Below are 57,111 nucleotides of genomic sequence, written 5' to 3' on the forward strand. Positions count from 1 at the left end.
GGCGAGCCGCGGGTCGGCCGCTGCGACGCCCGCCGCCATCCGTGCCATCGCCCGCGCCCGGTCCCACGGATCGAGCAGCGTCCTGGCGATCCCCTCCGCCTGCGCGCTCAGCCCGAGCGCCGCCCAGACGGCGGGCAGGCCGACGGGAAGACCGGCATTCCTGTGCAGCAACTCATCGGCGACCAGCGCAAGTTCTCCGACGATCCCCAGGTCGCCCCGGGGCGACCTGGCCAACTGCCTGCGGGCCGCCGCGATCTCCGCCTGGGCGACGGCGTCGCTGCCGGTGACGGCGAGCAGCCGGGCCTGGCGGCGCGGGTCGGTGATGGTGGCCAGATATCGGTCCGGGTCGCCCACGCCCGCGAGCAGCCGTCCGTACGTGTGCAGCAGATAGCCGGGGGTGCCCTCGGGCCAGCCCCGATCGCGGTACCCGTCGGCCCAGGCGTGGATGCGGGCGCGGTACTGCGCGATGCCGGGGCCAAGCGCCTCCCCGGCCTGTTCGCGCAGCGTCTCGTGCGCGAACAGAAACCCCTTCTCCTCGTTCAGGTCCCAGCGGGTACGGGTGCGCAGGCTGCGGCCGAGCACACTGGCGAGCCGGGACTCCAGCTGGAACGGCATCATGCCCGTCAGCTCCACGAGGTCCCGGGCGGTGAGTCCGCCCTGGGCCGCGGTGAGCAGTCCGAGCAGATCCACCTGGGTCTGGTCGCCGCGGAGCGCCTCGTGCAGTTCGCGCTTGGCCTCGTCCTGGATGTGCCGAGCGAAGTCGTTCCTGGCCAACTGCCGCCGGGTGCAGTGCCGCAGGGGGTGATCGGCCGGCACGTCAAGCGGCACTCCGGGGTGCGGGCGGCTGGTGACCAGGACGCGGACGTTGGCAGGCGGGCGGGGCGGCAGCAGGGCCGCGATGCTCGGCCGTGCACTGTCGGGCCCGGCGGCACGGTCCTCGTCCAGGCCGTCGACGACGAGGAGCAGCGTCTCGCCCTGCTCCGCGAGGCGCTCGGCGGCCCGGTCGAGCAGCAGCCTGCGCAGGGCGTCCCGCCCGACCGGGGTGGCCTCGATGCCGGCGAGCGGCGCCAGTTGGGCGATCAGACCGTCGGTGAACGCGTCGCTGTCGGCTTGCTCGGCCCAGCGCGCCGTGACGAAGAAGGACACCGGGCGGACACCGGCAGGCGGATTCAGGACGAACGTCGACGCGAGCGCCGTCTTGCCGCTCCAGGGCAGTGCCTGCCACCACTGGTAGGGCTCGTCGCCCGCGCAGAAGGTGACGAGTTCCTCGATCTCCCGCTCGCGGCCGACCAGTTCGGGCGGCGCGATGTCCCGCACCTGCCGCAGTTGGGCCACCTGGGCCACCTCGCCGCGGTCGGCAGGTATGACGTCGGGCAGGTCGTCGGGGCCGATCATGAGGTCCAACTCGGCCTGTACGACGCCGAGTTCGGCCTGGGACAAGCACGCGTGCCAGCGGTCGATCCGCAGCACGGCGAGGGTGCCGATGCCGTCCGAGCGGTGGTGTCTGCCGACGATGCCGATCAGCCGGCCGCCGCTGAGGACGGGCGCTCCGGACATGCCCTCCCAGGGCGAGCGCTGCGGTTCCGGGTCGCGATCGGGCGGTGGCACGTGCAGTTCGAGCGTGCCCTCGCGCCGGTTGGAGAGCACCGGCGCGGAGCCCTCCGCGTGCCGGGTGTCGCGGTAGGCGGTGGCGCCGCCGCCCGTGTCGGCGCGCAGCTTGAACCGAGGGAAGCCCAGTGTCGTGCACCGCAGGACGGCGTCACGCTCAGCCACCCGCCCCAGGGCGACCGGACCCTCCGCCTTCTCCTGCGGCACGGACAGGAGCGCGCCGTCGACGCCCGCGTGCGACCAGACGACCTCTGCCCGGTGGGTCCGCTCGCCGGGACGGTCGGCGTCGAAGCGCACCTCCACGCGCGCGGCGTCGCGCACGACGTGCTCGGCCGTGAGCACGAGGCCGTCGCGCACGAGATAGCCGGAGCCACGGCGCTTCTCGCCGTGGCCCGGCGTCACGATGATCTCGGCGGCCCGCCCGATGTCCAGGCCATACGTCCGCACGGCTCCCCCGCCCCGGTCAGCGCTCGCCGTCCGCTTCCCGCCCCGATATCTCCGGCCGTCCGGGCTGTCCGTCGATCTTCGGGTGCAGGGTCAGGGTGATCCGGTGCGTGTCGCTCCTGGCCACTTTCCCCTCGGTACTCGCGTCGACCACCCAGAAGCGGACCTTGGCGCCCGCGCCGCCCGACCGCTCCATGGTGAAGGCGGCCTCCACCTCCACCGGGCCCAGCTCGAAGCGCAGTCGCTCTCCGGCGCCCGCCCTCATCGCCTCGTCCAGCTCACGCCTCAACTCGCCCACTACTTCGGAGAGTTCGATCACCGCTGCCCCCTCGCCCCCGCGCTCTGTCGGCCAAGCGTACTGGGCAAGTCCGGCGATGAGCAGGCAATCGACAGGTCAGGAGGCGGAGTTCATCCGGGACCTGCTGCGGCCGTAGAACGTGTAGACGAGAGTGCCCACGCCGAGGAACACCGCGAACTGCACCCATGTCGTCCAGCCCGTGCCCCAGATCAGATAGAGGCAGAAGCCCACGCCCAGGATCGGGCTGACGGGGTACAGCGGCACCCGGAAGGTGCGCCTGAGCCCCGGGGCCGAGCGGCGCAGCGCGAGCACCGCCACATTCACCGCGACCATGATCGCCAGCGTGCCGATCGTGGTCAGGTTGACCACCACGTCGAGCGACGAGAAGGCGGCCGGGACGGCGAAGACGGCCGCAACGATCCAGGTGTTGGCGACCGGCGTCGCGGTCTTGGGCGAGACGCGCTCGAAGACGCGCGGGATGAGCCCGTCGCGGGACATCGACATCAGGATGCGGGTCTGCCCGTACATCACGGCGAGCACGACGGACGCGATGGCCACGACCGCGCCGAAGGCGATGATGCCGCCGCCGACCGACGAGTCGGTGACCTGGTCGACGACCAGCGAGAGCGCGGCGGGCTTGTCGGCGACCGCGTCCGCGCCGAGCGCGCCGATGGCCCCGATGGCGACCGCCACGTACAGCAGTGTGGCGACGCCGATGCAGATCAGGATGGCTATCGGGATGTTGCGCCGGGGGTTCTTGACCTCTTCGCCCGCCGTGGTGATCGCGTCGAAGCCGATGAAGGAGAAGAAGGCGAGCGAGGCGCCCGCGGTGATGCCGGAGGCTCCGGCGCCCGCGAAGGGGGTGAGGTTGCCTGCCTTGAACGCGGTGAACGCGATCGCCAGGAAGAACAGCAGGATCCCGATCTTGAGGATGGCCATGGCGGCCGTCGCCCGCGCGCTCTCGCGGATGCCGCGCACGAGCAGCACCGCGGCAAGCAGGATCACGACCACGGCGGGCAGGTTCACGACGCCGCCCTCGCCGGGCCCCGCGGAGAGCGCGTCGGGCAGGTGCCAGCCGGTGAGGCTTTCGAGCAGCTCGTTCAGGTACTGGCTCCAGCCGACCGCCACGGCGGAGACGGAGACGCCGTACTCCAGGAGCAGGCACCACCCGACGAGGAACGCGGCGCGCTCGCCGAGCGAGGCGTACGCGAAGGAGTACGAGCTGCCGGACACCGGGATCGCCCCGCCGAGCTCGGCGAACGAGAAGGCGGTGAAGATGCAGGTGACCGCGGCCAGGAAGTACGAGACGGCGACGGCGGGGCCCGCCTCGGCGACGCTGTCGGAGAGGCCGACGAAGATGCCGGTGCCGACGATCGCGCCGACGCCGAAGCACACGAGCTGGAACAGGCCCATGGTGCGCTTCAGGCCGTGGCCCTCGAGGTCGGCGCCCGATTCGGCGACAAGGAGTTCGGGGGACTTGATGCGGAGTCCTGCCGGACCGGTCGAGCGCATGCGGTGGTTCTCATTTCGGTGGTGCTTGGGCGGCGGGGGTGGGGCCGCAAAGAAGCGGGGCCGGGGGAAGGTGTTCCCCGGCCCCACCAGTGTGAGCGTGCTGGTGATGCGTTCAGGCGAGCGTGGCGACGAGGATCGCCTTGATCGTGTGGAGCCGGTTCTCCGCCTCGTCGAAGACGACGGAGTGCGCCGACTCGAAGACCTCGTCGGTGACCTCGAGAGAGCTTAGACCGTGCCGGGCGTGGATCTCACGGCCGACCTTCGTGCCCAGGTCGTGGAAGGCCGGGAGGCAGTGCAGGAACTTCACGTCGGCGTTGCCCGTCGCGCGCAGGACGTCCATCGTCACGGCGTACGGCGCGAGCGCCGTTATGCGCTCGTCCCAGACCTCCTTGGGCTCACCCATGGAGACCCAGACGTCGGTCACGACGAAGTCGGCGCCCGCGACGCCCCCGGCGATGTCCTCGCTGAACGTGATCCGTGCACCGCTGGTCTCCGCGAGCTCGCGGGCCCGGGCGACGATCTCCTTGGCGGGCCAGTAGGCCTTCGGCGCGACGATGCGTACGTCCATGCCGAGCAGCGCGGCCGTGATCAGGTACGAGTTGCCCATGTTGAAACGGGCGTCACCGAGGTACGCGAAGGCGATCTCGGTGAGGGGTTTCGTGCTGTGCTCGGTCATCGTGAGCACGTCGGCGAGCATCTGGGTGGGGTGCCAGTCGTCGGTCAGGCCGTTGTAGACGGGCACGCCCGCGTGGGCGCCGAGCTCCTCGACCGTCGACTGGGCGTCACCGCGGAACTCGATGGCGTCGAACATCCGGCCGAGCACCCGAGCGGTGTCCTTCGTGGACTCCTTGGAGCCGATGTGGGATCCGGCCGGGTCGATGTACGTCGTCGACGCCCCCTGGTCGGCCGCCGCGACCTCGAAGGAGCAGCGCGTGCGCGTGGAGGACTTCTCGAAGATCAGCGCGATGTTCTTGCCGATCAACCGCCGCGTCTCGGTCCCCGCCTTCTTGGCCGCCTTCAGCTCGGCGGCCAGCTCGATCAGGCCGCGGAACTCCTCGGCGGTGAAGTCCAGCTCCTTGAGGAAGTGGCGGCCGGTGAGGTCGATGGCCATGATGGCGCTCCAGGGGTACGCGTACGGGGACAGGGCTACTGGAAGTCTATACGACGCTCCACATTTATATACAGAGACCTGTAGGGTCGCACCCCCGCACCGACCCCGCACCCGCCCCGCACCGGCTCAGTCGACGGGATCCCGCTGCACCGGACAGCTCATGCACCGCGGCCCGCCCCTGCCGCGCCCCAGCTCGCTCCCCCGGATCTCGATCACCTCGATGCCCTCCTTGCGCAGATGCGTGTTCGTCGTCGAGTTCCGCTCGTACGCCACGACGACGCCCGGCTCGACCGCGAGTACGTTGCAGCCGTCGTCCCACTGCTCGCGCTCGGCCGCGTGGACGTCCTGGGTGGCCGTGAGGACCCGGATCCCGCTCAGGCCGAGAGCAGCCGCGATGGCCCGGTGCATGTGCTCGGGCGGATGGTCGGTGACCTTCAGCTCCCGCCCGTCGACGCCCGGCTCGATGGTGTACGAACGGAGCATGCCGAGGCCCGCGTACTGCGTGAAGGTGTCGGCGTCGACCATCGTCATCACCGTGTCGAGATGCATGAACGCGCGCCTCTTCGGCATGTCCAGGGCAACGATCGTCTGCGCGGAGCCCGCGGCGAACAGCTTGTGCGCGAGCATCTCGACGGCCTGCGGCGTGGTGCGCTCGCTCATGCCGATGAGGACCGCGCCCCGGCCGATCACCAGGACGTCGCCGCCCTCGATGGTGGAGGGGTAGTCCGACTGCCCCTGGGACCACATGTGGAATTCCTCGGCCCGGAAGAGCGGGTGGTGCTGGTAGATCGCCTCGAAGTGCACGGTCTCGCGCTGCCGCGCGGGCCAGCGCATCGCGTTGATGGAGACGCCGTCGTATATCCAGGCCGATGTGTCGCGCGTGAAGAGGTGGTTGGGCAGCGGGCCGAGCAGGAAGTCGTCCAGGTCCATGCAGTGGAAGCGCACGGACGTCGGCTCCGGGTGGCGCTCCAGGAACTCCCGCTTCGTCATCCCGCCGATCAGCGCCTCGGCCAGCTCGGCGGAGGGCAGCGTCTCGAACGCGGCCCGCAGATGGTCCGTCGCAAGCGGCCCGTACTCCTTCTCGTCGAAGACCCGGTCCAGGACGAGGAGGCGCGCGCCGGGCACGTCCATGGCCTCGGTCAGGAGGTCGCCGAAGAGGTGAACGGCCACCCCGCGGTCGCGCAGCACGTCGGCGAACCCGTCGTGTTCCTGGCGTGCCCTGCGGACCCACAGGACGTCGTCGAAGAGCAACGCGTCCTTGTTGGTCGGGGTGAGCCGCTTGAGCTCCAGATCAGGGCGGTGCAGGATCACGCGGCGCAGCCGCCCGGCCTCGGAGTCGACATGGAATCCCATGGGGTCCATCTTTCCCCTGCCGGACGGCCGACGCCCGCTGTTGGCCGAATGGCGCCCGCTGTCGCCTAAAGCCGCGGATCCACCGGCTCCGACTCCAGGGCAAGCACCGCGAACACCGCCTCGTGGACCCGCCACAGCGGCTCACCCGCCGCGAGGCGGTCCAGGGCCTCAAGGCCGAGCGCGTACTCCCGGATCGCGAGCGAGCGCTTGTGACCGAGGAAGCGGCCGCGCAGCTTGTCGAGGTGGTCGGGCCGTGTGTACTCCGGGCCGTAGATGATCCGGAGGTACTCGCGGCCCCGGCACTTGATGCCGGGCTGCACGATCCGGCCCTTCCCGTCCCTGACCAGCGCCTCGACCGGCTTGACGACCATGCCCTCGCCGCCCCGGTTGGTCATCTCCAGCCACCAGTCGACGCCTGCCTGGACCGATGCCTCGTCGCCGGTGTCGACATAGAGACGCCGGGTGGTCTGCAGCAGGCCGGTGCCGTCGTGCTCCACCATGCGGTCGATCAGGGCGAGCTGTTCGTCGTGCGGGAGCGCGGCGAGGCTGCGGCCCTGGACCGCCAGGATCTGGAACGGCGCCAGACGCACGCCCTCCAGGCCGTCGGTCGGCCAGCAGTAGCGTCGGTAGGCGTCCGTGAACGCGGCGGCGTCCACGGCTCGTTCGCGCTGCTTGGCCAGGAGTGCTCCGGTGTCCACGCCGCGTGCCGTCGCCGCTTCCAGGGCGGCTATCGCGCCGGGGAAGACGGCTGCGGACGCGGCGCCCACGGCCGCGTACTGCGTGCGGAGCAGGCCGGACGCCTTCAGCGACCAGGGCATCAACTCCGCGTCGAGCAGCAGCCAGTCCGTGTCCAACTCCTGCCAGAGGCCCGCCTCGGTGACGGCGTTGCGCAGGCGGCCGAGTATCTCCTCGGTGACCTCGGCCTCGCCGAAGAAGGGGCGCCCCGTGCGGGTGCAGAGCGAGCCGGTCGGGCCGTCCACGCCGAAGCGCTCGCGGGCCACGTCCGCGTCGCGGCACACCAGGGCCACGGCGCGCGAGCCCATGTGCTTCTCCTCGCACACGACCCGGGCGACACCGTCCTGGGCGTACGACGCGAAGGCCTCGGCCGGGTGCTCCAGGTAGCCCTCGCGCTGCGATGTCGCGGTCGGCGCCATCGTCGGCGGGAGGTACGGAAGCAGCCGCGGGTCGACGGCGAAACGGCTCATGACCTCAAGGGCAGCCGCCGCGTTCTCCTCGCGCACGGCGACACGTCCCGCGTGCCCGGTCTCCACGGCGCGGCGGCCGTGCACGTCGTTCAGGTCGAGCGGCCGCCCGTCGTGACCGCCGGGGGCCTCCGTGCGGAGCGGCCTGGCCGGTTCGTACCAGACCTGCTCCGCCGGTACGTCGACGAGCTCGCGCTCCGGCCAGCGCAGCGCGGTGAGCCTGCCGCCGAACACGGCGCCGGTGTCCAGGCAGATGGTGTTGTTCAGCCAGGTCGCGGTGGGCACGGGGGTGTGGCCGTAGACCACGGCGGCGCTGCCGCGGTAGTCCTCCGCCCACGGGTAGCGCACGGGCAGGCCGAACTCGTCGGTCTCGCCGGTCGTGTCGCCGTAGAGCGCGTGCGAGCGCACCCGGCCCGACGTACGCCCGTGGTACTTCTCGGGCAGGCCCGCGTGACAGACGACGAGCTTGCCGCCGTCCAGGACGTAGTGCGAGACGAGGCCGTCCACGAACTCCCGCACGCTCGCGCGGAATTCCTCGCTCTCCGCGTCCAGCTGCTCGACGGTCTCGGCGAGTCCGTGGGTGTGCTGGACCTTGCGGCCCTTGAGGTAGCGGCCGAGCTTGTTCTCGTGATTGCCCGGTACGCACAGGGCGTTGCCGTCGCCGACCATCGACATCACGCGGCGCAGTACGCCCGGGGAGTCCGGGCCGCGGTCGACGAGGTCGCCCACGAAGACGGCCGTACGCCCTTCTGGGTGCGCGCCGTCGGCGTAACCGAGCTTGCCGAGCAGGGTGTCCAGCTCGGCGGCGCAGCCGTGGATGTCGCCGATGATGTCGAAGGGGCCTGTGAGGTGCGAGAGGTCGTTGTAGCGCTTCTCGGTGACGATGGTGGCGTTGTCGACCTCCTCCACGCCCTTGAGGACGTGGACCTTCCTGAACCCCTCGCGCTCCAAGTGCTTCAGGGAGCGGCGCAGTTCGCGCTGGTGGCGCTGGATGACGCGGCGGGGCATGCCGGCCCGGTCGGCGCGCTCGGCGTTGCGCGCGGCGCAGACCTCCTCGGGCACGTCCAGGACGATGGCGATGGGCAGCACGTCGTGCTCCCTGGCCAGCGCGATCAACTGCTTGCGGCTCTCGCTCTGTACGTTCGTGGCGTCGACGACGGTGCGCCGGCCGGCGGCGAGACGCTTGCCCGCGATGTAGTGCAGCACGTCGAAGGCGTCGCGGCTCGCGCCCTGGTCGTTCTCGTCGTCGGCGACGAGGCCGCGGCAGAAGTCGCTGGAGAGCACCTCGGTGGGCTTGAAGTGCTTGCGGCCGAAGGTGGACTTGCCGGATCCCGTGGCGCCGACGAGGACGACGAGGGAGAGGTCGGTGATGGGCAGCACCCGGCCCGCGCGTATGGCTTCGGTACTGGTGCCGGTTTCCTGCGTCATGCTGCCTGCACCTCCTTCGTGGTCTTGAGGTTCGCGTCGTTCTTGTCGCTCTTGTCGGCCTGCGTGAACACGGCCATCTGGGTCGGCGGCCCCACCTCGGGGTCGTCGTCTCCCACCGGTATGAACTCCACGCCATAGCCGTGCCGTTCGGCCACCTGGCGGGCCCAGCCCCGGAACTCCTCGCGCGTCCACTCGAACCGGTGGTCGCCGTGCCGGACGTGCCCGGCGGGGAGCGTCTCCCAGCGGACGTTGTACTCGACGTTCGGCGTCGTCACGAGCACGGTGCGCGGCCGCGCGGAGCCGAACACCGCGTACTCCAGGGCGGGCAGCCGCTCCTCGTCGAGGTGCTCGATGACCTCGCTGAGCACGGCGGCGTCGTACCCCTTGAGCCGCTTGTCGGTGTACGCGAGCGAGCCCTGGAAGAGCTTGACGCGCTCGGCCTGCCGCTCGCCCATGCGGTCCAGCTTCAGCCGCCGCGAGGCGATGGTCAGCGCCCGCATCGACACATCGACACCGGCGATCTCGGTGAACCGCGTGTCCTTGAGCAGCGCCTGCACCAACTGGCCCTGCCCGCACCCGAGGTCGAGCACCCGCCCGGCCCCGGCGCCGGTCAGCGCCGCGAGGATCGCCTCACGCCGCAACACGGCGAGCGGCACGGACTTTTCCTCTGTGTCGCTCTCCTCGTCGACCGCATCGACCGCATTGTCGATATCGTCGACATCCGTGTCGTCCGCGTCGGCGAGCCGCACCAGTTCGAGCCGCTGCATCGCCTCCTGGGTCAGCGACCAGCGCCGCGCCAGATAGCGGCTGGTGATCAGCTTCTGCTCCGGGTGGTCCGCGAGCCAGCCCTCACCGGCACGCAGCAGCTTGTCGACCTCGTCCGCCGAGACCCAGTAGTGCTTGGCGTCGTCGAGCACGGGGAGCAGGACATAGAGGTGCCGAAGCGCCTCGCCCAGGGTCAACTTCCCGTCCGGCACGTCCAGTACGAGATGCACGTACCGCGAGTCGCCCCACTCCGGGAACTGCTCGTCCAACGGAATCCGCGTCACCGTGGCCGTCCAGCCCAGCGGCTCGAACAGCCCACGCACCAGATCGGCGCCGCCGCGCGCGGGCAGCGCGGGCACCTCGATCCGCAGCGGAAGCGGCTGCCCCACCCGCTCGGGCCTCGCGTTGCACACCCCGCGCATCGCGCTGGAGAACACCGCGCTCAGCGCCACGGCGAGCAGCGACGAAGCAGCGTAGGGCCGGTCGTTCACGTACTGGGCGAGCGCCGCATCCGGTGCCCCGCCGCGCCCCTTGCCCTTCCCCCGCTTCACCAGCGCCACGGGATCCACCTCAAGCAGCAGCGCGGCGGTGCAACGCTCCACGGACGCCTCGGGGTAGAGGACGTGCGCGGTGCCGTAAGAGGTGGAGAACGCCTGCGCCTTCTCGGGGTGCTTGTGCAGCAGGAAACCGAGGTCGGTCGCGGGGCTCTCAGGGGTACCGGAGGTACTGATCGTCAGGAACACGGGTATGCCTCGAAACGCAATCTGAACTGCGGAAACTTACGGTTGCGGCTCCAGCGCGCCTCTAGACCGTACAGCGAACATCACTGACACACTCAGGGGTTTTCGATCCCCTCAGCCCTCCGCCCAGCCGTGGCTCTTGCCGTGCTGCACCAGCTGTTCGCGGAGCTGCGTGATCTGCTCACCGGTCATCCACGGAGCCGCGCCGAGCAGCAGCTCCGTCACCTCGAACGAGTACTCCGCGACGCTGAGCACATCGCAGGTGGGCTCCTCACCGTCGTCGAACCCCGCGGCGGACGCCTGGATCGACGGGGGCACCTGGGCCCGGGCCACGAACGGCGGTGCCGTAGGCGCTTGCGCCCCCTGGGGAAGGCGGACGGACGACGCCTTGGGTCCGCGCTCGCCCTCCTCGATCTCGAACTCGACCCGCGCCCCCGAGTACACCAAAGGCTCCGGAATCAGCAGATCGTTGGCGTGCAGGAACACGTCTTCCCCACCGTGCTCCGGGGCGATGAATCCGTAACCCCGCGCGCCGTCGAACCGGACAACCCTGCCAGCGACCATCTCAACCTCAACCCCAACACCATCTCCGGGCCCCTCGCCCGGACAGCCGGTGCCGAATCCTAGCCTCCACACCCGCGTGCCGAGCGGTCGAGCGCCCTGTCGCCTCCCGTTTGCCGGCGGTGGCAACACGGCCTGTGCGGGACTGAAACTGGATCCGGCATCCGGGCAAGATGGCTGCATGGACCTTCGAATCTTCACTGAACCGCAGCAGGGTGCGACCTACGAGACGCTCCTCCGCGTCGCCAAGGCCACCGAGGACCTCGGCTACAGCGCCTTTTTCCGCTCCGACCACTACCTCGTGATGGGCTCCTCCGACGGTCTGCCCGGCCCCACGGACGCCTGGATCACCCTCGCGGGACTTGCGCGTGAGACCCGGCGGATCCGGCTCGGCACCCTGATGACCGCAGGTACGTTCCGACTGCCCGGTGTGCTCGCGATCCAGGTCGCCCAGGTCGACCAGATGTCGGGCGGCCGCATCGAACTCGGCCTCGGCTCGGGGTGGTACGAGGCTGAGCACTCCGCGTACGGAATTCCCTTCCCGAAGGAGAAGTTCGGACGCCTGGAGGAGCAACTCGCCATTGTCACGGGCCTGTGGGAGACCCCGGTCGGCGAGCACTTCACCTTCGACGGCACCTACTACCAACTCTCCGATTCCCCCGCCCTCCCCAAGCCCGCGCAGCCCAAGGTGCCTGTCCTCATCGGCGGACACGGCGCCAAGCGGACGCCCGCCCTCGCGGCCCGCTACGCGAGCGAGTTCAACATCCCCTTTGCCTCTCTTTCCGATACCGAGCAGCAGTTCAAGCGCGTGCGCGCCGCAGCCGACGAGCACGGCCGCAAGGCCGATGACCTCACCTACTCCAACGCCCTGGTGGCCTGCGTCGGCAAGACGGACGCGGAGGTGAAGCGCCGCGCCGACGCGATCGGGCGCGAGGTGGAGGACCTGAAGGCGAACGGGCTCGCCGGTTCTCCGGCGGAGGTCGTCGAGCGGATCGCCGCTTACCAGGCCGTCGGCTCGCAGCGTATGTACCTCCAGATCCTCGACCTGGACGACCTGGACCACCTGGAGCTGATCTCCTCGCAGGTCATGCCGCAGCTGACCTGACGCCAACACGGCCGCCCCCGGTGGAGTCGACGCCGATCGCGATCGCACTCCCGTCAACTCCACCGGTCCCGCCCGCCCCGCGCGGCCCCGGCCGGGTGAAATTCCGTCAACCCGGCATCCGGTGCGGCCCCGCCCCAGTGACCCGCCGCCGCCGGTGATCGTTGGCTCGGGCGGAGCCGGACCGCCCGGCACCCGCGCCGGCGGCCGCTGCTGGTGCGTCGCTTGCATCAGCTGCCCTCCACGACCGGGAGGGCGAGGGCCGAGGAGGCCGTCATGTCCAAGGAAGCCGTACCCGAGCAGGAGGCCGCGCGCGAACCGTCCGTGCCCGAGCAGCAGGGCCCACCCAAGGGCCTGCTCCAGCAGATGGAGGAGCTGATGGCCGCGCTCAACGCGGATCTGACCCAGCTCGACGCGGATCTGCAGCAGTCCACGCCGGCCGACGACACCCCGCCCCCCGCCCCTCGTCCCCCCGTCGGCGACGAGCCCACCCGCTCCTGACGGCACCGGCACTCCCCCGGCGCCCGTGCCACCCGGCCGTCCGCGGCCCCCGTCACGTCGCCGGCTCATGACGGCCCCGCCGCCGAGTCGGGCTCGGGCAGGCTCTGTTCGCGCACCGCGAGCCTGCGCAGCATCTCGAGCACCCGGTCCCTCGACTCGTCGGCGGCGTCGATCGCTTCCATGCACTGCCAGTACGCCCCCTCGTCGTGTGCGCCCATGGCCACGCCGACCAGCGCGATGCCCACCTCGCCGAGCAGTTCGTCGAGCCCCTGCAGCACCTCCTGCGCCTGGCCGATGCCCGTCAGCCGCGCCGCCCGCACGCCCTCCGTCCCGAGGCCCGGGGCGTCGAGAACCCCACACCCCCGGCCGCCGACTTCGCTCAGGCCGAGCGCCTCGCCCCGCAGTTCCGGCGGCCCCGCTATCGCGAGCCGACTGCCGATCGCCTGCGCGAGGGCCTGGGACTGCCACCCCTCGGCCACGATGTCCGACGCCTCCTTGCTCCGCGCCAAGGCGTGCCTGCTCGCCTCGATGAGCCGCATCGCCTCCATGCGCTCCCCCATCCATCCCGCGCGCAACCGCCGCACGTTCGCCCGAACTCCCTTGCCCACTACCCAGAGTGAGTGTCAGCGAGGCGAAAAGCCAGAGCAACCCGGAAATCTGTGGACAAGCTATCGACTGTGGACAACGTGTCCACTCCGGAGAGTGACGGATCTCTGAACTGGGGCTCCCTGAACTGGGGGTCCCTGAACTCACGTCGGCGGGAAGCGCCGTTCGTTCCGGTCGATCTTCGCGGCGAGCGCCGCAAGCGCGTCGATGCCGAGCACCTCGCAGAACTGCAGCAGATAGGCGAGCACGTCGGCGACCTCGTCCGTCACCCGGTGCGCCGAGTCCGGGTCGTCCATCACCCGTGCCGACTCGTCGGGCGTCAACCACTGGAAGATCTCGACCAGTTCGGACGCCTCCACACTGAGCGCCGCGGCCAGGTTCTTGGGCGTGTGGTACTGCTCCCAGTCCCGCTTCGCCGCGAAGTCGGCCAGCCGCTGCTGCAGTCCCGCTACATCAAGTTCAGTCACGGCTCAGGTCTACCACCGCGGCCCCGCCCACTTCAGCGGCCCACGACGCGTCACTCACCGTCCCGACGAGACGGATGTGCCCGCGCTCACAGGTGCGCGCCGCCAGTTCGGCGAGTGCGCGCTTCTGCCGCTGGTCCAGGAAGTGGTCGAGCCCGTCGGCGAGCACGGTGAGGTTCTGGTACGCCGACGGCACCTCGGCCACCGGGTCCACCTCCAGCACCCCGGGTCCGGTGAGCAGCACCAGGACGAGCGCCAGAAACCTCAACTCGCCGTCCCCGAGCCGCCCGACGGGTGACCTGACCCCGCCGCCCCGGTCGATGAACGCCTGGACCGACCCGTCGTCGGCGACCTCCGCGAACACATCGGCGACCGGCCCCGCGCACCCCTCCCGCACCGCAGCCACCAGCCGCGCATGACGGTTGCCGCACTCCTCCTTCGTACGGAGAAGAACCTCGGCAAGATTGTCGCAGCCGCTCAACAGGCGCCCTGCGCCGATCAGTCCAGGGGGCACGGGCAGCCGCATGAGTCCGGGCCGGGGAGCGCAGGGGAACACCGAGCGCAGCGCGACCACGACCTGTTCGGCCGCCGCGAGCACCAGGCGCTGTCCCGCGGTCTTTCCCGCGACACGCAGCGGGAGCAGCGCCGTGCCGAGCCGGTCGTCCGGCAGGGGGCCGCGCGTCACCGGCGTCATGCCCGCCGTGTGCCAGGCCGCCTGCACCGCGCGCCGCCCCGGATCACGCAGCGCCGTCTCGAGCAGGGTGAGCCCGCCCCAGGTCAGCCGCTCGCCGACGACACGCAGTTCGGGCTCGGCCTGTACGGCGACGTCGAGCCGCACCGCTCCGACAGGACCGTCGACCGTGCATCCGATGCGGAAACCACGCCGCCGCTGTTCGTCACCCCGTGCGCGATCGGGCACACAGGCCACGGGATCGGCGAAGACGTCGAAGAGTTCCTCGCCCGCCCCGAGCCGCGCCAGCGCTTCGCACGCGGCGAGCGCGGTGGACTTGCCGCTCCCGCTCGGCCCCGCGACGAGGGTCAGCGGACCGAGCGGGAACACGGCGCCCCGGTGCGAGGCGAACGCCGAGAGCCGCAGTTCGGTGACGCGGCTCCGGTCCGGACCCGGCGGCGGCTCGGCGACCGACCCCGGGAGGTGCACAGTCATGTCCGGACGGTAGGCGGCGACGGATCTGGTGAACCGTTCCGCCCAAGTGACCTTCCTACGAATGAGGGATTCCTGGGGAGCGGCTCCGGCGCTGCGCCCCGGCGTCTACGCGCCTGGACTTCCTACGACTGGGCCGCCTCGACGAGCCCCTGCACCTCGGTGCCGGGCGGCGCGAGCAGGAAGACGTTCTTGTCGACCCGGTGCATCCCGCAGCCGAGGCCGAGGACCACGCCGCTGCTGAAGTCCAGGACACGCTTGGCGACTTCCGTCTCGGCCCCGGTCAGGTCGAGCAGCACCGGAATCTGCGCCATCACGGTCTCGGCGACCTCGCGGGCGTCCGCGAAGATGTTCACCCGCATCACCACAAAACGCCGCCGCGCCTCGGTCTCCGCGTCGGGCATCGCGCGGTGTCCGGGCCAGGACGGCCATTCGTTGCGGCTGCGCAGTGGTACGACCTGGGCGAGCCCTTCCCACTGTTCATCGGTGACGTCGTGGCTGTTCAACGCTCCACCCCGTCCTGGCTCGTACTCGATATCTGCACTGGCTCATTCTTACGCGACCTCACCCGTTCGGCCCAACAGCGACACGGGGCGGGCGGACCAGTGTGCCAGGGCCGGCGGGTCAGTGTCCCAGGAGCGCCACAAGCCCTTCGGTCAGGCAGCCGCGCCAACAGGCCCAGTCATGACCGCCGTTGTACTCGCCGAGGGTCACCGGGCAGCCGCGCGAGCGCAGGTTCTCGTACAGATCGCGATGGTGATCAAGAATTTCGCCCTCACGCACTCCGACGTCCAGGCGCACGGTGACGGGCCGGGACGCGCCGACGCCGAGGCGGGAGACGGGCGCGGACTGGGCCAAGACGTTGCCGAACCGGTCCGGCCGCAGGAAACCCGCGTACAGGGAGGCCAGTCCGCCGAGGCCCTGACCCGCGACGAGCGTGCGCGCGGGGTCGGTGGTCAGCGGCCAGCGGCCGGCCGCCCACGGCAGCAGTTCATCGGCGAGGAAACTCACATGACGCTCGTGCGCGTCCAGTTCCCTGCGGCGCGTGGCCCTGTCGACGGCGTCCGGGGCGAGGACGGCGAGCGGCGGCAGGGAGCCGTCGGCGATGAGAGCGTCCAGCGTGTCCTGGAAGGCGAGCCGCCCGAACCACATGTCGCCGTCGCACAGCGCGAGCACCGGCAGCTCCGCCGCCTGACCGCCCGGCGGCAGATACGCCCACACGTCCCGCTCGGCGCCGAGCACCCCCTTGGGCAGCCGGTGCCGCTCGACCCGCCCCCGTGGCACCCCGGCACGCCGCTCGGCCCACGCCCGCGCGGGCGCCTGCGGAAGCTCGAAGACGGAGGAGTCGCGGTCGGGCCAACGGCCGGGCATCCGGCGGGGGTTGAGCGGGTCGGGTGCGGCGTACGCGGACAGGGAGAGCAGCCGTCGCCGGAGGAGGGCGGGGGATACGGGCGGTTCGCCGGGCGAGATGTCGGCGGCCATGCGGTACGAGCCGCGGTGGTCGGCGCGCAGCCGGTAGGTGAGGTGCCAGATGTCCGTCCCGGGCAGCGGGCTCAGCCGTGAGGCGGCGAGGTCGGCCTGGTCCGCGATGCCCTCGGCGAGCAGCAGGACCTGCCGGGTGGCGCGGTGGCCACGCCACAGGAACGTCGCCGCGCAGTGGTCCGGATCGCCGTCGATGGCCTCGACCAGGGGGGTGCCGCGGCGCGCGACATCCGCCCAGAACTCGTCCAGGACGACGGCCCGTTCGGCTTCGGAGGCTTCGGAGGTTTCGGCGACGCGGGCGGCGACGCGTTCGACGCAGGGCGCCGCGAGCACCCCCGTGGTCACGCTCATCCGCACACGAAGAGGACCCGCATCGTTCCCCGCCTTCCTGGTCCAGCACACGACAACATCAACTTAGCTTAGCCTAACCTAAGCAAAAGTCCTCGCTGGATCAGTCCCTCGGTGGCTGGATCAGCCCCTCAGCGGCCGGAAGAACGTCCGCAGCTCCTGGGCCACCTGCTCCGGCTCCTCGTGCGCCATGAAGTGCCCGCCCCGCTTCGGGGTGCTCCAGTGGCGCAGGTCGGTGAAGGTGCGCTCGGCCAGGCTCCTGGGGTAATTCGCGAACGCCGGTTCATGGCTGAGGGTGATGGCGCCGGGGACGGTGACGGGCGGCACCGGCTTGTTCCGGGGGTAGTCGTAGTACTGCCGGAAGGACGAGCCGATGCTGCCGGTGGCCCAGTACAGGGTCGCGACCGTGAGCAGGGTGTCCTTGTCCCAGCGGGCCTCCAGATCGCCGCCGCAGTCGCTCCAGTCGCGGTACTTGTCGGCGATCCAGGCGACGAGCCCGGCCGGGGAGTCCATCAGGGCCGCGGCGATCGTGTCGGGGCGGGTGCACATGATCTCGCTGTAGCCCTGGTCACCCACGTCGTAGGCGGCCAGCGCGTCGAGGTACGACCGCTCTTCGGGAGTCGGCGGCTCCGCCTCGAACCGTTCCGTGATCACCGCGGAGGTGAGGTGCACCCCGGCCACGTCCCGCGGGTAGAGGGCGCCGAGCCACTGCGTCACACCGCCCCCGATGTCCCCGCCGAAGGCCCCGAAGCGCTCGTAGCCCAGGGTTTCGGTCATCAGCTCGTGCCAGATCTCGGCGACGCCCCTGCGCGTGAACGGCTCGCGCGGCAGCTCGGAGTGGACGAAGCCGGGCAGCGAGGGGATCACCACGTCGAAGGCGTCGGCCGGGTCGCCGCCGTGCGCGGCCGGGTCCGCCAGGCGCCCGGCGACCCGCAGCATCTCCACGAAGCTGCTCGGCCAGCCGTGGCTCAGGACCAGCGGCAGCGGCGCGGCGGCGCCTTCGGGGCGGCGGCCCCGCAGATGGACGAAGTGCACGCGCCGTCCGGCGACTTCGGCGACGTACTGGGGAAAGGCGTTGAGCCTGGCCTCGGCGGCGCGCCAGTCGAAGCCGTCCGCCCAGTGGGCGACGAGTCCGCGCAGATAGCCGGGGTCGACGCCCGCCGCCCAGTACGTGGAGTCGGACGGCTGGGTGAAGAGGGTGCGCTTCAGGCGCGTACGCAGGTCGTTCAGGACGTCGTCGGAGACAGAGGTCCGGAAAGGAGCGGGTTCGGCTGTCATGGTTCCTTCGGTGCAGGAGGCAGCGGCCGCCACAACTCCGCATCGGCGGCGACGCGGCGGGAGGCCCATGATGCGCGACGCGCAAGAATCTGCCCATGGATTTTGATCAGACGGATGCCTACCTGCGCCGCATCGGCGCCGAGCGCCCCGCCGCCGCCACCACGCGGGCCCTGCACGACCTGCACCTCGCGCACCTGCTCGCCGTCCCCTTCGAGAACCTCTCCATCCACCTCGACGAGGACATCGAGCTCACCGAGGACTCCTTGGTCGCGAAGGTCGTCGGCGCCCACCGCGGCGGCTTCTGCTACGAACTCAACGGTGCCTTCGCCGCACTGCTCACCGCCCTCGGCTTCGAGGTCACCCTGTTGCAGGCGCGTGTGTACGACGCCTCCGGGCAACCCGGTATCCCCTACGACCACCTGGCGTTGCGCGTACGCACCAGCGACGGGGGCGACCTGCTCGCCGACATCGGCTTCGGCACCCACAGCCACTACCCGCTGGTCTTCGGCGAACGCGGCGACCAGCCGGACCCCGGTGGCACCTTCCGCATCGCCGAGACCCCCGAAGGCGACCTGGCCGTCAGCAGGGACGGCACGGCGCAGTACGTGGTCGACCTGCGCCCGCGCGCCCTGGGCGACTTCACGTCCGGCGCCTGGTGGCACCGCACCTCGCCCCGGTCCCACTTCACGCAGTCGCTGGTCTGCTCGCTGCTCACCGTGACCGGGCGGATCACCCTCAGCGGGCGCACCCTCACCACGACGACGGCAGGCGAGCGCCACACCGCCGAGCTGGCCACGGACACCGAGGTGCTCGACGCGTACGCCAGCCACTTCGGCATCGCCCTGGAGCAGGTGCCGCACGTGAAGAAGACCGGATCCGGCGGAGGCGATGACGCCTCTTGACCTTTCCTCCAAGCGAGGTGGCATCTGCCATGGACAATCACCTATACGTGTTGTAGATGCGAGGTGAGGCGGCTTATCGTGGCGCGCATGCAGTCCTACACGATCGGACAGGCGGCGCGTCTGCTCGGCGTCAGCCCCGATACCGCTCGTCGCTGGGCGGACGCCGGACGGGTCACCACCCACCGGGACGAAGGCGGCCGTCGGCTCATCGACGGCCGCGATCTCGCCGCGTTCTCCGTCGAGGTCGCGCAGGGGCAGGCACAGGGGCAGGCGCAGGGGGGCAACGGCGAGGACGACGTCCCCTACACCTCCGCCCGCAACGCCTTTCCGGGCATCGTCACCGCGGTGAAGCTCGGCGACGTCGCGGCCCAGGTCGAGATCCAGGCAGGTCCGCACCGGCTCGTCTCGCTCCTGACCCGGGAGGCCGTGGAGGAGCTCGGCCTGGAGGTCGGCATGCAGGCAACCGCCCGCGTGAAGTCCACCAGCGTGCACGTCGACCGCACCTGACCCCTGGTCCGCACCCCAGGGTCCGCAACCACGGGCCGGACCGCGCCGCCGGCCTCGCTCCCAAGGAGTTCCACGCTCATGTCCCTCGCTCTCACCCCCGCCCGGCGCCGCACCGCGGCCGCCGTGCTGACGGCCGCCCTGCTCGTCCCGCTCGCCGCGTGCGGCAAGGACGACGACAACAACGACAAGAACGACGGCAGCGGCAAGACCGCCGCGGGCGCCGCCGCTCCGAAGGCCGACCTGACGGTGCTCGCCGCCTCCTCGCTCACCGATGTCTTCGAGACCGCCGGTGCCGCGTACGAGAAGGAGCACCCGGGGACGAAGGTCAACTTCTCCTTCGCCGGTTCCCAGGAGCTGGCCTCCCAGGTCAACCAGGGCGCCCCGGCCGACGCGCTGGTCACCGCCGACACCAAGACCATGGACGGTCTGCGGTCCGACACCGGGACGGCGTCCGTCATCGCCAAAAACCGCCTGGTCATCGCGGTCGGCGAGGGCAACCCGAAGAAGGTCGCCGAGCTGAAGGACCTCTCCGACAGCAAGCTCAAGGTCGTCCTCGCCGCGTCCGAGGTGCCGGTCGGCCGCTACAGCAAGCAGATCCTGGACGACCAGAAGATCGACGTGCAGCCGGTCTCGCAGGAGCCCAACGTCCGCGCGGTCCTGAGCAAGGTCGAACTGGGCGAGGCGGACGCAGGACTCGTCTACAAGACCGACGCCGCCACCGCCACCGGGAAGGTCGACGCGGTCAAGATCCCCGACGGTCAGAACGCGATAGCCGAGTACCCCGCGGCCACACTGAAGACGTCGAAGCACGCGGAGGCCGCGGCGGCGTTCGTGAAGTGGCTGTCCACGCCCGCCGCGCAGAAGATCCTTCAGGACGCGGGCTTCGAGAAGCCGTAGCCACGTCCCGTCGCCCGTCGGTTCACAAAGGCCGAGGTGAGGGGGCCGACCGCCTCCCCGGTCGGGGTGTTCCGGGCCGTCCCCCGGAACATCCCGTACGCCCCCTCACCTCGCGACACCACCCCGAACGCACCCCAGGGACCACGATGAAAAGCCCGCGCGGCCGCACCAGTGGCCCCCGCACCCCGATCGCCCTGGCGATCCCCGCGCTGCTCGCCATCGCGTTCCTGATGCTGCCGCTGCTCGGGATCCTCGTCCGCACCGAATGGGGTGAGCTCGGGGCCCATCTGACGACCGAAGGCACCACCGAGGCGCTGAAGCTCTCGCTGATCGTCTCCTTCTGGGCCCTTGGGCTCTCTCTGCTGCTCGGGGTGCCGCTCGCCTGGCTGCTTGCCCGTGTCGACTTTCCCGGCAAGGCGGTCGTACGTTCCCTCGTCCTGCTCCCGATGGTCCTTCCGCCCACCGTGGGCGGCGTCGCCCTGCTCCTCGCCTTCGGGCGGCGCGGGCTGCTCGGCCCGTGGCTCGAGGACACGTTCGGGATCACCCTGCCGTTCCAGACATCCGGCGCGGTGATCGCCGCGACCTTCGTCGCGATGCCGTTCCTCGTCATCAGCCTCGAGGGCGCGCTCGGCGGGCTCCGCCCCCGTTACGAGGAGACCGCCGCCTCCCTGGGGGCCTCGCCGGTACGGGTGTTCTGTACCGTCACGCTGCCCATGGTCGCGCCCGGGCTCATCGCCGGAGCGGCCCTGACCTGGGCGCGGGCCCTGGGCGAGTTCGGCGCGACCATCACCTTCGCCGGCAATCTCCCCGGCACCACCCAGACCCTGCCCCTGCAGGTGTACCTGCTGCTCCAGGACTCCCCCGAGGCCGCGACGTCCGTGTCGCTGCTGCTGCTCGCCATCGCCATGGCGGTGCTCGTCGCGCTGCGCGGCCGCTGGATGAGCGCTCCGGGCAACCGGCGCCAGGGGCGACCTGAACGGCTGCCGGACGAGGGGGCCGCACCCGTGCTCCCCGACCCCGCCGCGGCCGAGCCCGCGCCGCCCCCCTCGGAGCTCTGGCCCCTGCACGCCGAGGTCAGCGGCTTCAACCGGCTCACCCTGGACGCCGAACCTGGCACCACCATCGCCGTGGTCGGACCCAACGGCGCGGGCAAGACCACACTGCTGCGCGCGCTCCTCGGCCTCACCCCGCGCGCCCACGCCGAGCTCCGCCTCGGGGACACGGACGTCACCGGGCTTCCGCCGCACCGCCGGCACGTCGCCTGGGTCCCGCAGGACGGCGCCCTGTTCCCGCACATGAGCGCCCTCGCCAACACGGCGTACGGGCCGCGCGCGACGGGTGTACCGCGCGGCGAGGCCCGGCGGCGCGCGCAGGAGTGGCTCGACCGGCTCGGCGTCGGCCACCTCGCGCACCGCAGACCGGCGCAGGTGTCCGGCGGTCAGGCCCAACGAGTGGCGCTGGCAAGGGCGTTGGCGGCCCGCCCCCGGCTGCTCCTGCTCGACGAACCGCTCGCCGCGCTGGACCAGACGACCCGGGCCCATGTGCGGCACACCCTGCGTACGCACCTCGCCACCTTCGGCGGCGTCTGCCTGATCGTCACGCACGACCCCGTCGAGGCGGTGTCCCTCGCCGACCGGGTTCTCGTACTCGACCAGGGGCTCGCCCTCCAGGACGAGGCGCCCGCCGAGGTGACCCGGCACCCGCGCTCCCCGTGGGTGGCCAGGATGCTGGGCCGCAACGCCTGGCCCGGCACCGCGGGGCCCGAGGGCCTCGCCCTGCCCGGCGGGGGGACCCTCGTGATCGCCGACCCGCTGCCGCCGGGCACAGAGGCCCTGGCGATCATCGCCCCGGAGGCGGTCTCCGTGCACCGCGACAAGCCCACCGGCAGTCCGCGCAACGTCTGGCCGGGCACCATCCGCGAGATCACCACCAGCGGCAGCCGCCTGCGCCTCCTGATCACCTCGCCCCAGGCCCCGGACCTCGTCGCCGAGATCACCCCGCAGGCCGCCGCCGAACTCGGCCTCACCGACGGGACATCGGTGTGGACCAGCGTGAAGGCGACGGAGGCGACGGTCGTGCCCACCTGACAGGTGCGGGCCGCTGAGGCGTGAGGGCTGCGCGCGCGGCGTCAGCCGAAGCGCTCGTGGTCGTCCAGGACCTCGGCGATCAGGCGCCGGTCGAAGGCCGCCCGCTCCGGATCGGTGTCGATGTGCCCGCTCAGGGTCAGCAGGCACTTCCACAGCAGCCAGCCGCGGGCGCGCGCCCAGGTGCCCTCGTCCTGACCGACCGCGCGCCGGAACGCCTCCCGGCTCTCACCCGAGAACATCCCCCACGCGATCACCAGGTCGCAGGCCGGATCGCCGACGCCGGACGTGCCGAAGTCGATGACGGCGGTGAGCTTGCCGTCGGCGACAAGGAGATTGCCGGATGCGATGTCGCCGTGGAACCACACGGGCGCCCCACGCCACTCGGCGGCGAGAGCGGCCTCCCAGACGGCCGCCGCCCTGTCCGTGTCGACGCGGCCATCGAGTGCGGCCAGGCACCGCCGGGTCTCCTCGTCGTAGTACGCCGGTGACGCCCCTCGGTACCAGCTGTGCTCGCCCGCGAGCGGACCCCCGGTGGTGTCGCAGCGCTGGAGGGCGCGGATGAACTCGGCCACGGAGGCCGCGAACTGCGCCATGTCGTCGATGCGTTCGCGAGCCGCCGTCTCGCCGTCGAGCCACCCGCGGACGGACCACGGGAAGGGGTACCCCTCGCCCGGGGCGCCCTCGCCCAGAATCGGCGGGACGGCGAACGGCAGGGACGGCGCGAGCCGGGGGAGCCACTCGTTCTCCTTGGCCACCGCCGGGACATAGCCGGCGGCGGTGGGCAGCCGCGCCGTCAGGGCGTCGCCGATGCGGTACGTCCGGTTGTCCCAGCCGTCGACCTCCACCGGTCTGACGGGCAGGTCGCTCCACCGCGGGAACTGCGCGGCCACCAGACGTTTCACCAGGGCCGCGTCGATACCGGCGCGCCCGTCGGGAGGAGTCGGAACCATGCGCGGATCATCGCCTCCGACGATCGCACCGCGCAACGAATTATCGAGTTGTCGAGCGATTGGAACGTCTTCAGTCAACAATGATCACCACGGCCTTGGCACCTCGCGCGGACCCTAAGGTCTGCCCCATGGATTCCAGTTCTGTGACCAGGACGGTCTCCGTCACCCGTATGAACTCCGGGGACCACGCCTGCCTCGGATTCGACGACGACGAAACCCGCTGGGAACTCCGTGCCGCGTACGCCGACATCGGCCTGTCGCGCGGCGAATTGGTGGTGTTCTTCACCGACCGGGCGACCACCCCCGCCCTCGCGGCCGAGCATCTGAGCTCCAGCGGCTTCCCGCTGGGCCCCGCACTCATGGACGGACGCCTTGTCGTGGTCAACGAAGTCCCCGGCTACGACCCGGACACCGGTTTCGACCCGGCCGAACGGGCCCAGACCTGGGTGGAGTTGACCGACAAGGCCCGCCACGACGGCTTCTCCGGGATCCGGGTGGTCGGCGACATGGGCTGGGCCGCCGAACCCGGCATCGACCACGATCTCCTGGTCGAGTACGAGTCCGGGCTCTCGCCGCTCTTCGCGGAGATCGGGTTCACCGCCATCTGCGAGTACGACCGGCGGAAGTTCGACGACGGCCTCCTGGACCGGATCCGCCTCGCGCACCCCAAACGGGCCCTGCGGCACCTCGGCGCGCTGGACGTCGCCCGGACCGGCACCGAGCTGCGGATCGCCGGGGACATCGACCTCGCTACGCGCGAGGAGTTCGACTCGGCGCTCGCGCACGCCTTAGCGGGGCCCGACCGCCCCCGCATGCTCGACCTGTCCGAGCTGTGCTTCATGGACGTACACGGCGCGTCGACGCTGGTGCGGCTCGCGGGCAGGCTCCCCTGCGACCACCTCCTCACGGTCCACTGCCGACCCGAGCAGGACAAAGTGATACGGCTCTGCGGAGCCGCCGAAGTGCCTCAACTCGTCCTGGGCGAAGGGTGATCCGCGAAGTGATCCTCAACCGCGGCATCGGCAACGACGACAACGGCGGTGACCCGGCTCTCCACCGGGAGCACATCGACGATGCCCTCGCCCCGGTGCCGGGCAGACCGACCCTCCTCGAACTCCCCTTCACCATGTCCGACTTGGCGCGCCTGCGCCTCCAGGTCACCCGGCGCGCCGAGGACGCGGGCCTCTGCGAACCCCGGCTCAGCGACTTCGTGCTCGCCGTGCACGAGGTCGCGAGCAACGCCGTCGTGCACGGCGGCGGCAAGGGCCGCATCCATCTCGCGCACACGGACGCGGGGCTGCGGTGCGTGATCGCGGACAGCGGTCCGGGGCTGACCCGGCCGAAGCCGTGCGAGTCGGCCGCACTGCCCGATGCCGACGATGCCGACGAGGCCGAGAACGGCCGCGGCCTGTGGCTGGCCCAGGCCCTCACGGACCACTTCGACGTCGCGGTCTGCGAGGCCGGGACCATGGTCACGCTGGTGGCGCTGCTGTCCTGAGCGGAGCCCGAGGGCCGTCCTCACCGGTCATGCGCACCGGTCATGCGGAGGCCCGCTCGACCAGTGTCGGGCGGAACACCATCGACAGCGGCGAGCCCTCCGGCCGCTTGATCCTTCCCAGCAGCAGGCGGGCCATCTCGGCGGCCATCTCCTCCACCGGCTGCCGGACGGTGGTCAGCGCGGGCTCGCAGGCCCCGGCGGCCTCGCTGTCGTCGAAGCCGACCACCGCCACGTCCTGCGGCAGCCGCCTGCCCGCCCTCAGGAGGGTCTGCAGCGCACCCTGCGCCATCAGGTCCGACGCGACGAACACGCCGTCCAGGTCCGGGTGTTCGGACAGGAGCCGCCGCGTCGCCTCGGCGCCGCCCGCCCGGGTGAAGTCCGCCTCCGCCCACGGGGCGTCGGTGATGCCGTGCGCGGCCAAGGCGTCACGGAAGCCTTCGAGGCGCTCCTGGGCGGCCGGCATGTCCTGCGGTCCCGCGATCGTGCCGATCCTGCGGCGACCCTCGGAGACGAGACGGTCGACCGCCATCCGCGCGCCCGCCCGCTGGTCCACCTCCACATACGGCAACGGGACCGTCCGAGCCGGGCGTCCGGCGAGCACGGCGGGCAGGCCGGTCTCCGCGAGCAGCCGGGGCAGCGGATCGGAGGCGTGCGAGGAGACGAGCACCGTGCCGTCCACGTGGCCCTGGCGCAGGTACGAGAGGAACTGCCGGCGCGAGGTGTCGTCGTCCACCAGCATCAGGACCATCTGGACCCCGGCCGGGCGCAGCACGTCCAGGAGCCCGCCGACCACTCGCCCGAAGTGGGGGTCGGTGAACATCCGGCCGACTAAGGGGGCCGCGACCGGCCGCCGCTCCTGCTCGGACACCACCAGGGCGATGGAGTCGGTCCGTTGGGTCACCAGGGAGCGGGCGGCCTGGTTGGGGACGTAGCCGGTGGCCTCGACGGCCTCCTCCACCTTGCGGCGCAGCACCGGGTCGACGGTGGGCGCGCCGTTGACGACCCGGGAGACGGTGGCGCGCGAGACCCCCGCCGTGCGGGCCACGTCCTCCAGGGTCACCGGGCGGGCGGCGGGGCGCAGGGCTTCGGCAGTCACGGGGCCTTTATAGCAACGGGGTGGGACGGGCGTTCAGATATTTGTCCCTGATGAGACGTCAACTTCCGGGCTGGTTCTGGCCGTTGAGGACCCGTGGCCTCGCCTGACATAACGCCCAGCCGATGGCGATTGGCTTCAACTTGCCCACACGGTGACCTAGTTGACTTCTCTCCGCCGAGTCGGTGCGACATCGTGCGCACCCCCTTGACGCACCTTGTCGCAGACACAACTATCCAACACGAGAGAGCGCTCTCTCGGCGATCACCGTTCATGTCCTGAACTCAGATCGCGCGCCTGCGGCACCGCTCTGCCCCCTTCACCCCGGAGCGGCTCCACCCCCACCCCCCCCCCCCCCCCCCCCCCCCCGCAAGCACCAGCACCTCGGCGAACCAACCGCCCTGCTACCAGAGAGACTTGCCATGTCTGAGCTCCCTGCGCCCGCCGCGAGATCCGCCCTCTCCCGCCGCACCGCCCTCGCCGCCGCTCTGGCGGTCCCGGCCACCGGTCTGCTCGCCTCCCACGCGGTCGCCGCTCCCGACGCGCCCCCGGTGCAGTCCCCCGCTGCCCGCCGCCCCCGGCCGGCGAACGCCGCCGCTCCCGACTTCGGTCCGAACGTCATCGTCTTCGACCCGTCCACCGGGGGCATCCAGGCGAAGCTGGACGAGATCTTCAAGAAGCAGGAGTCGGCGCAGTTCGGGACCGACCGCTACGCCCTGCTGTTCAAGCCCGGCACCTACGGCGGCCTCAACGCCCAGATCGGCTTCTACACCTCGATCATGGGCCTGGGCCTGTCCCCCGACGACACACACTTCAACGGCGACGTCACCGTCGACGCGGGCTGGTTCAACGGCAACGCCACGCAGAACTTCTGGCGTTCGGCGGAGAACCTCTCCCTCTCCCCGGTCAGCGGCGGCAACCGCTGGGCGGTCTCCCAGGCCGCCCCGTTCCGCCGCATGCACGTGCGCGGCGACCTGAACCTCGCGCCCAACGGCTACGGCTGGGCCAGCGGCGGCTACATCGCCGACAGCCGGATCGACGGCACCGTCCAGCCGTACTCCCAGCAGCAGTGGTACACCCGCGACAGCTCGATCGGCGGCTGGCTGAACGCGGTGTGGAACATGGTCTTCTCCGGGGTCGAGGGCGCCCCCGGCAACACCTTCCCCGACCCGCCGTACACCACCCTGAACACCACCCCGTACTCCCGGGAGAAGCCCTTCCTCTATCTCGACGGCGGGGAGTACAAGGTCTTCCTGCCCGCTCTGCGCACCAACGCGCGCGGCACCAGCTGGGGCAACGGCACCCCGCAGGGCCAGTCCCTCTCCCTCTCCGCCTTCTACGTCGCCAAGGAGGGGGACAGCGCGGCCACCCTCAACGCCGCCCTCGACCAGGGGCTCCACCTCCTGCTCACCCCCGGCATCTACCACCTCGACCGGCCGATCGAGGTCAAGAAGGCGAACGCCGTCGTCCTCGGCATCGGTTACGCCACCCTCATCCCGGACGGCGGGGTGACCGCGGTGAAGACCGCCGACGTGGACGGGATACGCCTGGCCGGGTTCCTGGTCGACGCCGGGCCGCAGAACTCCCGGACGCTCGTCGAGGTCGGCCCCGCGGGCGCGAGCGCCTCACACGTCGGCAACCCGGTCACCGTCCAGGACGTGTTCATCCGGATCGGCGGTGCGGGCGCGGGCAAGGCCACCACCAGCATGGTGGTCAACAGCCGCCACACCATCGTCGACCACACCTGGGTCTGGCGCGCCGACCACGGCGAGGGCGTGGGCTGGGAGACCAACCGGGCCGACTACGGCGTCGTCGTCAACGGCGCCGACGTCCTGGCGACCGGCCTGTTCGTGGAGCACTTCAACAAGTACGACGTGCAGTGGAACGGCGAGCGCGGGCGCACGATCTTCTACCAGAACGAGAAGGCGTACGACGCCCCCAACCAGGCCGCCATCCAGAACGGCAGCCTCCGGGGCTTCGCCTCGTACAAGGTCGCCGACTCCGTCAACACCCACGAAGGCTGGGGCCTCGGCAGTTACTGCTACTACAACGTCGACCCGACCATCGTGCAGGAGCACGGCTTCGCCGCCCCGAACAAACCGGGCGTGAAGTTCCACCACCTGCTCGTCGTCTCGCTCGGCGGCAAGGGGCAGTACGCACACGTCATCAACGCGATCGGTGCTCCCACGTCGGGCTCCGACACGGTGCCGTCCAAGGTGGTCTCCTTCCCCTGATCCCCGCGCGCCCACGCGCATCGACAGGGCGCAACGGTTCGTACCAACTCCGCACTTGTGTGCGGACGGTGAAGGAAAGGCGGAGTAACGTCGTGACTGTGCGAACGGAGCGGCTCGTTTCGATGATGGCCGCCGCGCACTGGGCGGCGACGGCCGCCCGGGGCGCGAGGAAGGAGGCTCCCCCCGTCCCCTCCTCGCGCGGTGCCCTTCGGGGGTGAGATGCGGGAATTCCCACCACGAAGGGACCTGGCAGGAGCCGTGTCGTCGGTGATGCGGCTCCTGCCGGCCCACACCACAGGGACGCGCAGCCGTCAGCGCTCCCCCATGCCGCTCGGCAGCCGTCTCGGTTGTCGGTCGCCCGCCTTCGGCGCCGGTCCGGAGAGCACCGGCACGCGGGTACCGATCGCCACGATCGCCGCGGCGAGCGAGACCACGGAGAGCACGGTGAACACGACGGCGTAGCCGCCCAGTTGCTGGGCCAGGCTCGCTCCGGCCCATGGCGCCAGTGCTGCGGCGACGGTCACCGGGGCGGCCATGAGTCCGGACAGGCGGCCGTAGTGGGTGGTGCCCCAGCGGTCGGTGATCGCGGTTGCCTGGAGAAGGGTGAGGTTGCCTCGGACGACTCCGGCGAGGACGGCCAGGAGGATGAGGAAGGGGATGGGGCCCGGGACAAGGCCGAGCGCCAGCGTGGTGGCCCCGCCTGCCGCGAGCAGCGCGACGGTGCGGGTGGCGACGCCCGTACGCCGGGCGACGGCAGAGTAGAGGGTGCGGCCGAGGGTCTGTCCGGCTCCGCCGAGCCCCAGGGCCCAGGCCGCTGTTGTCGAGTCAGCGCCCCGTTCCGTCAGGAGCGGCACAAGGCCGATGACGACCCCGTACACGGCGAATCCCGACAGGGTGAAGGCGGCGGCGAGCAGGAGGAAGGGGCGCCCCCGCGCGATGCCGTGGTGCCCTTCGGCCGTCAGGTGGCCGGGTTGCGGGGGCGCCGGCGGCCAGGGTGCGCGCAGCGCGATGGCGTGGGCGGGGATCGTGACGACGGCGAGGATCGCGGCGAGGACGGCGTAGGTCGCACGCCAGCTCAGGTGGTCCGCCAGTGCGGCGGTCAGCGGCGCGAAGACGGTGGAGGCCAGTCCGCCCGCGAGGGTCACCACGGTGAGCGCGCGTACGCGGTGCGGGCCCCACCAGCGGGTGAGGGCGGCGAACGCGGGATGGTAGAAGGTGGCCGCCATGGCCACCCCGGCGAGCAGCCAGGCCGCGAAGAACGTGGCCAGGTTCGGGGCCGCCGCTATCGCCAGTACAGCCATGACGGCGAGGACCGAGCCCGCTGTCATCACCAGGTGCGGGCCACGGCGATCGAGAACGCGCCCCAGGGGTATTCCAGCGGCGGCGGACACGAGAAGGGCCCCTGAAAAGGCGGCGGTTGTCACTGCCGTCGACCATCCCGTGTCCGCGGTGATGCGGGCGTTCAGGACCGGGAAGGCGTAGTAGACGATGCCCCAGCTGGTGATCTGGGTGGCGCACAGCGCCGGCAGGACGGCGCGCGGCCGCGACCGTTCCGGAGCCTCGGTTCCGGTGTCGGCCTCGGCCGCGTTCGTGTCGGCGTCGGGCACGTCGATCAGCAGCCGCCCGATGTGGCGGCTGGGGCTCCGATGCCGATCTGGACGGTGGCCGGGGTCGCGCAGCAGCCGCCGCCGGACTCCTCGGCAACGGCGGGCTCGTCGAACAGGCCCGCGCCTCCGCAGACCCCGGTCTCCGGCAGGGTCAACTCCACGCGCTCGGCGGCCTCGTGGTCGCCTGCGAGGGCTGCGGCGATGGAGCGGACCTGCTCGTAGCCGGTCATGGCGAGGAAGGTGGGGGCGCGGCCGTAGCTCTTCATGCCGACCAGGTAGACGTCCTGCTCCGGGTGGGAGAGCTCGCCCACGCCGTGCGGGTAGACGGTGCCGCAGGAGTGCTGGTTGGGGTCGATCAGCGGGGCCAGTTCGAGGGGGGCCTGGAGGCGCTCGTCGAGGCCAAGGCGCAGCTCGTCCAGGAAGGAGAGGTCGGGGCGGAAGCCGGTGAGGACGATGACCTCGTCGACCGGGTCGAGACGGCGCCCGTCCTCGGCCACGAGCACCAGCTGATCGCCGCTCTGCTCGACGGCGTCGGTCCGGAAGCCGGTGACGGCGTCGGCGTGACCGTCGTCCACCGCTGCCTTGGCCGCCAGGCCCAGGGCGCCGCGGGCGGGCAGCTGGTCGGCCTCGCCGCCGCCGAAGGTCGAGCCGCTGAGGCCGCGCCGCAGGACCCAGACCGCGTGGGTGTCCGGGGCGTCCTTGGCGAGGTCGGCCAGGTAGGCGAGTGCGGTGAACGCGGAGGCTCCGGAGCCGATGACCGCGGTGCGCCTGCCCGCGTAACGGGCCCGGACGGCAGGGTCCTTGAGGTCGGGCACGCGGTAGGAGATGCGCGCACCCGAGGTGCGCTCGCCGAGGGCGGGCAGGCCGTCGCCGCCGATCGGGCTTGGCGTGGACCAGGTGCCGGAGGCGTCGATGACCGCGCGGGCGACGATCCGCTGCTCGCTGCCGTCGGCGCTCTGGATGTGCACGGTGAAGGGCTGCTGCTCGCGGTCGGCGTCCACGACACGGTCACGGCCCTGGCGGGAGACGCCGGTGACCGTCACGCCGAAGCGGACCGTCTCGCCCAGGACGTCGGCCAGCGGCTGCAGGTACTTCCCGGCCCAGTCGCCGCCGGTGGGGTAAGTGCCGCCGTCCGGCTTCACCCAGCCCGTGGGGGCCAGGAGCTTCTCGGCGGCGGGGTCGACGACCTCACCCCAGGTGGAGAACAGGCGCACGTGGCTCCACTCGCGTACGGCCGCACCCGCACTGTCGCCCGCCTCCAGAACGAGGGGCTCGAGGCCGCGCTCGACGAGGTGGGCGGCCGCGGCCAGACCGATGGGACCTGCTCCGATGACGACGACGGGAAGCTGCTGGGTGCTCATGATGCTCGGTCTCCTTGGTTCGACGGTTGTCGATGTCTTGAGCTTGCCACTGGTATCGATGAGTGTCAACATAGACGTATGTCGAAGTCGAAGGTTGTCGAACTGCCGGTGCTGGACACCGAGGCCGTGGTGCCGTGCTGCCCGCCGATCACCGCCGGGGAGCTGTCACCCGAGGACGCCGAGCGGATGTCCGCCATGTTCAAGGCGCTGTCCGACCCGGTGCGGCTGCGCCTGTTCTCCAAGGTGGCCTCGCACGCGGGCGGCGAGGCGTGCGTGTGCGACATCTCCGATGTCGGCGTCTCCCAGCCGACCGTCTCCCACCACCTGAAGAAGCTCAAGGACGCGGGCCTGCTGACCTCCGAGCGCCGCGGGACCTGGGTGTACTACAAGGTGGCGCCCTCCGTGGTCGCGGCGATGTCCGCGATGCTCGACCTGCGCGTCTGACCATGGACGTCGCTCGCCCGGAAGACCTTCAGGTCGCCGAGCGTCTGTTCCTTCGCGGAGCGGTTCTGTTTACGGTCCCTCAGTGCCGACAGGGATCTCCAGCACGACTCGGTAGCCGCCGTCGGGCAGCGGGCCTGCGCTGAAGGATCCGTGCAGGAGTTCCGCGCGTTCAGCCAGACCGATCAGGCCCTGGTGGGAACTCGGCAGGGGCAGTGGTGGGCGGCTCGCCCGGGTGTTGGTCACCATGACGCCGAACTCGGCGTCGTGATGGAACAGGTGGACGGCCGCGGTGGCGCCGGGGGCGTGTTTGCGGACGTTGGTCAGGGCTTCTTGCACGGTGCGGTAGACGGTGCGCTGCGCGGTCGTGGTGATGTCGGTGGGGAGTTCGCCCGTCAGGGTCGACCGGATCGCACTGTTGGCGACGAGTTGGTGCAGGTCGGCCAGAGTGGGCTGAGGGGTGAGTTCGGTGGCGCCGCCGGTGGAGGCCCGCAACAGCGTGACCATGTGGCGCAGTTCGTCGAGGGTGCCGACGCTGAGCGAGCGGATGGTGCGGGCCGCCTCCTGGGTGTCGGGATCCGGGGCGGCTACTTGGAGCGCTCCTGCCCGTACGGCGATCAGGCTGACCTGGTGGGCGACGACGTCGTGCATCTCCCGGGCGAGCTGGGCGCGTTCACGGGCAAGGACCGCTTGAGCGTGCAGCTGTCGCTCGTGTTCACGTGCTTCCTCGACCTCGGCAAGGCGCAGGGACAAGTCCCGGCGGGCCTGGATGAGTTGCCCCAGCAGAACGGGGGCGGCGGCGGTGGCGAGCAGGTAGCCGAAGTACACCAGGGTCCACGTGTCGTGGATCTCGGCGAAATGGGACGGCGGCAGGGGGACGGACGATGCGGCCGCGGAGGCGACGGCGCACGCGGCGAGCAGGCGGCGATTGCGGGAGCGCTCGGCGACGGTGTACAGCGCGACGACCGAGGCGGCCTGGATGTCCAGTACCAGGCTGGCCAGGACGGTGAGCGCGAACACGGTCAGGGGAAAGCGACGACGGAGGAAGAGCGCCCCACAGGCGAGCACACCGACGGCCAGGACCAGGACGGCGGTGTCTGCCGCGTTCTGCTCCAGGGTCCACCAGACGTCGAAGGCGGCCAGCGCCACCAACGCTGCGTCGATGGCCCCGGCGGGCACCTTCTTCCAGGCGGTCACCGGCCACCCTCTCCGCCCTGGTCGCCCTCGCCACCCTCGCCACCCTGGTCCGACAGCAGCCCGGCCCGCTGGGCGAGGAGGGCGGCTTGGACGCGGCTGCTCACCCGCAGCTTGGCGAGAATCGCGCTGACGTGGTCCTTGATGGTGCCCGCACTGAGATGGACCCGGGTTCCGATCTCACCGTTGGACAGGCCATCGGCGATCAGGAGCAGCACCTGACGTTCGCGGTCCGTCAGGTCTCGGACGCGGGCCACGCCCTGATCTGCGGCCGCGGCTGCCGCCGGATGGCCGCGCAGGACGGCGTGGGACGCTTTGGGGGACATGACGATGCCGCCGGCGGCCAGGGTGCGTACGAGCTGCGCCAGTTGCACGGGGTCGGTGTCCTTGAGCAGGAAGCCGCCTGCGCCGCAGCGCAGCGCGGTCAGGACGTACTCGTCGGTGTCGAACGTCGTCAGCATGGCCACCACGGGCCGGTGGGGCAGGGCCCGCACAGCGCGCAGCACGGTGAGCCCGTCGACGTCCGGCATGCGGATGTCGAGCAGCAGGACATCCGGGCTCTCCCTGCGCACCGTGTCGACCGCGTCGGCGCCGTTCGCCGTCGCGACGACCTGAATGTCCTCGGCGGCATTGAGGATCAGTTCGAACCCGGACCGGACGAGCGCTTCGTCGTCCACGACCACTACCCGGATCACGCGTGTTCCTCCGTACCGTGCTGGGTGCTGTCCTGATGAGGCTATGCCCCCCGCATGCGACTGGCCCCTGTCAGCGAAGGTCTCGGATGAGGGTGCGAAGGACGGAGTCGACCTTCGCCTCCTTGAACTCTTCCGAGCCGATCAGCAGGGTCACGGCCCGTCGGCCGTCGTCGGTGACGGCATTCCTGAGCTTGTGCCCGGTCTCCATGAAGCCGCTGTGCCCCCAGGTGACGAAGCCCGGGGTGCGCTCTTCGCGCTCGACTCCCAGGCCGTAACGCGCGCCCCGCACAGTGGGATCAGGAACGGTTCGCTTCATGGCGGTCAGCTGGGCCGGGGCCAACAGCTTGCCGGACATCAGGGCGGACCAGAAGGCGGTCACGTCGGCACCGGTGGAGACCAGCGCACCCGACGCGTCGGACCCGGAGACGTTCCATTCCGTCCAGTCCAGCAGCTTCCCGGACCGCTTCACGTAGCTTCGCAGCTCCGGCTCGGGGAGCGTGGTGCGGTCGCCGGGCCAGTAGGTGTCGCGCAGCCCGAGGGGCTTGAAGATCCGCTGCTTGAGCTCGGTGCCGATACTGCGTCCGGTGACCTTCGTGACGATCAAGCCTGCCAGGTTGTAATTGGTGTTGGAGTACGAGAAGGGCTTGTCCTCGGGCGCGGGCAGGGTCAGCGCCTGCTTGATCGTCCGCAAGGGCTCGATGTGATCCCAGCGGTGCGCGGTCTCGTCCGCCCAGAACGGCGCCTCCAGGTAGTCGGGCAGGCCACTGGTGTGCTGCAGCAGCTGCCGGATGGTGATCTTGCGTCCGTCGTAGTGCTCGGTGCGGATCAGGCCGGGCAGATGGCGGTCGACGGTGTCATCGAGCTTGAGCCTTCCTTCGCCGACGAGCTGGAGCACGACCGTGGCCACCCAGGTCTTGGTATTGCTGGCGATGCGGCTGTGCTCATCGCCGACGACCTTGCGGCCCGTCTTCAGGTCGGCAAGGCCCACACCGCTCTTCAGAACACCGCAGCGTGGGCTCTTCACCGTCAAGCTGATCCCCGAGGCGCCAACACCCTTCAGCGCCTTCAGGGCTTCTTGGACGGGCTTGGTGTCACACCGTGGCGCGGCGGCCGACGCCGCCGATGCGGCAGGAGCCGTCACCAGAGAGGCGGTGAACGCCAAAGCCGCAACAACACTCGTCCTGCGTCGCATGATGTCTCCTTCGCCAAGACCGATACGTGCGGCGCATTCGGTTACGCCTCGCACCAGGGACTCCCGATCCTTGAACGGAACCGTTCAATGGGATATCCGCCAGGTGTCCGGTCCGCGCCCGCCGACTGGGGGGGGCGTAGCCCAGTGGAAGCTGGCTCTGGCCGGGCGAGCTAAAGGATCATGCACGTGGTGGTGGCGTGGGCGATGAGTTTGCCCTGTTCGTCGAGGACCTTGCCTTCGGCGGTGGCGGTGCGGCGGCCGGCGTGGATGACGGTGCCTTCCGCGGTGAGGGTCTGGCCGTCGGTGCGGGCGGCGCGGATGTAGTTGACCTTGAGTTCGAGGGTGGTGTAGCTGCTACCGGCCGGGAGGGTGGTGTGCACGGCGCAGCCCATCGCGGAGTCGAGGAGGGTGGCGGCGATACCGCCGTGGACGGTGCCGAGGGGGTTGGCGAAGTCGGGGCGGGTGTCGAGGGAGATGACGATGCGGCCGTGCTCGACCTCGTCGAAGCGCATGCCGAGCAGGCGGCCGATGGAGGGGACGTCGGTGGGGCGTTCGGCCTGTACCCAGCGCATCAGTTCCAGGCCGGTCATGGCGGCGAAGTCGGTGGTGGTCACCGTTGTTCTCCTTACGTGGTGCTACGTGGTGCTGGTGGTGCCGCCGCGAGAGGCGGGCCCGCGCCCCGGGGCACATGCGAACCGGGGGCGCGGGGTGGTGCGATGGGGAGGTCCTGATCAGCCGAGCGGGTTGGCGGTATCGCGCAGGGTGGCCAGTGCCGGGGCGTACATGCGGGCCTTGATGGTGCCGAGGGTGTCGCCGGCCTTGTTCACCTGCGCCTGGGCAATCTCGATCGCGGTGGAGCGTACGGCGTCCTCGCTGACCGCCTGGTCGACGATGCCCGCGGCTGCGGCGTCGGCGCCGCCGTAGCGCTGAGCCGTGAGCATGGCCTTGTGCGCTGTCTGCGGCGCAAGACGGGACTGGATGAGCGCGGCCATGCCGGGGGTGAAGGGGATATTGATGTCCGCTTCAGGCAGGCACCAGTAGCCGCGGTCGGCACGCATCACGCGGAAATCATGGGCGAGGGAGAACATCGCGCCGGCGGCGAAGGTGTGCCCCTGCAGCGCGGCCACGGTGATGACCGGCAGCGACAGCATCCGCGCGAACAGCTCGTGGACGGAGACGACGTAGTCCTGATGCTGATCGGCGTGGGCGAACAGCCAGTCCAGGTCGAGCCCGTTGGAGTAGAACTTGCCGGTGGCTGCGGTGACCAGGGCGCGGGGGCCTTCCGCCTTCTCCACCTCGTCGAGCGCGGCGCCGAAGGCGGTGATCCAGTCGGGGTGGAAGCGGTTCTCACCGTCTCCGAGGTCGAGAACGAAAACGTTGTCCTGACGGTCGAGCGAGGGCATGGCGACTCCTTCGGACGGAGTTGACGTGGGTCTCGGACTGAGCTGACGTGGGTCAAGGACTGCGAGCTACGCCTCGGGCCGGGGACCGGATTCGGTACCGGGGCGGTCGCGCAGGGCGTAGCGGAGCAGGTCGTGGATCTCGGCGGCGGCCGCCTCGATCGGGGCAGTGCTCTGCTCGGCGCGGCACATGATCACCGCACCTTCGACCGCGGCGATGATGAAGGCACCGAGTCTGCGGCTGCGCTCCTCGGTCAGGCCGTGTCGCAGGAAGAGGGCCGCGAGAGCCTCCTGCCAGCGGGCGAAGACGGCGGCGGCGGAGCGGGCGAGCTGGGGTGCGTCGTCGTTGGTCTCGACGGCCACCGCCACGATCGGACAGCCGGCCCGAAAGCCGCTCTCCACGAGCCGGTCGCGCCACAGCACGAAGAACGCGTCGACGGCCTGCACCGGATCATCCGCCTGGATGGCGGCGTCGATCAGACCCGCGATGAAGTCCCCCGCAAGCGCCACCGCCTCGTCGATGAGCTGCGCCCGCCCGCCGGGGAAGTGGTGATACACCGAGCCCCTGGGAGCCCCGCTGTGAGCGAGCACCCGGTCGATGCTCGTCGCGCTCGCCCCGTGCTCCCGCAGCAGCGCGGCAGCGCTGAGGACCATCCGGCCACGGCTATCACTACTGCGCGGACTCACCCGCCCACCACCCTCCCCGACGACAAGACGCCCCCCTGAATGGGCTACCTGCCGGTAACTTATGGGGTATGGCATAGAACATGCAAGGGGCTGTGGCGGTCGGCCGTGGACTCACGCCATCGTGCCGTCGCCGCTCACCGCTTCACGTACAGCTCGACCGGATTGAAGCCGGCCGGCTCCGGGACGCGCGGCGGTACCTGCCGGAATCCGGCCGCGCGCATCGTGGCCCGGACGACTTCACCGTCGATGTATTTGTCGTGGACCTCCAGGACGATCCGCTCGACCTGCTCCATCCATGGCTGGACCTCGCTGAACACCTCGGCTTCGCTGCCCTCGACGTCGACCTTGAGCAGGTCGACGTGGCCGATGCCGTGCTTGGCGAGCACCTCGCCCACCGTGATCGCGGGCACCCGCACGCCCGGACGGGCCAGCACGTTCTCCAGTCGGTAGGGGCGGGTGCGGCGCAGGTCGGCCACCGCGGGCACGGCGGTGCAGGTGTCCCAGAACGCGCTCACGGTGAACTCCGCCGTCCCGGACTTCCCGGCCACGGCCGCCGGCTCGATCTTCCAGTCAAGTCCGGACAGGGCGGCGTTGTGCCGCAGGACGGCGAGGTTCTGCGGGATCGGTTCCACGGTCAGCAGGGTGCGGGGGCGGTAGCGGGCAGTGAAGTAGGACGCGGCGAGGCCGGTGTTGCCGCCGAGGTCGACGATCGTGTCGAGGGTGTCGATGTCCTCGTCGAGCCGGTAGTGGACGCCGAGTTCGTAGAACCGCTTCAGGAAGACCTGCCACAGGATGAGCAGATCGCTCTGATTCCTGCGGATGCGCACGCGTGCCGCCTGCCGTGGGGTGAGGAAGTTCAGCGAGAGCGGGGTGTCGTCGGCGAGGGGGCGGCCCGCCGCCCCGAGGAAGCGCCGGCCCATCCAGTAGGGCGCGGTCAGTTTGCTCGCCCCCTGCGCCGTGCGCAGCGCCAGGGCCATGTCCCTCCCGCAGCCGGCCGTCTCCCGCACGAGTACGCGGCCCATGCCGACGCCCATCGCCCGGTCCGCGTCCGAGCGCAGGTATGCCAGTCCCATGTCTGCCCTTCTGGTTGATATGGATTGACACAGCCGTCCCCGGCGGCTTCCTGCAGCAGCCCCCCCTACCCCCCGGTCACCATCAAAGGTCGTTGCCCTTCACGCAGGCGTGTCCGAACCCTCATGCCTCTAGAGCAATGCGGAAAGCACCGCGTTGGCCGTGGACTCGTTCTGCGCGAGCGGTACGTCATGCACCAGCGCCAGGCGGACCAGCGCGGCCACGTCCGCCTCGTGCGCGGGGTGGACGGCCGGGTCGCGGAAGAAGACGCAGAAATCGACTTCGCCGGTGGCAACCAGGTGGGCCGCGTGCAGATCGCCGCCGAGCGGTCCGGAGGCCAGCGCACGGGCGGTGAGTCCGCACTCGCTCAACACCTGGGCGGTCCCGCCGGTCGCGACCAGGTCGTGGCCGGCCAATTTCACCTCGTGCTTGGAAGCCCACGCACGCAACGCTTCCTTCTTTCCGTCCTGCGCCACCAGTGCTACACGCATGCCGATGCCTCATCACTGTTCGGAAGGGCCAGGCGCCGGGCCCAGGCGGCCAGCTCCGGGTCGTCCAACGAGGCAACCCAGTGGTCGACGAGGGCGAGCTGCTCCGCGGACGGCTCAGGGCCTACGCCCAGTACCCGCATACCGGCGGCCACCGCGGAACGGATCCCGCTGGTCGAGTCCTCCACGGCGAGGATGTCGGCCGGTTCGACCGCACAGGCTTCGGCGGCGGCCAGATAGGTGTCGGGCGCCGGCTTGGGAGCCAAACCCATGGTCGGGGAGGTCACGCACACCAGATACGGGAGGATCTCCGCCCTGGCCAGCACATGTTCCACGGCATCTTGCGGAGAGCTGGTGGCGCAGGCCACCGGCATCACCGCGCCGGTGGCCTGCACCAGATCCAGCGCGCCCGGCAACGCGTGCGACGGGTGGGTCCGGTACAGCTCGCGCTGTTTGGCAAGTGCCTGCGCGCTGCACTCCTCGGCACTCGCCGACGTACCGAGTGAGCGAGCCAGAGTGTCTCCGGCCGCGCTGTAGTGCAGTCCTTTCAGCGAGGCGAGCACGGCGGCATCCGGCTCGACGCCGTGGTCGCGCAGAACGAGCACTTTGCTCAGGAGGCAGTACTCCTCCGTGCTCATCAAGACACCGTCGCAGTCGAAGACGACCGCTCGCGGGGCCCAGGACAGGATCCTGTTCTCTGTCACGCTGGCCATGCTCCTTGAAGTGGAAATCCGGCAAGAGGTGCCCGGCCACCGTGGTGACGGGCAGACTTGACCCACAACGGCCCAGAAGGTGTGGGGGTCTTGGGCCCTCAGCGCAAATCGCCGGTTCGGCGCAATGACACCGCGCCGAAGACACTGGGGGGCTACCAGGTGGCAAGCCAACACCGGAGTGCAGGGTCGTCGAGAGAAGGAACGTACGCGTGCAGGTGTGGAGTGTGAGCCAGGCCGCCCACGCCGAGCACGACCATTCCCGCCGCGTTGGCGGCTCGGGCGCCGACCGGCGAGTCCTCCACCGCCAATGATTTTTCGGGCGGTACGCCAAGAGCCGCACAAGCTGCGAGGTAGCAGTCCGGGTGCGGTTTGGGCCGCTCGACATCGTCTCCGGAGATGGTGATCGGCAGCCATCCGGCCAGGCCACCCTGGGCAAGCGTCTTGTCCAGGAGGGGGCGGGGGCCGTTGCTGGCCACCGCGACCGGCACCAGGGCAGCCGTCCGGCGCACCATGTCCACCGCACCAGGCGTCGGCTGCGCTCCTACCGCGACGGCGGCCAGGAGTTCCTCGGCGAGTTCTTCGGCGAGCCGCGCCGCGCTGCCGCCAAAGAGACGGGACATCACCTCGCCCCCTTGGGCCGTGGACAAGCCGACGAGGGCACCGCGGGCCGCGTCGTCGTAGACGTGGCCCCGGCGGGCGAAGACAGCACTGCGCGCTGCGTCGGCGAACGGTTCGGTGTCCATGAGGGTGCCGTCGCAGTCGAAGACCACGGCGGCGGGCGGAGCGAGCCCCTCCAGCGCCGCGACATCTGGCGTGCGCTTCATCGTGCGTGCCTCACAGTTCGTAGAACCGCTTCAATAGAACCGCTTCAAGGAGACCTGTCACAGGATGGGCAGGTGTTTCTCGCGCTGCTACTCGTCGGCGCGTTGCCGAGCCGGTCACACGGCGGTGTAGCCGCCGTCGACGAAGACGACTTGGCCGGTCATGAAGGCGGATGCCTCGCTGGCGAGGAAGACAAGCGCGGGGGCGATCTCCTCCGGCAGCGCGCAGCGTTGCTGGGGAACGTCATCGATCCATCGGCGTCGAAACCGTGGGTCGTCGACGGCGGCCATCTCGGTGCGCACGTAGCCAGGGGCCAGTGCGTTGACCCGGATGCCGGCGGGGGCCCACTCCGCTGCGAGGGACCGGGTGAGCTGGTGCACCGCCGCCTTCGAGGCGTCGTAGGCGGCCTGCGCCTGGGGGCGCAGGGCCACCTGCCCCGCGATCGAGCCGATGTTGACGACGCAGCCGCCGGAGCGAGCCGCCATGTGGCGGGCGGCTGCCGTGGCGCACCACCAGACGGCGTCAACGTTGAGGGCGAACACGGCACGCCATGCGGCCTCGTCAGCCTCCATCGACGGGGTGTGCACGCACACGCCGGCGTTGTTCACCAGCACATCGAGGGCCCCGAATTCCTCAACCGTGTCGTCCAGGGCTTGCTGCACGTTGTCCTGCACGGTCAGGTCGACCTCCCGGTGCATCCCGCGGACGCCGCGTGCCCGGACTTCCCGGACCACTGCCGCATTGCGGCTTCCATCGCGGGCGAGCACCGCGACGTCGGCCCCGGCATCGGCCAGGGCGAGTGCGAAGGCCCGCCCGAGACCGCGGTTCCCGCCGGTCACCACCGCCGCCTTGCCCGTCAGATCGAATCTCTCCATCACCGAGGCGGTGGCAGGAGGGACGTGTGATGCCTGGGACACCGCACCTCTCAGGGACTGATTGCCGTCATGAAGGGACAAACCGAGGCAAGACTAGAAGCAATCTCTGCCTGGATCGGCCCGACACGACACAGGTGGGCACCCGCGAACTCCCGACTCACCGCCGTCGGCCTGGGGCAGGTCAGGCGCCCTTTGCCGCCGGTTCAAGGATCGCGACGCAGTGCGAGACCGTCGGACCGTACGCACGCAGGTGACGCAATACGTACGGTCCCGGCCCCGGACCTGCATGCTGCCGGCGCGCCTTACGCGGCAGTGGCGGCGTCCGGTGTCCGCAGCGCGTGCGCCGTCACGATCACGTCGACCGCGTCGCTCGCGAGACCGCGGGACACCAAGGTCCACGCATCGCACTGCGCCGGATAGAAGCGAAGGGTCAGTGCTTCACCGGAACCGCTGAAGATCTCAGCGATGGAGTGGTCCAGGATGATCCGCAGCTCGAGCTCCCCATCCGGGACGAGCTCCGGTAGCGGCATTCGGTAGGAACCCACGTGGGCGCGGGCATCGGCTGAGGCGTGCCCGCGGTCGACCGTCAACGCGCCGTCACGGATCTCCAGGTCCAGGTAACCGGCGTCGTCGTGATCGGCGCTGCCCGTTCCGCACATGATCCGCAGCCCCCAGGCTGTGTCCCTGGCGAAGCCGACGCGGACAGTGATGTCGGCTGCGGGACCGACGCTGCCGAGCACGGATGTGGTCCCGCACTGTGCCCGCATGGCTTTCAGCCACGTGCTCGTCCGCAGACCGTCCAGTTCACGTGCCGGCGCCTGGTGAGGGCTTCCGTCGGCGCGCAGGGTGAGTTCCCGGGGAACGGTCAGGACTCCCGCCCAACCCGCCTCCTTGGCGCAGGATTCGTCCCGTGCCTCCCAGGACCAGCCCCACAGCAGCCACCTCCCTCCAGGGGCGCGCATCAGGGCGGGGGCGTAGAAGTCGGGTCCGTGGTCGAAGCGGGTCGCGGTCTCGAACCGGAAGTCGCCGCTGTCTTGGTGGCCGTTCCAGGCCACGACGTGTGACGGGCCCGTGCGCTGGTACCAGGCGCTCGTGAGCAGCAGGGCGCGTCCGTCGTCGTAGACGGCGAGTTGGGGACACTCCCATGCCTCTCCCGTGCGGATCACGGAGTCGCTCGGTGCTGTGTCCGCCCGGCGGTGCAGGGGGCCGTCGTACGTCCAGTCGGTTAGGTCCTGCGAGGTGTACGAGAGTACGGCGCCGTCACCCTCGGCACAGCCGGCGCCGACGAGCATGCGCCAGCGGTCGCCGTCCCGCCATACGTACGGATCGCGGAAGGTCGTCACGCCCGACGGCGGGTCCGCCACGAGGAGTTCGGGCCGTTTGACGAACGTGCTCCCGTCCGGGCCGGAGTCGGCCGCGGCGACGGGCTGCCAGGGATGGCCGACTCTGTGTGCCGAATAGAAGGCAATGATCCTGCCCTCGTACGAGACGGCGTTGCCGGAGAAGCAGCCGTCTTCGTCGGGCTGCCCGAGCTCCGGCGTGAGCGCGAGTGGTTGAGGTTCCCAGCGCAGCAGGTCCCGACTGCGGTAGTGGCCCCAGTGGACCCGGTCGTGTGTGGGCGCCTGCGGGTTGTGCTGGAAGAAGACGTGGTACCAACCGTCGTGGTGGACCAGGCCGTTGGGGTCGTTGATCCAGTTCGCCGGCGGCCGGAGGTGCACCTCCGGGAGGTGCGGGACTCGTATGTGGTCGTCGGCCATGGGCCGCCTTTCGATGTGAGAAGGAGCGTGCGACGGCACGCCGTTCGGTACTGCGGAGGTCGGCTGTGCGTGTGCGGTCACTCCTTGACCGCCTGCGCCGCCACGCCCTGGACGAAGGCGCGCTGGAAGATCAGGAACACCACGAGAGTGGGGACGGTCATCATCGTGGCGAACGCCATGATGTCTCCCCACTGCAGGGGCGGCAGCGTCTGGAAGACGGACATGCCCACCGGCAGGGGCCGTACGTCCTCGCTCCGCGTGGCCATGACCGGCCAGAGGAGCTGCCCCCAGGTCATCAGGAAGCTCAGAATCGCCACCGACGCGTACGCGGGCTTCGACAGCGGCACGATGATGCTGCGGAAGGTCCGCCAGGGGCCGGCTCCGTCCACCCGGGCGGCCTCCTCCAGCTCCCGGGGCAGCGCGAGGAAGAACGAGTAGAAGAGGTAGATGAAGAACGGGTTGGCGATGAAGGGCACGATCTGCGCCTGGTAGGTGTCCAGCCAGCCCAGCTCCGTCATCATCAACAGCAGGGGGATGGCGAGCGCCTCGAACGGGATGATGATGAGCGCGACCACGGCGGCGAGGACAATGTTCCGGCCGGTCCAGCGGAGCCTGGCGAGCGCGTAGCCGAACATGCTGTTGACGACCAGGCCGAGGGCGACTGTGGCGCCGCACACGACAAGGGAGTTGAGCAGCAGTCGGCCGAAGTTCGATCGCTCCCACGCACTGGTGAAGTTGTCGAGCGTCGGATCCAGCGGGATCAGCGCGCGCCAACTGCCGCCGTCGGCGAGGACGTCGGCGTTGGGCTTGAGGGCACCGGCGAACATGAAGACCAGCGGGAGCAGCATCACCAGCGCGACGAGTCCGCAGATGAGGTAGTGCCGCAGCAGGTTGTGGGGAGGGCGGGGGCGCCCCGGGACCGGCCTTGCCGAGCGGCGTCCGGGGGCGGTGAAGAGAGTCATCGGACAGCGCGCTCCTCACGGCCGAGCCGGCGCTGGACCAGCGTGACGGCGAGAACGAACAGGAAGAAGACGACGGCGATGGCGGAAGCCTGGCCGATCATGCGCCTGGTGTACCCGGTCTGCAGCAGCTGCAGCATCATCGTGCGGGTGGCGTCCGTGGGACCGCCGGGGAACTGCGGCATCATGTAGACCTGGTCGAACAGGCGGAAGGCGAAGATCGCCGTCACGTTGATCACGAACACCAGGGTGTTGCGCAGACCCGGGAGCGTGACGTGGCGGAACTGCTGCCACGCGTTGGCGCCGTCGACCCGCGCCGCTTCGTAGAGCGAGGCAGGGATGGCCTGAAGGCCGGCGAGGAAGATCACCATCTGGAATCCGACGCCCTGCCAGACCGAGGTCAGCACGATCGCCGGCATCGCCCAGCTCGTGCTGGAAAGCCAGCCGGGCTGGAGATGCCCGAAGGTCAGCGTGCCCAACACCCCGTTGACGAGGCCGGAGTCGGGGAGCAGCAGCACCTTCCACACCACCGAGGCGACGGCCATCACCGTCACGGTGGGCAGGAAGTAGACCGTGCGGAAGAAGAGGCGCATCCGCAGCTGTCGGTTGACCAGGACGGCCAGGGCCAGGGCGGCGGCTGCCTGCACGGGCACGACGATGGCCGCGAACAGTGTGTTGTTGCCGAACGAGCGCCAGAACTGCGCGTCGGTGAAGATGCGCCGGTAGTTCTCCAGACCAGTGAATTCCACCGGGAGCGGCGAGGCAAGCCGCTGGTTGGTGAACGACAGGACGATGGCGGAGACGAACGGGAAGATCAGGAAGACGGCCAGCAGGGCCAGGGCCGGGGCGGAGAACAGGATCGCGACGACGCGGCCTCGGCTGCTCGCCCCGGACGCTCCGCGGCGTCGGGCCACGGGGGCCGACGGCGGCGCCGGGGCGGGTTTGTCGAGGGTGGTCTGGGACATGGTGGTTCACCTCAAGGCGCGGGGCGTGGTGCGGTGGTGGAGCGTGAAGTGCCCGGTGCGGCGGGGGTCGGGTCGGGGCGGGGAGGTCTCCGCCGCACCGGGCTGTCTCACTGGGCGGGGTAGCCGTCGTTGTCCTTGATGTCCTGGTCGATGGTGTCGACCGCCTTCTTCAGGGCGCCTGGAACGTCCTTGCCGAGACTGATGTCATCGACGGCCTGCGAGAACGCCTGCGTGATCGTGGGGTAGGCGGGGGTCTGAGGACGGGGCACCGCCACACCGGGCACCTGGTTGAGGCTCTCGGTCACCAGGCTCATCGGGCCGTCGGGGGCATAGATGTCGGTTTCCTTGAGCGCCCTCGCGGTCGAAGGCGGCGCACCCACCGCGTCGTACATGGAGAGCTGGCTCTTCTTGGTGAGCAGGTACTCCAGGAACGCCGCCGCGGCGTCGGGGTCCTCGGCCTTGCGTGTGATGCCGAACTGCCAGGAGCCCATGCCGGTCTTCGAGCCGGTGCCGAAGTCGGGAAGCGGGATGACCGCGAGGTCGTCGCCGGCCGCCTTCTTGTAGCCGTTCTTGTAGGCCCACATGCCGTTCCACGCGATCGGGCTCTTCTTCTTGAGGAACGGGGTGTCGTCCTGGGCCTCGGTGTTGACGTATTTCTTCGTGTACCAGGACTGGAAGGTCTTCATCGCCTTGACGACCTCGGGCTTGTCCAGCGCTCCCGCCGCCGACTTGTACCCGTCCCGGTCGATCAGGTCGCCGCCCGCGGACTGAACGATGGGGCTGAAGGCGTAGGAGAACCACTCCCCCTGACGCCCGTACCACATATGCATGTCGAGGGGCCGGTCGTAGCCCGCCTTCTTCAACTTGCCGAGGACGTCGGTGAATTCGGCGGCGGTCCAGGCGTCGTCGACGCCGGTGGGGACGCGGGCGCCGACCTTCTTGAGGGCGGACTTGTACGCGTACAGGACGACGCCGGAGTCGAACGCGCCGACACCGTACAACTTCTTGTCATAGGTGCCCTGCTGGACGATCGAAGGGAGCAACTGCCCTTGCGTGCGCACGTTGATGCAGTCGTCGAGCGGGATCAGGTCGCCGTTCCAGGCGTAGTTGTAGAGGTTGGGACCGTCGAAGTCGAGGACGTCCGGCAGCTTGTCGGATGCGGAGGCGGCCTGGACGGCGTCGTTGTACGTGCCCTCGGGGACGCTCTGCACCTTCACGGTGACCTGGTCCTGGCTCTTGTTGAAGCTGTCGACCACGTTGAGGAACGTCTTCTTCTCCTCACCTCCACCGTGGTAGAAGGTGCTGATCGTTCGCTTTCCGTCGATCTTTCCGTCACAGGATGAGCCTCCCGAGGAGGCGGCATCTCCGGTTCCGGAGCAACCGCTGACTGTCAGCCCCAGGGCGGCGCAGGCTGCGATTACGATGGTTCTGCGCATTGAGGTTCGTCCGTTCTTGGTTGAAGGGCACGGATGGACTGCGGTGGGGTCGGGTGGCACCCCGGCCCCACCGGATGTGATGTCAGGCCGTGGGCCGGGCGGGCCCGATGGAGTCGCGTTTCCGCAGGGGCATGGGAACGCGGTGGGTCTCTGCACTCAGAGGACCGTCTCCGAGAATCAACTCGACGGCCTTGCGGCCGAGTTCGTGGTGGGGCAGGGCGACCGTGGTGAGCGCCGGCTTGAGCCAGCCGGCGATGTCCTGGTCGTCGAAGGAGACGACCGAGACGTCCTGCGGGACGGACAGGCCGGCCTCGGCCAGGGCCTGGTAGGCGCCGAAGGACACCCTGTCGGTGGAGCACACCAGTGCGCGGGGGCGGTGGCCTTCGGCGAGCAAGCGGTCCACTTCGCGGTAGCCGTCCTCGGCGTTCCAGTCGCATTCGACCACGCCGTCGAGTCGGGCTCCCGCGTCTCGCAGGACCTCCTGCAGGCCACGCATACGCTCGAGCCCGGCGAAGATGCCGTCCGGCGTCGCGGGGATCGCCTGATGGCCCCCGATGGCCCAGATCCCCGCGGCGTGTCCCGCGGCCAACAGTGCGCGTCCCGCCGTCCGGCCGGCCTCGATCTCGTCGGGGATCACCGACGGCGCGTCGAAACCGGGGGCCAGACAGTTGAGCAGGAGCACGCGCCGACCGTGCAACTCCGGGGGCGGACTGACGTAGTGGGTGTACATCGCGGCATAGATGACTGCGTCGACCTGCCGGTCGAGAAGGCCGTTGACGAGGCCGGATTCCACCGCCCGGTCGCCGCCCGTCTCCGTGATGAAGAGCAGGTGGTCCTTGGCTCTCGCCGCGTCCAGGGCCCCGCGAATCACCTCGCCCGCGAAGGGTGTGGTGGTGATGGTGTCGGAGACGAAGCCGAGGGTCTGACTCGACTTCGTCCGCAGGCTGCGCGCCGTGGCGTTGGGTCGGTATCCCAGGTCGGCCGCCGCTGCCAGGACCTTGCTGCGGGCCGCCTCCGAGATCCGCATGTCGGTACGGCCGGACAGTGCGAAGGACGCTGTCGTCGGGGACACCCCCGCCCGCCGGGCGACGTCGGCCATGGTCACGCGGTTCCCGGACATTGACTCCTCGATCTCCGCTAAATCGGATTAGCAAGTGCCTGACGAGGATCCTGCTCACGCCACACCGTGTCAACGCCTCGGACATGTGCAGTCAACAGAACTGTCCGTTGTGCGCCGCTACTTACGATTCTGAGACGCCCAGATGCCACCAGATCTGCGTCAACTCGTGCGTTAGCTCTTGCGTTAGCAGCTTCAGCCGCCCAACCATGCCTGCTGTCCGGAGAGTTAAATCGATTTTGCACGACCGTCCACTCAGGAGCCGCTCGTGAAGAGAAGGAATGTCCTCCGCGTCCTGTCCGCCGCCGCCGTCGGGGGCACGCTCGTCCCGCTCATCTCGCCCACCAGGAGCTCGGCAGCCACCTACGGGCCGCGCGCCGCGGACCTCACCGCCCACTGGGACTTCCCTGAAGGGGCCGGTGTGACCACGCGGGAAAAGGTCACGCAGTCCACGAATCCGATCAACTACGTCTTCAACGACGCCGTCCACAAGCCGGACAGTGCCCCGCTGTGGTCCCCGAAGCAGGAAGCGGACGGAGTCCTCTCCGGCGCCCTGCTCTTCGACGGCTACTCCACCTGGATCGCGCGCGGGGCCGCGGAGACCACGCTTCCCACGGACGGGCTGACCGTCGAGGGATGGGTCGCGCCGCGGGCCTTCGAGTGGGGAGACGAGGGCAAGCCGTCCGTCATCATCAACCAGCAGGACAAGGGCGCCCGGCGCGGGTTCTGCCTGGGCGTCGGCAGGCATGGTGTCTGGAAGTTCGAGATCGGCACGGGAGACGCCTGGTACGAGGTGGCCGCACCGCAGTCCGCCGCTCTGACCGCGGGCAAGTGGGCGCATGTAGCCGCCGTGTTCTCCCCTGCCGACGGTCAGATCAGGCTGTACCTCAACGGGGAATCGGTCGCCCAAGCGACGGTCCCGACGTCCGCCCGGCTGAGCAAGGCGGACGTTCCGCTGCTGATAGGTCGGCACAACCAACCCGTTGTCATCAACGGCACGTTCGCTGTGAACATGTTCAACGGCCTGATCGACGAACTGAAACTGCACGGCGGCGCCCTGAGCGGCGCCGAAGTCGCGGCCGGCCACCAGGCGGACCTGAACACCTTCACCGGCGGCACGATCCCCGACGCCGCCATGGAGATGGACCGCTCACGGTACGAAGGCGACCGCTACCGTCCCGCCTTCCACTTCACCGCGCCCAACCACTGGATGAACGAACCGCACGCACCCTTCCAGGTCGGCGGCGAGTACCACCTCTTCTACCAGCACAACCAGCACGGCCCGTACTGGCACAACATCTGCTGGGGACACGCGGTCAGCAAGGACCTGGTGCACTGGCGCGACCTGCCCGTCGCACTCGTACCGACGGCCGACAGTGTGGCTCCCGACGGCGTCTGGTCCGGGGCCTCGACGCTCGACGCGAACGGTGTCCCGGCCCTGCTGTTCACCGCCGGCAACGACTCCATACGCTCCAACCAGGCAGTCGGCCTCGCCCGCCCCGCCGACCCGGACGACTCCGACTTCGCGAAGTGGAAGATGCACCCCACACTCGTGATCAGCCAGAAGGCCGATCTCGACGTCGGCGCGGACCGCAAGGTCCGCTTCGGGGACTTCCGGGACCCGTTCGTCTGGCAGGAGGGCGGCACCTGGTTCCAGCTGGTGGGCTCGGGCGTCCAGACCTCGTCGGGCACCGACATCGGCGGCACGGCGCTCCTTTACACCTCCACGAACCTCACCGACTGGACCTACGCAGGGCCGTTGATGGTCGGCGACGTGGCAGCCCACCCGAAGACGGGTCAGGTGTGGGAGCTGCCGACCTTCCTGCCGATCGGGAAGGACGCGCAGGGCCGCGAGCGCCGCGCACTGCTCATCAACCCGGCCTTCCCCGCCGGTCCCGGCGAGTACAGCAGCAAGTACGTCTTCTACTGGGTCGGTGTCTGGGACGGCAGCTCCCGCAAGTGGACACCTGACAGCACCGAGCCGCGACTGCTCGACTACGGCGACCACTTCACCGGCCCGAGCGGCTTGGTCGACGACAAGGGGCGCTCCCTGGTCTTCACCATCGCCCAGGACCGCCGCTCCGAACAGGGCCACTACGACTCCGGCTGGGCACACAACGCCGGCCTCCCGATCGTGCTGTCCCAGCGGGAGGACGGCGACCTCGCCTTCGAGCCCGTGGCCGAGGTCGCGGGCCTCCACGACGGCGCGGCCCTCGTGAACATCGACGGTCCGACCTCCGTCTCCGACGCGAACGCCGCCCTCGGCTCGGTCAAGGGAGACCTGCTCCACATCAAGCTGACGATGGAAGCGGGCAGTGCCGCCAAGTTCGGCCTCGACGTACTGCGCAGCCCGGGCGACGAGGAACGCACCCGCCTCTTCTATGACGCGGCGGCCACGGAGCTCGGAGTGGACCGGACCCGGTCCGGGAACGTCTCCAGCGCCGTGCCGGACCTCGGCATCCAGAAGGGTCCACTCGCCCTAGTCGGCGGCAAGCTGACCCTTGACGTGTTCGTCGACCGCTCGATCATCGAGGCGTACGCGAACGCCCACCGCTCCATCACCACCCGGGCGTACCCCTCCCGCGCGGACTCCCTCGGCATACAGCTCTTCGGCGAGGGCAGCACCGTCACGTCCTTGACGGTCTGGAAGATGGGAGGCATGGCGGTCTGACATCGCTGTCGACACCGCGCCCGCCACGCCTCCTCCGACGTCAGGTCGCCGGGTCGAGGAAGGTCAGCACCGAGGCGTCCTCTTCGAGAGGCGGGGCGGGCGAGTCCGGCCAGGCACGTAGTCACGCGCCCTTAGCGGCAGGCTCAAGGATCGCGACGCATTCAACATGGTGCGTCATCGGGAACAGATCGAACGCCCGCAACGACCGCACCCGGTACCCGCCGTCCCGGAAGTACCCCAAGTCCCGTGCCAGCGCGGCCGGATCGCAGGCCACGTACGCGATCCTCCGCGCGCCCAGGCCCGTCAGGTGCTTCACCGTCTGCTTGCCGGCGCCCGCGCGCGGCGGGTCGAGGACGATCAGGTCGACCTCCGTGATGCCGGTGCGCGGCAGGGTGGCCTCGACCTTGCCCTGTTCGATGCGGACGCGGTCGAAGGCGGCGAGGTTGTGGCGGGCGTCCTCGACCGCTCGCTTGCCGGACTCGATTCCGAGGACCGCGCCCTTCTCGCCGACCCGGTCGGCGATGGCGCCCGCGAACAGGCCCACTCCGCAGTAGAGGTCGAGAGCCGTGTCGCCCTTGCGGGGCGTGAGGCCCTGCATGACGGCGAGCATGAGGGTCTCGGCCGCCTTCGGGTGGACCTGCCAGAAGCCGCCGTTGCCGACGCGGTACGTGCGGCCGTCGGCGCGCTCGCGCACGAACGGGCGGCCGTGGACGCGGTGGACGCCGCCGTCCTGTTCGGCGATGCGCAGGACCGAGACCGGCTTGTCCAGCTCGACGAGGGGCAGGCGCGCGCCCGGCTTCGGTTCCAGGATCACCTGGCGGTCCTGGGAGCCCGTGGCCGCGATCGCCTCGACCGACTCCATGCCGGACCAGTCGTGCTTCTCGATGCCCAGCTCGGAGACACCGGGCGCGGCGATCATGCAGTGCTCGATGGGCTCGACCTCGTGCGAGCGGTGGCGGCGCAGGCCCGCGTTGCCGTCGGGGTCCACCGCGTACTGCATGCGCGTGCGCCAGGCCGGGACCTGGCCCGCGGGAAGCTTGTCGCCCTCCGCCGGGAGGACCGTGCCGTCCCAGCCCGCCTCCTCGGGGGTCAGGCCCGCGAGGCGCTGCAGCTGCTCGGTGATGACCTCGCCCTTGAGGCGGCGCTGCGCGCCCGGCTTCGCGTGCTGCCAGTCGCAGCCGCCGCAGCGGCCGGGGCCCGCGTACGGGCAGGGGGCCTCGACGCGGTCCTTGGAGGGGTCGAGGACCGTCACCGCGTCCGCGCGCAGGAAGCGGGAGTCCTCGTCGCCGTCGGTCACGCGTGCGATGACCTTCTCGCCGGGGAGCGTGTGGCGGACGAAGAGCACCCGGCCCTCGGCCGTGCGGGCGACGCAGTGGCCGCCGTGCGCGACGGGGCCGACCTCGACCTCGTACTCCTGCCCGACGAGGGAGGTCTCCTGCGAGCCCTCCTTCGAGTTCCCCGCCTGCGATTTCTTCGGTTCTGCCTGCATGGCGGGGTGACTCCACTACGTAAGGGGGCATCGGCCGAAAGGAAACGGCCGGACAACAGCCCACCAGTCTACGTGGGTGTTGTCCGGCCGCTCACCAACGGCAAGGGTCACGCCTTGTTGGTCGGCTCCTTCGGGCGCTTCTCCACCGGGCCCCGCCGCACCGCACCCGGCGCGTTCCACTCCGACCGCTTCCGGGCCCGCTTCTTCGCGGCCTCGGAGGAGTCGAGCTGGTAGGGGACGGACGTCACCATGACGCCCGGCGTGAAGAGCAGGCGGCCCTTGAGCCTGAGCGCGCTCTGGTTGTGCAGCAGGTGCTCGTACCAGTGGCCCACCACGTACTCCGGGATGATCACGCTGACCACGTCGCGCGGGCTCTCCTTGCGGAGGCCCTTGACGTACTCGATGATCGGCCGGGTGATCTCGCGGTAGGGCGAGTCGAGGATCTTCAGCGGGACGGTGATGCCGCGCCGCTCCCACTCGGCCCTGAGGGCCTTGGTCTCGGCCGGGTCGACGTTGATGCTGAGCGCTTCGAGCGTGTCCGAGCGCATCAGCTTGGCGTAGGCAAGGGCGCGCAGCGTCGGGCGGTGAATCTTGGAGACCAGGACGATGGAGTGCACGCGCGAGGGGCGCACGCTGTCGTCGGACGGGGTCTCCGGGGCGGCGATCTCCTCGGCCACGCGGTCGTAGTGACGGCGGATCGCGGACATCGTCGCGTAGAAGATCACCATGCCGAGCAGGGCGACCCACGCGCCGTGCGTGAACTTCGTGACGAGTACGACGATCAGGACGAGGCCCGTGAAGAAGGCGCCGAAGGTGTTGATCGCCCGCGAGCGGAGCATGCGGCGCCGCTTGGCCTGGTCCTTCTCCTTGCGCAGATGGCGGTTCCAGTGCCGGACCATGCCGATCTGGCTGAGCGTGAAGGAGACGAAGACGCCGACGATGTAGAGCTGGATCAGGCGGGTCGAGTCCGCGCCGTAGATGACGACGAGCAGGGCCGCGGCGCCCGCGAGCAGCACGATGCCGTTGGAGAAGGCGAGCCGGTCGCCGCGGGTGTGCAGCTGACGCGGCAGGTAGCGGTCCTGCGCGAGGATCGAGCCGAGCAGCGGGAAGCCGTTGTACGCCGTGTTGGCCGCGAGGAAGAGGACAAGCGCGGTGGCGGCCGCCAGGACGATGAAGAGGAAGCTGCCGTTGCCGAACACGGCCTCGGCGACCTGGGAGATCACCGGGTTCTGGACGTAGTCGGCACCGACCGAAGCTCCGTTGTGGAACAGGTCCTTGGCCGGGTTCTCGGCCATCCTGACCTTGGTCGTCATGGCGAGCGCGATGATGCCGCAGAACATCGTGACGGCCAAGGCGCCCATCAGGGCCAGGGTGCTCGCCGCGTTCTTGCTCTTGGGCTTGCGGAAGGCCGGGACGCCGTTGCTGATCGCCTCGACGCCGGTGAGCGCGGCACATCCTGAGGAGAAGGCCCGCAGGAGCAGGAAGACAAGCGCGAAGCCCGCGAGGCCCTGGTGCTCGGGCTTGATCTCGTAATCCGCGGTGGGCGCCTTCATCGTCTCGTCGAGGACGATGCCCCGGAAGGCACCCCACGCGATCATGAGGAAGACGCCGACCACGAAGACGTAGGTCGGGATGGCGAAGAGCTTCCCCGACTCCTTCACGCCGCGCAGGTTCATCACCGTCAGAAGCACGATGACGGCGACGGCGCAGAGCACCTTGTGCTCGACGACGAACGGGACCGCCGAGCCGAGGTTCTCGATGCCCGAGGAGATCGAGACCGCCACGGTCAGGACGTAGTCGACGAGCAGCGCGCTCGCGACGGTGAGCCCGGCCTTGGGGCCGAGGTTGGTGTTGGCGACCTCGTAGTCCCCACCACCACTCGGGTAGGCATGCACGTTCTGCCGGTACGACGCGACGACGGTGAACATCAGCACGACGACCGCGACAGCGATCCAGGGGCTGAAGTGGTACGCCGACACACCCGCGATCGAGAGGACTAGGAGCACTTCCCCCGGTGCATAGGCCACGGAGGAGAGCGGGTCGGACGCGAACACGGGTAGAGCGATGCGCTTCGGCAGGAGGGTTTCTCCGAGCCGGTCGCTGCGCAGTGCGCGCCCGATGAGGATCCGTTTGGGCACGTCGGTCAGTTTGGACACGCAGAGGATCGTAAGCGTTCGAATGGGTGCCCGCCCACCCACCACCCCCTAACTGCTCCGGTTAGCCACGACGCGCCGCCCCGGGCTCCGCCCAATGCCCGGAAAGCGGACGCTGATCGGCGGCTTCCGGTGCCTCCTGGACCTCCTGCGCCCCGTGGGGCCCATAGCGCTCCGCCGCCCGCTCCTCGGCGCGGTGGATCGCACGGGACGGCCACCAGGTGGCACGCCCGAGCAGCAGCAGCGCCGCCGGCAGGATCATGATGCGGATCACGAACGCGTCGAGCAGGACGGCCGCCGCGAGGACGAACCCCATCTGCTTCATCTCCAGGATGTGCAGCATCACGAAGCTAGCGAAGACGGTGACCATGACGATCGCGGCGCTGGTGACGACCTTGGCCGAGGAGCTGATGCCCTGGATGACGGCCTGCCGCGTGGGTACGCCGTTCAGCGCGGCCTCCCGGATCCTGCTGACCACGAACACCTGGTAGTCCATCGAGAGCCCGAAGAGGATCACGAAGAGGAAGAGCGGCACCCGCGAGGAGATCCCGCCGAGCGAGACGAACGAGAGCAGTTCCTCGGCCCACTTTCCCTGGAAGACCAGGACGAGCAGCCCGAGCGCGGACGCGGCGGAGAGCAGGTTGAGCACGATGCCGAGCAGTCCGAGGACGACGGAGCGGAACGCGAGGACCGTCATGGCGAAGGTCATCAGGAGCAGGAAGCCGAGGACGAGCGGCAGCTTCTGGTTCTGGTGCTCCACGTAGTCGGTGCCGCGCGGCACTTCGCCGGTGACGGCGGTCTCGACGCCGGGCAGCTTGCCGACGGTCGCGGGGAGGTGGTCGTGGCGGAGGTGGCCGAGCGAGTCCTCGGCCTTCTTCGAGTACGTCGGGTGCGGGGCGTTGAGCTCCAGGGTGGTGGTCCTGCGGTCCTCTGAGGAGCGGAGGAGCGGAGCACCGGAGGCGTGCGAGAACAGCGGGTCGGACTGCGCCCTGCGGTCGAGCGCCGTCAGGGCGTCGCGCACGTCACCTGCCTGCGAGGCCTCGGCCCGCACCACGACCAGGTGCCTGACGCGCTGCTCCGGGAAGGCATCGAGCAGCCTGTCGTACCCCTTCATCGCGTCGATGTCGCGCGAGAAGCTGTCGCGCGCAGGGTTCTTGAGGTTCATGTTCAGCGCGGGCAGCGCGAGCCCCAGCATGACGAGGACCGACAGGCACAGGGTGAGGGCGGGGTGCTTGCGGGCGGGCGCGAGCAGAGCGTTCCAGGCCCGTCCCGGCTTCTTCTCGCCGTACGTACGGACCGGCTTGCCCTGCGCGAGGCGCTTGGCGGCGCGGCGCTCGGTGCGGCGGCCGAGCTTGACGAGGAGTGCGGGCAGCACCGTCACCGAGCTGACCACGGCGACGGCGACCACCAGGATGGTGCCGGTGGCGAGGGAGTCGAAGATGACGTCACGGGCCAGGAAGAGCGCGGTGGTGGAGACGATCACGGCGAGTCCGGAGACCACGATGGCGCGGCCCGCCGTCGCGGCGGCGGCCTCGACGAGCGCCTCCGAGGTGAGCCGGCCGCCCGCGCGGGCCCGCTCCTCGCGTTCGCGCTTGAGGTAGAAGAGCGTGTAGTCGACCCCGACGGCCATGCCGATGAGCAGGATCATGCTCATCCCGACGCCGGTGTCGGGCAGCAGGTGCGAGGCCAGCATCGCCAGGCCCATCGTCGCCATGATCGAGGTGACCGCGAGCAGCAGCGGTACGCCGACCATGATCACCGAGCCGAAGACCAGGGCGAGCGTGATCAGCGTGACGGGCAGTGTGATCGCCTCGGAGACCTGCAGGTCCTTGTTGCGCTGGTCGTCGACTCCCTTGCTCACGGAGGCGTCGCCGGTCTTCTCGATCACCAGGTCCGGGTGGGCCTTCGCGGCCTCCTCGGTCTGGGCCTGCAACGGGGGGACGTTCTTCTGGTCGTCCTGCTCGGAGCCGTTCAGCTCCACCTGGACCCGCAGGACCCGCCCGTCGGCAGACCGCACCGGCGGCGCCACCGATGCGACCTCGGGCAGCGACTTCATGCGGGCCGTGATGTCCTTGACGGCGGCGTCGGCGGTCGCCTGGTCGAGCGGCCCGGACCCGGCACGGATCAGCACCTGTTCCGTGGACCGCAGTTGGACACCGCCCTCGGTCGCCAGGGCCTCGGCGCGGCCCGCCTCGCCGACACGGAAGTCCTCCGATGTCGCGCTGTTCATGCCGGCGGCGATGCCGCCCCCCAGGCAGAGCACCACGAACACCAGCCAGCCGACGATCGCGCGCCCTGGATGCAGCGCGCTCCATCTCGCCACGCGCACCGTTACCGATCCCTTGCTCATGCCGGTCCCACCCCTTCGTCCTTCATGTGTAAGTGGAGACTGACAGGTGTAGGAACGAGCCGTCAACTGTCATTCGAAGCGAGAGAAGGCGGATTGACAGTGGATCCCGTCATGCGTAAGTCTTGGCTGACAGGTTTCGGGACCAGTGAAAAGACCAGTGAGAAGGCGGGCCATGGACAGCGAAGAGCTGCTCGCCTTTCTCTCCGCGGTCGGCCATGCCCAGCGCATCCGGATCATCACCGAGCTCGCCCCGGGGCAGCTGTACGTCAGCGAACTGGCGCGGCGGCTCGGTGTCTCCCGCCCTCTGCTCTACATGCACCTCGAACGTCTGGAGAAGGCCGGTCTCGTCGTCGGCCGCCTGGAGCTCTCCGACGACGGCAAGGCGCTCAAGTACTTCGAACTGGCGCCGTTCGACGTGCGATTGAACGTGGACACGATCCTCGCGGCCGTCCGGCAGGACGCGTCGGACGAGGCCGGACAGCACTCACCAGAGGGGTCTTAATGGACGACGTGATCATCCCGGTCGCCTTCTTCCTGATACTCGCCGGCGCGGTCGTGGCCGTCGCCTACTTCCAGTCGCAGCGCAACCGCGATCGGGACCGCCAGTACGCGGAGGCGATGCAGGCCTACAAGGAGGTCGTCGAGCGCGCCCGCTCCGAGCAGGAGGCGAACCGGCTGCAGCTCGTCGAGCTCGACCACCGGCTCAAGTCCGTCGAGGGCCTGCTGCGCAGCGTGGACTGAGTCCGTGCCGCATCCGTGCCGCGTCCGTGAGCACCGGGCGGTGCACGGGGGTGCCCTCCACGGACCGCGCGTGTGTAGCTTGGGCGTCGGTCTGAGACGCTTTTACCGTTCAGCCTGAGCAAAAAGTATTGACACAGCCGGAAGGACGGGCGTGCACATCGTCATCATGGGCTGCGGGAGAGTCGGATCCGCTCTCGCGCAAACCCTGGAACAACAGGGGCACACGGTCGCCGTGATCGACCAGGACCCCACCGCCTTCCGCCGTCTGGGCTCCGGCTTCGGCGGCCGCCGCGTCACCGGCATCGGCTTCGACCAGGACACCCTGCGCGAGGCCGGCATCGAGGAGGCGGGCGCCTTCGCCGCGGTCAGCAGCGGCGACAACTCGAACATCATCGCCGCCCGCGTGGCCCGCGAGATGTTCGGCATCGAGAACGTCGCCGCCCGCATCTACGACCCGCGCCGCGCCGAGGTCTACCAGCGCCTCGGCATCCCCACGGTCGCCACGGTCCGCTGGACCGCCGACCAGATGCTGCGCAGGCTGCTGCCCTCCGGGGCCGAGCCGCTGTGGCGCGACCCCACCGGCGGCGTGCAGCTCGCCGAGGTGCACGCGTCCGAGTCCTGGATCGGCCACAAGATCAGCCAGCTCCAGGAGGAGACCGGCGTACGCGTGGCCTTCCTCACCCGGCTGGGCGAGGCGGTCCTTCCGACCTCCCAGACGGTGCTCCAGGAGGGTGACCTGGTGCACGTGATGATGCGCACCGACGAGGTCGAGAAGGTCGAAGCGGCGTTCGCCG

Annotated in this window: 51 protein-coding genes (1 of these 51 running past the window's edge); 14 read left to right on the forward strand and 37 right to left on the reverse strand. The window is 70.2% G+C overall.

Going from position 1 to position 57,111, the window contains the following annotated elements:
* The 8 genes from ABD378_RS17915 to ABD378_RS17950 all read right to left on the reverse strand — a co-directional run.
* On the reverse strand, positions 1-2,055 hold a 2,055-nt coding region (locus tag ABD378_RS17915), incomplete at its 3' end, for a trypsin-like peptidase domain-containing protein (RefSeq protein ID WP_344521932.1).
* Positions 2,056-2,071: 16 nt separating this feature from the next.
* The gene (locus ABD378_RS17920) at positions 2,072-2,371 is read right to left on the reverse strand and encodes a trypco2 family protein (protein WP_344521933.1); all 300 of its coding nucleotides are present in this window, start codon (positions 2,369-2,371) and stop codon (positions 2,072-2,074) included.
* A gap of 75 nt (positions 2,372-2,446) precedes the next feature.
* On the reverse strand, positions 2,447-3,862 hold the full coding sequence (locus ABD378_RS17925) for an amino acid permease (protein ID WP_344521934.1): 1,416 nt from the start codon (positions 3,860-3,862) through the stop codon (positions 2,447-2,449).
* 112 nt (positions 3,863-3,974) lie between these two features.
* Positions 3,975-4,973 carry an ornithine carbamoyltransferase gene (gene argF, locus ABD378_RS17930; RefSeq protein ID WP_344521935.1) on the reverse strand — a complete coding sequence of 333 codons (999 nt, stop codon included), beginning with the start codon at positions 4,971-4,973 and terminating at the stop codon, positions 3,975-3,977.
* A 126-nt stretch (positions 4,974-5,099) separates the two neighbouring features.
* Positions 5,100-6,326: an arginine deiminase gene (locus tag ABD378_RS17935; protein WP_344521936.1), complete on the reverse strand. Its 1,227-nt coding sequence runs from the start codon at positions 6,324-6,326 to the stop codon at positions 5,100-5,102.
* A 65-nt stretch (positions 6,327-6,391) separates the two neighbouring features.
* Positions 6,392-8,956, reverse strand: coding sequence for a polynucleotide kinase-phosphatase (locus tag ABD378_RS17940; protein ID WP_344521937.1), 2,565 nt, complete (start codon positions 8,954-8,956; stop codon positions 6,392-6,394).
* Entirely contained in the window at positions 8,953-10,464 is a 1,512-nt protein-coding gene (locus ABD378_RS17945) for a 3' terminal RNA ribose 2'-O-methyltransferase Hen1 (RefSeq protein ID WP_344521938.1), read from the reverse strand. Before ABD378_RS17945 ends, ABD378_RS17940 begins: the two co-directional genes overlap by 4 nt.
* A 111-nt stretch (positions 10,465-10,575) precedes the next feature.
* Positions 10,576-11,025, reverse strand: coding sequence for a cold-shock protein (locus tag ABD378_RS17950; protein ID WP_344521939.1), 450 nt, complete (start codon positions 11,023-11,025; stop codon positions 10,576-10,578).
* Between the two features lie 178 nt (positions 11,026-11,203).
* Between ABD378_RS17950 and ABD378_RS17955 the strand changes: the two genes are divergently transcribed.
* Together ABD378_RS17955 and ABD378_RS17960 are read left to right on the forward strand one after the other, a co-directional pair.
* Entirely contained in the window at positions 11,204-12,127 is a 924-nt protein-coding gene (locus tag ABD378_RS17955; protein ID WP_344521940.1) for an LLM class F420-dependent oxidoreductase, read from the forward strand.
* A gap of 273 nt (positions 12,128-12,400) precedes the next feature.
* Complete coding sequence (locus tag ABD378_RS17960; RefSeq protein WP_344521941.1) at positions 12,401-12,625, forward strand: hypothetical protein; 225 nt, start codon at positions 12,401-12,403, stop codon at positions 12,623-12,625.
* A 65-nt stretch (positions 12,626-12,690) separates the two neighbouring features.
* Here ABD378_RS17960 and ABD378_RS17965 read toward each other — a convergent pair whose 3' ends face one another.
* From ABD378_RS17965 to ABD378_RS17990, 6 genes are all read right to left on the reverse strand, one after another.
* Positions 12,691-13,173 carry a DUF6099 family protein gene (locus ABD378_RS17965; protein WP_344521990.1) on the reverse strand — a complete coding sequence of 161 codons (483 nt, stop codon included), beginning with the start codon at positions 13,171-13,173 and terminating at the stop codon, positions 12,691-12,693.
* Positions 13,174-13,374: 201 nt separating this feature from the next.
* On the reverse strand, positions 13,375-13,698 hold the full coding sequence (locus ABD378_RS17970; protein WP_344521942.1) for a nucleotide pyrophosphohydrolase: 324 nt from the start codon (positions 13,696-13,698) through the stop codon (positions 13,375-13,377).
* Complete coding sequence (locus ABD378_RS17975) at positions 13,691-14,860, reverse strand: AAA family ATPase (protein WP_344521943.1); 1,170 nt, start codon at positions 14,858-14,860, stop codon at positions 13,691-13,693. Before ABD378_RS17975 ends, ABD378_RS17970 begins: the two co-directional genes overlap by 8 nt.
* 122 nt (positions 14,861-14,982) lie before the next feature.
* Complete coding sequence (locus ABD378_RS17980) at positions 14,983-15,363, reverse strand: cell division protein SepF (protein ID WP_249587197.1); 381 nt, start codon at positions 15,361-15,363, stop codon at positions 14,983-14,985.
* A gap of 118 nt (positions 15,364-15,481) precedes the next feature.
* Positions 15,482-16,690 carry an enterochelin esterase gene (gene fes, locus ABD378_RS17985; protein WP_344521944.1) on the reverse strand — a complete coding sequence of 403 codons (1,209 nt, stop codon included), beginning with the start codon at positions 16,688-16,690 and terminating at the stop codon, positions 15,482-15,484.
* A gap of 120 nt (positions 16,691-16,810) precedes the next feature.
* Positions 16,811-17,965 (reverse strand): epoxide hydrolase family protein, encoded by a 1,155-nt coding sequence (locus ABD378_RS17990; protein ID WP_344521945.1) that lies wholly within the window; start codon positions 17,963-17,965, stop codon positions 16,811-16,813.
* 95 nt (positions 17,966-18,060) lie between these two features.
* Between ABD378_RS17990 and ABD378_RS17995 the strand changes: the two genes are divergently transcribed.
* From ABD378_RS17995 to ABD378_RS18010, 4 genes are all read left to right on the forward strand, one after another.
* The gene (locus ABD378_RS17995; RefSeq protein ID WP_344521946.1) at positions 18,061-18,867 is read left to right on the forward strand and encodes an arylamine N-acetyltransferase family protein; all 807 of its coding nucleotides are present in this window, start codon (positions 18,061-18,063) and stop codon (positions 18,865-18,867) included.
* 87 nt (positions 18,868-18,954) lie between these two features.
* Positions 18,955-19,374, forward strand: a complete 420-nt coding sequence (locus tag ABD378_RS18000) for a TOBE domain-containing protein (protein ID WP_344521947.1) — start codon at positions 18,955-18,957, stop codon at positions 19,372-19,374.
* Positions 19,375-19,452: 78 nt separating this feature from the next.
* Positions 19,453-20,271 (forward strand): molybdate ABC transporter substrate-binding protein, encoded by an 819-nt coding sequence (modA, locus tag ABD378_RS18005; protein WP_344521948.1) that lies wholly within the window; start codon positions 19,453-19,455, stop codon positions 20,269-20,271.
* Positions 20,272-20,417: 146 nt separating this feature from the next.
* Positions 20,418-22,358: an ABC transporter permease gene (locus tag ABD378_RS18010; RefSeq protein WP_344521949.1), complete on the forward strand. Its 1,941-nt coding sequence runs from the start codon at positions 20,418-20,420 to the stop codon at positions 22,356-22,358.
* A gap of 41 nt (positions 22,359-22,399) precedes the next feature.
* Here the strand turns inward: ABD378_RS18010 and ABD378_RS18015 are convergent, their stop codons facing one another.
* On the reverse strand, positions 22,400-23,308 hold the full coding sequence (locus tag ABD378_RS18015) for an aminoglycoside phosphotransferase family protein (protein WP_344521950.1): 909 nt from the start codon (positions 23,306-23,308) through the stop codon (positions 22,400-22,402).
* A gap of 128 nt (positions 23,309-23,436) precedes the next feature.
* On the opposite strand from ABD378_RS18015, the gene ABD378_RS18020 reads away from it, so the two are divergent.
* Together ABD378_RS18020 and ABD378_RS18025 are read left to right on the forward strand one after the other, a co-directional pair.
* Positions 23,437-24,300, forward strand: a complete 864-nt coding sequence (locus ABD378_RS18020; RefSeq protein ID WP_344521951.1) for an MEDS domain-containing protein — start codon at positions 23,437-23,439, stop codon at positions 24,298-24,300.
* Between the two features lie 8 nt (positions 24,301-24,308).
* Positions 24,309-24,806, forward strand: coding sequence for an ATP-binding protein (locus ABD378_RS18025; RefSeq protein ID WP_344521952.1), 498 nt, complete (start codon positions 24,309-24,311; stop codon positions 24,804-24,806).
* Between the two features lie 40 nt (positions 24,807-24,846).
* Here ABD378_RS18025 and ABD378_RS18030 read toward each other — a convergent pair whose 3' ends face one another.
* Complete coding sequence (locus ABD378_RS18030) at positions 24,847-25,902, reverse strand: LacI family DNA-binding transcriptional regulator (RefSeq protein WP_344521953.1); 1,056 nt, start codon at positions 25,900-25,902, stop codon at positions 24,847-24,849.
* Between the two features lie 419 nt (positions 25,903-26,321).
* Between ABD378_RS18030 and ABD378_RS18035 the strand changes: the two genes are divergently transcribed.
* On the forward strand, positions 26,322-28,133 hold the full coding sequence (locus tag ABD378_RS18035; RefSeq protein ID WP_344521954.1) for a coagulation factor 5/8 type domain-containing protein: 1,812 nt from the start codon (positions 26,322-26,324) through the stop codon (positions 28,131-28,133).
* Between the two features lie 311 nt (positions 28,134-28,444).
* On the opposite strand, the gene ABD378_RS18040 is transcribed toward ABD378_RS18035, so the two are convergent.
* Both ABD378_RS18040 and ABD378_RS18045 read right to left on the reverse strand, forming a co-directional pair.
* On the reverse strand, positions 28,445-29,740 hold the full coding sequence (locus tag ABD378_RS18040; RefSeq protein ID WP_344521955.1) for an MFS transporter: 1,296 nt from the start codon (positions 29,738-29,740) through the stop codon (positions 28,445-28,447).
* A gap of 5 nt (positions 29,741-29,745) precedes the next feature.
* The gene (locus tag ABD378_RS18045; RefSeq protein ID WP_344521956.1) at positions 29,746-31,101 is read right to left on the reverse strand and encodes an FAD-dependent oxidoreductase; all 1,356 of its coding nucleotides are present in this window, start codon (positions 31,099-31,101) and stop codon (positions 29,746-29,748) included.
* A 78-nt stretch (positions 31,102-31,179) separates the two neighbouring features.
* On the opposite strand from ABD378_RS18045, the gene ABD378_RS18050 reads away from it, so the two are divergent.
* Positions 31,180-31,545, forward strand: a complete 366-nt coding sequence (locus ABD378_RS18050) for an ArsR/SmtB family transcription factor (RefSeq protein WP_344521957.1) — start codon at positions 31,180-31,182, stop codon at positions 31,543-31,545.
* A 69-nt stretch (positions 31,546-31,614) separates the two neighbouring features.
* Here the strand turns inward: ABD378_RS18050 and ABD378_RS18055 are convergent, their stop codons facing one another.
* The 16 genes from ABD378_RS18055 to ABD378_RS18130 form a co-directional block, all read right to left on the reverse strand.
* Complete coding sequence (locus ABD378_RS18055; RefSeq protein WP_344521958.1) at positions 31,615-32,739, reverse strand: sensor histidine kinase; 1,125 nt, start codon at positions 32,737-32,739, stop codon at positions 31,615-31,617.
* The gene (locus tag ABD378_RS18060) at positions 32,736-33,431 is read right to left on the reverse strand and encodes a response regulator (protein WP_344521959.1); all 696 of its coding nucleotides are present in this window, start codon (positions 33,429-33,431) and stop codon (positions 32,736-32,738) included. The genes ABD378_RS18055 and ABD378_RS18060 overlap by 4 nt, the downstream gene beginning before the upstream one ends.
* Positions 33,432-33,501: 70 nt before the next feature.
* Positions 33,502-34,623: a serine hydrolase domain-containing protein gene (locus ABD378_RS18065; protein ID WP_344521960.1), complete on the reverse strand. Its 1,122-nt coding sequence runs from the start codon at positions 34,621-34,623 to the stop codon at positions 33,502-33,504.
* 170 nt (positions 34,624-34,793) lie between these two features.
* The gene (locus ABD378_RS18070; protein WP_344521961.1) at positions 34,794-35,237 is read right to left on the reverse strand and encodes a PaaI family thioesterase; all 444 of its coding nucleotides are present in this window, start codon (positions 35,235-35,237) and stop codon (positions 34,794-34,796) included.
* A 117-nt stretch (positions 35,238-35,354) separates the two neighbouring features.
* The gene (locus ABD378_RS18075; RefSeq protein ID WP_344521962.1) at positions 35,355-36,026 is read right to left on the reverse strand and encodes an enoyl-CoA hydratase-related protein; all 672 of its coding nucleotides are present in this window, start codon (positions 36,024-36,026) and stop codon (positions 35,355-35,357) included.
* Positions 36,027-36,092: 66 nt separating this feature from the next.
* A complete protein-coding gene (locus tag ABD378_RS18080) occupies positions 36,093-36,677 on the reverse strand; it encodes a TetR/AcrR family transcriptional regulator (protein WP_344521963.1) in 585 nt (194 codons plus the stop codon).
* A gap of 167 nt (positions 36,678-36,844) precedes the next feature.
* Positions 36,845-37,783 carry an FkbM family methyltransferase gene (locus ABD378_RS18085; protein ID WP_344521964.1) on the reverse strand — a complete coding sequence of 313 codons (939 nt, stop codon included), beginning with the start codon at positions 37,781-37,783 and terminating at the stop codon, positions 36,845-36,847.
* 129 nt (positions 37,784-37,912) lie between these two features.
* Entirely contained in the window at positions 37,913-38,272 is a 360-nt protein-coding gene (locus tag ABD378_RS18090) for a methylglyoxal synthase (protein ID WP_344521965.1), read from the reverse strand.
* Positions 38,263-38,973 carry an HAD family hydrolase gene (locus ABD378_RS18095; RefSeq protein ID WP_344521966.1) on the reverse strand — a complete coding sequence of 237 codons (711 nt, stop codon included), beginning with the start codon at positions 38,971-38,973 and terminating at the stop codon, positions 38,263-38,265. Before ABD378_RS18095 ends, ABD378_RS18090 begins: the two co-directional genes overlap by 10 nt.
* A 161-nt stretch (positions 38,974-39,134) precedes the next feature.
* Complete coding sequence (locus ABD378_RS18100; protein ID WP_344521967.1) at positions 39,135-39,806, reverse strand: HAD family hydrolase; 672 nt, start codon at positions 39,804-39,806, stop codon at positions 39,135-39,137.
* A gap of 114 nt (positions 39,807-39,920) precedes the next feature.
* Positions 39,921-40,679, reverse strand: a complete 759-nt coding sequence (locus tag ABD378_RS18105) for an SDR family NAD(P)-dependent oxidoreductase (RefSeq protein ID WP_344521968.1) — start codon at positions 40,677-40,679, stop codon at positions 39,921-39,923.
* Positions 40,680-40,981: 302 nt separating this feature from the next.
* Positions 40,982-42,436: a glycoside hydrolase family 32 protein gene (locus ABD378_RS18110; protein ID WP_344521969.1), complete on the reverse strand. Its 1,455-nt coding sequence runs from the start codon at positions 42,434-42,436 to the stop codon at positions 40,982-40,984.
* Positions 42,437-42,513: 77 nt separating this feature from the next.
* The gene (locus ABD378_RS18115; RefSeq protein ID WP_344521970.1) at positions 42,514-43,398 is read right to left on the reverse strand and encodes a carbohydrate ABC transporter permease; all 885 of its coding nucleotides are present in this window, start codon (positions 43,396-43,398) and stop codon (positions 42,514-42,516) included.
* Positions 43,395-44,360 carry a carbohydrate ABC transporter permease gene (locus tag ABD378_RS18120; RefSeq protein WP_344521971.1) on the reverse strand — a complete coding sequence of 322 codons (966 nt, stop codon included), beginning with the start codon at positions 44,358-44,360 and terminating at the stop codon, positions 43,395-43,397. Before ABD378_RS18120 ends, ABD378_RS18115 begins: the two co-directional genes overlap by 4 nt.
* 107 nt (positions 44,361-44,467) lie before the next feature.
* Entirely contained in the window at positions 44,468-45,796 is a 1,329-nt protein-coding gene (locus ABD378_RS18125) for an ABC transporter substrate-binding protein (RefSeq protein WP_344521972.1), read from the reverse strand.
* An 82-nt stretch (positions 45,797-45,878) separates the two neighbouring features.
* Positions 45,879-46,916, reverse strand: coding sequence for a LacI family DNA-binding transcriptional regulator (locus tag ABD378_RS18130; RefSeq protein WP_344521973.1), 1,038 nt, complete (start codon positions 46,914-46,916; stop codon positions 45,879-45,881).
* 265 nt (positions 46,917-47,181) lie between these two features.
* Here ABD378_RS18130 and ABD378_RS18135 point away from each other — a divergent pair, with 265 nt between their 5' ends.
* On the forward strand, positions 47,182-49,584 hold the full coding sequence (locus ABD378_RS18135; RefSeq protein WP_344521974.1) for a GH32 C-terminal domain-containing protein: 2,403 nt from the start codon (positions 47,182-47,184) through the stop codon (positions 49,582-49,584).
* Between the two features lie 121 nt (positions 49,585-49,705).
* Here the strand turns inward: ABD378_RS18135 and ABD378_RS18140 are convergent, their stop codons facing one another.
* The 3 genes from ABD378_RS18140 to ABD378_RS18150 form a co-directional block, all read right to left on the reverse strand.
* On the reverse strand, positions 49,706-51,073 hold the full coding sequence (locus ABD378_RS18140; protein ID WP_344521975.1) for a class I SAM-dependent RNA methyltransferase: 1,368 nt from the start codon (positions 51,071-51,073) through the stop codon (positions 49,706-49,708).
* Positions 51,074-51,180: 107 nt separating this feature from the next.
* Positions 51,181-53,229: an APC family permease gene (locus tag ABD378_RS18145; RefSeq protein WP_344521976.1), complete on the reverse strand. Its 2,049-nt coding sequence runs from the start codon at positions 53,227-53,229 to the stop codon at positions 51,181-51,183.
* Positions 53,230-53,290: 61 nt separating this feature from the next.
* Entirely contained in the window at positions 53,291-55,576 is a 2,286-nt protein-coding gene (locus ABD378_RS18150) for an MMPL family transporter (protein WP_344521977.1), read from the reverse strand.
* Between the two features lie 172 nt (positions 55,577-55,748).
* On the opposite strand from ABD378_RS18150, the gene ABD378_RS18155 reads away from it, so the two are divergent.
* From ABD378_RS18155 to ABD378_RS18165, 3 genes are all read left to right on the forward strand, one after another.
* Positions 55,749-56,078, forward strand: coding sequence for an ArsR/SmtB family transcription factor (locus ABD378_RS18155; RefSeq protein ID WP_344521978.1), 330 nt, complete (start codon positions 55,749-55,751; stop codon positions 56,076-56,078).
* Entirely contained in the window at positions 56,078-56,317 is a 240-nt protein-coding gene (locus ABD378_RS18160; protein ID WP_344521979.1) for a hypothetical protein, read from the forward strand. Before ABD378_RS18155 ends, ABD378_RS18160 begins: the two co-directional genes overlap by 1 nt.
* A gap of 151 nt (positions 56,318-56,468) precedes the next feature.
* Positions 56,469-57,111, forward strand: partial view of a potassium channel family protein gene (locus tag ABD378_RS18165; RefSeq protein WP_344521980.1) — the 5' portion only. 26 nt of this gene lie beyond the right edge of the window; only the first 643 of its 669 coding nucleotides appear in the window; the start codon lies at positions 56,469-56,471; its stop codon lies off the right edge, out of view.

It is taken from the genome of Streptomyces rectiviolaceus, assembly GCF_039533825.1.
Lineage (GTDB): Bacteria > Actinomycetota > Actinomycetes > Streptomycetales > Streptomycetaceae > Streptomyces > Streptomyces rectiviolaceus.

Excerpts from the sequence above, each read along its gene's own strand:
- ABD378_RS18130 (WP_344521973.1), bottom strand. The coding sequence starts at position 46,916 with ATGTCCGGGAACCGCGTGACCATGGCCGACGTCGCCCGGCGGGCGGGG.
- fes (WP_344521944.1), bottom strand. The coding sequence starts at position 16,690 with ATGAGCGTGACCACGGGGGTGCTCGCGGCGCCCTGCGTCGAACGCGTC.
- ABD378_RS18085 (WP_344521964.1), bottom strand. The coding sequence starts at position 37,783 with ATGGGACTGGCATACCTGCGCTCGGACGCGGACCGGGCGATGGGCGTC.
- ABD378_RS18075 (WP_344521962.1), bottom strand. The coding sequence starts at position 36,026 with ATGCCCTCGCTCGACCGTCAGGACAACGTTTTCGTTCTCGACCTCGGA.
- modA (WP_344521948.1), top strand. The coding sequence starts at position 19,453 with ATGTCCCTCGCTCTCACCCCCGCCCGGCGCCGCACCGCGGCCGCCGTG.
- ABD378_RS17940 (WP_344521937.1), bottom strand. The coding sequence starts at position 8,956 with ATGACGCAGGAAACCGGCACCAGTACCGAAGCCATACGCGCGGGCCGG.
- ABD378_RS17925 (WP_344521934.1), bottom strand. The coding sequence starts at position 3,862 with ATGCGCTCGACCGGTCCGGCAGGACTCCGCATCAAGTCCCCCGAACTC.
- ABD378_RS18000 (WP_344521947.1), top strand. The coding sequence starts at position 18,955 with ATGCAGTCCTACACGATCGGACAGGCGGCGCGTCTGCTCGGCGTCAGC.
- ABD378_RS17955 (WP_344521940.1), top strand. The coding sequence starts at position 11,204 with ATGGACCTTCGAATCTTCACTGAACCGCAGCAGGGTGCGACCTACGAG.
- ABD378_RS18115 (WP_344521970.1), bottom strand. The coding sequence starts at position 43,398 with ATGACTCTCTTCACCGCCCCCGGACGCCGCTCGGCAAGGCCGGTCCCG.
- ABD378_RS18090 (WP_344521965.1), bottom strand. The coding sequence starts at position 38,272 with ATGCGTGTAGCACTGGTGGCGCAGGACGGAAAGAAGGAAGCGTTGCGT.
- ABD378_RS17960 (WP_344521941.1), top strand. The coding sequence starts at position 12,401 with ATGTCCAAGGAAGCCGTACCCGAGCAGGAGGCCGCGCGCGAACCGTCC.
- ABD378_RS17975 (WP_344521943.1), bottom strand. The coding sequence starts at position 14,860 with ATGACTGTGCACCTCCCGGGGTCGGTCGCCGAGCCGCCGCCGGGTCCG.
- ABD378_RS18035 (WP_344521954.1), top strand. The coding sequence starts at position 26,322 with ATGTCTGAGCTCCCTGCGCCCGCCGCGAGATCCGCCCTCTCCCGCCGC.
- ABD378_RS18155 (WP_344521978.1), top strand. The coding sequence starts at position 55,749 with ATGGACAGCGAAGAGCTGCTCGCCTTTCTCTCCGCGGTCGGCCATGCC.
- ABD378_RS18160 (WP_344521979.1), top strand. The coding sequence starts at position 56,078 with ATGGACGACGTGATCATCCCGGTCGCCTTCTTCCTGATACTCGCCGGC.
- ABD378_RS18065 (WP_344521960.1), bottom strand. The coding sequence starts at position 34,623 with ATGCGACGCAGGACGAGTGTTGTTGCGGCTTTGGCGTTCACCGCCTCT.
- ABD378_RS17965 (WP_344521990.1), bottom strand. The coding sequence starts at position 13,173 with ATGGAGGCGATGCGGCTCATCGAGGCGAGCAGGCACGCCTTGGCGCGG.
- ABD378_RS18050 (WP_344521957.1), top strand. The coding sequence starts at position 31,180 with ATGTCGAAGTCGAAGGTTGTCGAACTGCCGGTGCTGGACACCGAGGCC.
- ABD378_RS18125 (WP_344521972.1), bottom strand. The coding sequence starts at position 45,796 with ATGCGCAGAACCATCGTAATCGCAGCCTGCGCCGCCCTGGGGCTGACA.
- argF (WP_344521935.1), bottom strand. The coding sequence starts at position 4,973 with ATGGCCATCGACCTCACCGGCCGCCACTTCCTCAAGGAGCTGGACTTC.
- ABD378_RS18015 (WP_344521950.1), bottom strand. The coding sequence starts at position 23,308 with ATGGTTCCGACTCCTCCCGACGGGCGCGCCGGTATCGACGCGGCCCTG.
- ABD378_RS18140 (WP_344521975.1), bottom strand. The coding sequence starts at position 51,073 with ATGCAGGCAGAACCGAAGAAATCGCAGGCGGGGAACTCGAAGGAGGGC.
- ABD378_RS18105 (WP_344521968.1), bottom strand. The coding sequence starts at position 40,679 with ATGGAGAGATTCGATCTGACGGGCAAGGCGGCGGTGGTGACCGGCGGG.
- ABD378_RS18110 (WP_344521969.1), bottom strand. The coding sequence starts at position 42,436 with ATGGCCGACGACCACATACGAGTCCCGCACCTCCCGGAGGTGCACCTC.
- ABD378_RS18080 (WP_344521963.1), bottom strand. The coding sequence starts at position 36,677 with ATGGTCCTCAGCGCTGCCGCGCTGCTGCGGGAGCACGGGGCGAGCGCG.
- ABD378_RS18120 (WP_344521971.1), bottom strand. The coding sequence starts at position 44,360 with ATGTCCCAGACCACCCTCGACAAACCCGCCCCGGCGCCGCCGTCGGCC.
- ABD378_RS17950 (WP_344521939.1), bottom strand. The coding sequence starts at position 11,025 with ATGGTCGCTGGCAGGGTTGTCCGGTTCGACGGCGCGCGGGGTTACGGA.
- ABD378_RS18100 (WP_344521967.1), bottom strand. The coding sequence starts at position 39,806 with ATGAAGCGCACGCCAGATGTCGCGGCGCTGGAGGGGCTCGCTCCGCCC.
- ABD378_RS17995 (WP_344521946.1), top strand. The coding sequence starts at position 18,061 with ATGGATTTTGATCAGACGGATGCCTACCTGCGCCGCATCGGCGCCGAG.
- ABD378_RS17935 (WP_344521936.1), bottom strand. The coding sequence starts at position 6,326 with ATGGGATTCCATGTCGACTCCGAGGCCGGGCGGCTGCGCCGCGTGATC.
- ABD378_RS18010 (WP_344521949.1), top strand. The coding sequence starts at position 20,418 with ATGAAAAGCCCGCGCGGCCGCACCAGTGGCCCCCGCACCCCGATCGCC.
- ABD378_RS18020 (WP_344521951.1), top strand. The coding sequence starts at position 23,437 with ATGGATTCCAGTTCTGTGACCAGGACGGTCTCCGTCACCCGTATGAAC.
- ABD378_RS18150 (WP_344521977.1), bottom strand. The coding sequence starts at position 55,576 with ATGAGCAAGGGATCGGTAACGGTGCGCGTGGCGAGATGGAGCGCGCTG.
- ABD378_RS18045 (WP_344521956.1), bottom strand. The coding sequence starts at position 31,101 with ATGAGCACCCAGCAGCTTCCCGTCGTCGTCATCGGAGCAGGTCCCATC.
- ABD378_RS17990 (WP_344521945.1), bottom strand. The coding sequence starts at position 17,965 with ATGACAGCCGAACCCGCTCCTTTCCGGACCTCTGTCTCCGACGACGTC.